Genomic DNA, 43,038 nt, shown 5'->3' with positions numbered 1-43,038 from the left:
CAAACCATTGCGCGGGGAAGGTCGGGATGTCCTGGCTGTACCTGTCAAATCCGTGTGCGTTTTCTTACTACCGTTGCACACGGTGCTGCGGGCGCAGCCGGCGCCCGGCCTTCTCCGCGCCCTCTTTTCAAAGAGGGAGCAAACGAAATTGCAGAACCCGGACAAAAACGAGTCGCGGGAATGAGAGCGCATGTCCTCTTCACCGCCATTGCGAGCGAAATCCGTAGGGTGGGCAAAGCGACTTGTCCGCCGTAGCTCGAAGAGCGAAGGCGGAAGCGTGCCCACCTTGCCGGGCACATCGTGAATGGTGGGCACGGCGCAAGAGCGCCTTTGCCCACCTACACAACTTCGTTTCGCTCGCAATGACGGCGCGGTTACGCCTTCAACGTCTCCAGAAACCGCACCGGCTCGCCGGTCGACGGCGCGACCACCTCACCCTGCCACATCACGCGCTTGCCGCGCACGAACGTCCCGACCGGCCAGCCGGTGACGCGCACGCCGTCATACGGCGTCCAGCCGGCCTTCGAGGCGATCCACGCGTTGGTGATGGTCTCGCTGCGCTTCATGTCGACCACGGTGAGGTCGGCGTCGTAGCCGGCTGCGATGCGGCCCTTGCAGGCGATGTTGAAGAGCCGCGCGGGGCCGGCGCTGGTGAGATCCACGAAGCGCGCCAGCGTCAGCCGGCCGGCATTGACGTGATCGAGCATCAAGGGCACCAGCGTCTGCACGCCGGTCATGCCCGAGGGAGAGGCCGGATAGGTCTTCTGCTTTTCTTCAAGCGTATGCGGCGCGTGGTCGGACCCGAGCACGTCGATGATGCCCTGCTCGATGCCCACCCAGATGCCCTCGCGATGATCGGCCGAGCGCACCGGCGGGTTCATCTGCGCCAGCGTGCCGAGCCGCTCGTAGCATTCCGGCGCCGCCATGGTGAGGTGGTGCGGCGTCGCCTCGCAGGTGGCGACGTCCTTGTGGTCGCGCAGGTACTCGATCTCCTGCTTGGTCGAGATGTGCAGCACGTGGATGCGTTTGCCGGTCTCGCGCGCGAGATTGACCAGGCGTTGCGTCGCCAGCAGCGCCGCGGTCTCGTCGCGCCACACCGGATGCGAGCGCGGATCGCCCTCGATGCGATGAGGCTTGCGGTCGTTGAGCCGGTACTCGTCTTCGGCGTGGAAGGCGGCGCGGCGGCGGATCACCTGGAAGATGCGGCGCAGGCTCTCGTCGTCCTCGACCAGCAGCGAGCCGGTCGACGAGCCGATGAACACCTTGACCCCGGCGCAACCCTCGGCGCGCTCCAGCTCCGGCAGATGGTTGACGTTCTCCCGGGTGCCGCCGATGAAGAAGGCGAAATCGCAGTGCATGCGATGCCGGCCGGCCTCGACCTTGGCGGTGAACGCTTCCTCGGTAACGGTCAGCGGATTGGTGTTCGGCATCTCGAACACGGCGGTAACGCCGCCCATCACGGCACTTCGCGAGCCGGTCTCCAGATCCTCCTTGTGGGTCAGCCCGGGCTCGCGGAAATGCACCTGCGTGTCGACAACGCCGGGCAGGATATGCAACCCCCTGCAATCGATCACCTCGTCGGCCGAATCCGTGTTGAGCCCGCCGATCGCGGCGATGCGGCCCCTCGTGATACCGATATCGCGGACGCCCTCGCCGTCCTGATTGACCACGGTGCCGGATTTTAGAATGGTGTCAAAACGCTGATTCATCGGTCCTCATCGGTCCGCTTTGCCTGTCGCGCGGGCCTTGTTCGGCGTACTCTAGCGCCTTAACTTCGCAGGGGATATTGGCCCGGGGCCTTTCCCAAAGGAACTTGAAAGAGAGCAATCGAGGGTATGAAAGCAGCGTTTTTGCCCGATCGCGGCGTCGTCAAGGTGAGCGGCGAGGATGCCCGCAGCTTCCTCAACGGCCTGGTCACGACCGACGTCAACCAGGTTCGTCCCGGCCTCTCGCGCTTCGGCGCGCTGCTGACGCCGCAGGGCAAGATCGTCGTGGATTTCCTCATCACCGAGGCGCCTTCGGGCCATGGCGGCGGCTTCCTGCTCGACGTCTCGCGCGCCCTGGCGCAGGGCCTCGCCGACAAGCTCAAATTCTACAAGCTGCGCGCCAAGGTCGCGGTTGAGAACCTCTCCGACACCATGGGCGTGCTGGCGGCCTGGGAAGGCGAGCCCGCGATGAAGCCGGATCTTTGCTTTGCCGACCCGCGCAACGCCGCGCTCGGCTGGCGCATCCTGATCCCGGAAGAGCTGAAGCAGAAAGTGGCCGACGTGATCGGCGCCGGGCTCGTCGATGACGGGGAATACGAAGCCCACCGCATCGTCTCGGGCGCGCCGCGCGGCGGGCTCGACTTCATGTACGGCGACGCCTTTCCGCACGAGACCAACATGGACCGCCTGGGCGGCGTCGATTTCGACAAGGGTTGCTATGTCGGCCAGGAAGTGGTGTCGCGGATGCAGCATCGCGGCACCGCGCGCACGCGCACGGTCAAAATCATTCTCGACGAATTCTCGCCGGAGCCGGGCCAGCCGATCCTCGCCGGCGACAAGCAGGTCGGCACCATGGGCTCAACCGCGGGCAAGCACGGGCTGGCGCTGATCCGCACCGACCGCGTCAGCGATGCGCTCGAGGCAGGCGTCCAGCTCACCGCGGGCGGCCTTCCCATTCGCATCGCCGAGCCCGGTGAATTGCAGCCCCCGCCGAAGCAGACCGTCGCATGAGCGCATTGCCATGAGTAGATCTGCCGCACGTCTGCATCCCGACGGCAAGACGCGCTGCCCCTGGCCGGGCGAAGACCCGCTCTATGTCGGCTATCACGACACCGAGTGGGGCGTGCCCGAATATGACGACCGCGCGCTGTATGAAAAGCTGATCCTCGACGGCTTTCAGGCCGGCCTGTCCTGGATCACCATCCTGCGCAAGCGCGATAATTTCCGCCGCGTCTTCGACGATTTCCAACCCGAGAAGATCGCGCGCTACAACGCGAAGAAGATCCACGCGCTGATGAACGACGCCGGCATCGTGCGCAACCGCGCCAAGATCGAAGGCGCGATTGCCAGCGCCAGGTCGTATCTCGACATCATGGAGAAGGGCCCGGGCTTCTCGAAGCTGCTGTGGGACTTCGTCGACGGCAGGCCGAAGGTGAACCGGTTCAAGACCATCGCGAGCGTGCCGGCGTCCACGCCGGTGTCGGTGCAGGTCTCCAAGGAGCTTTCCTCGCGCGGCTTCAAGTTCGTCGGCCCCACCATCGTCTACGCCTTCATGCAGGCGACCGGCATGGTCAACGATCATCTCGTCACCTGCTTCTGTCACGAAACCTGCGGCCACAAGCCGCGCTCACCGCGCCTCAAGGCGAAATGAAGAAGCGGTCGGCAATACAGGATCGCGCCTGGCAGCGGATGCTGTCGGGCCGCAGGCTCGACCTGCTGGATCCCTCGCCGCTCGACATCGAGATCGCCGACATCGCCCATGGCCTGGCCCGAGTGGCACGCTGGAACGGCCAGACCTCCGGCGCGCACATCTTCTCGGTAGCGCAGCACACGCTTTTGGTCGAATGCGTGATGCGCAAGCAGATGCCGCGCGTCGATGCGCGATTTCGCCTCGCCGCGCTCCTGCACGATGCGCCCGAATACGTCATCGGCGACATGATCTCGCCGTTCAAGGCGGTGATCGGCGGCGACTACAAGGTGGTGGAGCGGCGGCTGCTGTCGGCGATCCACATCCGCTTCGGGCTGCCGGCCGCGCTCGCCGACGAGATCACGCAGGCGATCAAGGCCGCCGACCACGGCGCGGCATATCTGGAGGCGACGCGGCTTGCCGGCTTTTCCGAAGCCGAGGCCCGCCGCCTGTTCGGCCGCGACCCCGGCCTGCCCGCAACCACCGAGCGCGAGTATTTGACGCCATGGACCGCCGCCAGGGCGGAAAAGCAGTTCCTGGCGCGGTTTGCCGGCCTTCACAAGTGAATATCCGGCCTATGACTGCTTTCTCCACCCCGCGACGGGCCTTATAGTTCGGGAAAAACAGGGAACGCCATGCTTCACGTCTGTTCGCTCGCCGCCCTGCCGGAAACCGTGCGCTCCACCGGCGCGAGCCACGTGCTCACCGTGATGGCCAATGTCGAGCAGGTGGCACGCCCGGTCTCGGTGCTGCCGGCCAATCATCTCAAGGTGTCGATGGACGACATCACCGAGCACGTGGACGGCTTCAATGCGCCCTGCGAGGCCCATGTCGAGAAGGTGCTGGCCTTCGTCCGCGACTGGGACCGTGCAGCGCCGATGGTGGTGCATTGCTATGCCGGCATCAGCCGCTCCACCGCGAGCGCCTTCGCCGCGGCGTGCCTGCTCAATCCGCAAAAGGACGAGGTCGCGATCGCTCGGGCCATCCGTGCCGCCTCGCCGATCGCGTCGCCGAACCGGCTGATCGTCAGCCTCGCCGACAGGCTGCTCGGGCGCGACGGGCGCATGCTGCGCGCGCTCGACGAGATGGGCCCCGGAAGCATCATGGCCGAGGGCCGGCCTTTCCGCATCGATCTCGATTGAGGGAAGAAACCGACGCCGGATGAGCGACAAGCTTCTGACGCCGATCGAGATAGGGCTGACCGCGGCAATCGTCGCGATCGAAGGCAGCGAGCCGACGATCCTGATCGCCTCGGGCGGGGCGCCGGACGATCTCGCAGGGCTGCCGTTCGGCCCGTTCGACGCGGTCAAGCACCGCACCTTCGAGATCGGGCTGCGCGCCTGGGTGCAGGAACAGGCAGGGCTTCGCCTCGGCTATGTCGAGCAGCTCTACACCTTCGGCGACCGCGGCCGGCACACCGGGCCCGGCGACACCGACGTCCACGTCGCCTCTATCGGCTATCTCGCGCTGACCCGCATGGCCGACAACGCCCAGCGCGCGCCCGGCGCGCATTTCGAGCCCTGGTATCGCTACTTCCCGTGGGAAGACTGGCGCACCGGGAAGCCCGCCATGATCGAGCGCGATATTCTGCCCGAACTCACCCGCTGGGCCGCGCAACCGGCCGAGGCGGAAGCGGCGCGCGCGCTCTCGCGCAAGGACCGCGTGCGGCTCAATTTCGGCTGCGACGGTTCGCAATGGGACGAGGAGCGCGTGCTCGACCGCTACGAGCTGCTCTACGAGGCTGGCCTCGTGGAGGAAGCCAGGCGCGACGGCCGTGCGGCGGCTCTGTCGCGCAAGGCCCTGCCCGCGCTGGGCGTCGCCATGCACTTCGATCACCGGCGCATCCTCGCCACCGCCATCGCAAGATTGCGGGCAAAGCTGAAATACCGCCCGGTGGTCTTTGAACTTTTACCCAACGAGTTCACACTCACTGAATTGCAGCGTACGGTCGAGGCCATCTCGGGCCGCCACCTGCACAAGCAGAATTTTCGCCGCCTGGTCGAGAGCACCGCGCTGGTCGAACCGACCGGGGTCATGTCGACACAGACCGGCGGCCGGCCGGCCGCCTTGTTCCGCTTCCGCCGCGAGGTGCTGCAGGAACGGCCCGCGCCGGGTCTTGGCGTGCGCGCACGCCGCTAGAAAGGTCAGAGGCGACAGGCCCATCGGGCTGGGGGAGATTTGATCTTGGAACTCATCGCATTGGTGATTGCTATCGTCGCGGTGATCGTGGCGTTCAAGTCATACAGCCAGATGGCCGCGCTGCACGCGCGCATTCAGGCGCTGGAAGCGGCGCGAACTATGGCAGCACCAGCTGTCGCGCCGCCGCCACTGCCGCCGCAGGCTGCGCCTTCCGCAACGGAGACCATATCCACGACCGCAGAGGCCGCGCCGCCGATTGCGCCGGAGCCGACGCCGCAACCCGCACCACAAGCAGCCGGCGCCGAGATGGCTCCCCCACCGCTGCCGGAAGACCAGCCGGGCTTCGAGGAACGCATCGGCACGCGCTGGGTGGTCTGGGTCGGCGGATTGACGCTGGCGCTCGGCGGCTTCTTCATGGTGCGCTATTCCATCGAGGCCGGCCTGCTCGGCCCCGGCGTGCGCACCATCCTCGGCGGCCTGTTCGCCTTGGCGCTGCTCGCCGCCGGCGAATGGACCCGCCGCAAGGAGAGCATCTCGCAGATCGCCGCACTGCCGATCGCCAACATTCCGGCGATCCTCACCGCGGCAGGCACGGCGGTTGCCTTCGCCACCGTCTATGCGGCCTATGCGCTCTACGGCTTCCTCGTGCCCGCCACCGCCTTCATCCTGCTCGGTCTGGTCGCGCTAGGCACGCTCGCGGCTGCGCTGCTGCACGGGCCGGCGCTGGCCGGGCTCGGCGTCGTCGGCGCGTTCGTCACACCGGTCCTGGTTTCGTCGGACAAACCGGACTACTGGGCGCTCTACATTTATCTCGCCATCGTCACCGCTGCGGCGTTCGGGCTGGCGCGGGTGCGGCTGTGGCGCTGGCTCGCCGTCGCCACCCTCGTCTTCGCCTTGCTCTGGACATTCCCTGGCCTGGGCCCGTCGACCATCGGTCCACACCTGTTCCAGGTCATCACCGGATTCGTGCTCGCCGCGCTGCTGGTCGTCTGCGGCTTCATGTTCGGACCCGCAGCAGAGGAAGGCCAGATCGAGCCGTTCTCCTCGAGCTCGCTTGCCGTCTATCTGTTTGGTGCAACCCTCATCGTGCTGAGCGGCCATCATGCCGACCCCGCGATGATCGGATTCGGACTGCTGGTGGCCGGCACGCTGTTCGTTGCCTGGCGCGCGGAATCCGCCACCGCGGCAGTTGCTGTCGCGGCCGGCTTCGTCTTCATCGTGTTCACCGAATGGGCAGTGCGCGCCAACCCCGACATGCTGGTGCTGCCCGGCGGAGCGCTGCCCGGCATCGGCCCGTCCGCCACCGACGGTTCCGTCTCGCTGCATCTCGTCGCCGCCGCGGTGTTTGCCGCCGGCTTCGGTGTTACCGGCTTCCTGGCGCAGGGCCGCTCGAGCAATCCCGCCATTCCGATCGTCTGGTCGGCTTCCGCGGTGTTCACGCCGCTGGCATTGCTGGTGGCGCTGTACGCACGGATCGCGCATTTCGACCGCTCGATCCCGTTTGCGATCGTGGCTGTCATCCTTGCGGCTGCGTTCGCCGCAGCGACGGAAACCTTAAGCAAGCGCGAGGACCGGCCGGGACTGCAGGCGGCAATTGCGCTGTTCGCCACCGCCACGCTCGCCGCGCTGGCGCTGGCGCTGACCTTTGCGCTGGAGAAAGGCTGGCTCACCATTGCGCTGGCGCTGATGTCGCTCGGCACCGCCTGGATCTCGCTACAGCGGCCGATCCCCTTTCTGCGCAACCTGGCCGCGATCCTAGCCGTCATCGTCGTGATGCGGATCGGCTACGAGCCTCGCATCGTCGGCGACGCCGTCGGCACCACGCCGATCTTCAACTGGCTGCTCTGGGGCTACGGCATTCCGGCACTGTGCTTCTGGGGCGGCGGCTACTTCCTGCGCCGCAATGGCGACGATCCGCCGCTGCGCGCGGTGGAGGCTGCCGCGATCCTGTTCACCGTGCTGCTCGCCTTCATGGAAATCCGCCACTTCGTCAACAACGGCGATGTCTACCGCCAGAGCGCGGGCCTTACCGAGGTCGCGCTGCAGGTGTGCGTGGCGCTCGCGATGGCGATCGGGCTGGAGCGGCTGCATCTGCGCTCGGGCAGCATCGTGCACAATTTCGGCGCCGTGGCGCTGACGCTGTTTGCGGGTGCGGCCGTCGTGCTCGGCCTGTTCATGCTGGACAATCCGCTGTTCTGGCACATCGACGTCGGCGGCACGATCTTCAATCTGCTGCTGCTCGGCTACGCCCTGCCCGCGCTGCTGGCGCTGTCGTTGTCCTATGCCGTGGCGGGCCATCGTCCGTCCGAATATGCCAACACGATCGCCGGCGCCGCGCGCGGCCTCGCGCTCGCTTATGTGACGCTGGAAATCCGCCGGCTCTATCACGGCCCGGTTCTCTCGACCGGACCCACCACGGACGCCGAGCAATACACCTATTCGATCGCCTGGCTCATCTTCGGCGTCGCGCTGCTGGGCGCCGGCATCGTCTTCAACTCGCAGCGCGCGCGGCTCGCCTCCGCCGTCGTGATCGCGCTGACCATCGGCAAGGCGTTCCTGATCGACATGTCGGAGCTGACCGGCGTGTACCGGGCGCTGTCCTTCATGGGCCTCGGCATCGTGCTGGTGGCGATCGGCTGGCTCTACCAGCGCATCCTGTTCCGGAAAGCACCGCCGCCCGCCCCCGCCGCAGCGCAAGGAGAGCAGGCATAGTCGGTCAATCGGGGTTCACGCGATTTTGCGTCATGAAATAATCCAGTCGGCGCACGATGTTAGCGCCGGCCCCTCGCCAGACATCTTGCGACCACAGTTCCGATCTGCAACAGCGGTGTTCGTGCCTATATAGTCAGCAGAGCATATTCGCGGAGTTTCACATGAGAGGTCACGCCTGGATGACGTGCCTCGTCATCTTATGTGCGACGGTCGGCGTCCGCAGTGCGACCGCCCAGCAAGCACCGGCGGGCTGCACGTCGGAGCAGCGGCCGGGCGCGGCGCAAACGCTGCGTTGCCGCGACGGGCTCGTCATCGTTGCCGAGGACGGCGCCAAATTCACGCTGCAGAGCTATGGCGGGGGCGGGGTCGAAGGCGTCGACCTCCAGAGCAAGGCCGTGCTGGTCGATGCGCCCAGGCAGAAAGCCAGGAGCCGCTTGCAGGTCATCACGCCCCAGGCGATCGCTGCGGTACGCGGCACCAAATGGGCCGTCGACGCCCAGGAATCGCGGACGTCGGTTCTGGTGCTGAACGGCCGGGTCGCGGTGCGGCGGCCCGGGGGCGCCGGCGGGCAGGTCGTGCTCGGTCCCGGCGAAGGCGTCGACGTCGATCCCGGCACCGGCGCACTTGAAGTGAAGCGTTGGGGGCAACCGCGCGTCGACGCCCTGCTCGCGCGACTGAGGCAATGAGCTTGGCAATCGCTCCGCCGTGACCGGCAGAAAACTTCAGACATTGGTTGCACTGGTGCTTGCGTTCGCCTGGGCGATTGCGCTCGGGTTCGGACACCTCAACGGCGACACTCGTTTTCTCGACCGCACCGAGGGAGCCCTCACCGATCTGCGCCTGCTCGTCCGCGGCGAGAGGCCGGCGCCCGATCTCCTCACGATCGTCGCCATCGATGACGATACCGCCGCGAAGAAGGGCGGCTACCCATTGCCGCGCACCGAACTTGCCCGCCTTGTCGAAGAAGTCGCGCGCTTCGAACCCCGGGTCATTGCACTTGACCTGCTGTTGGTCGATCGCGGCGACGATGCCGGCGACGCAGCGCTGGCGCGCGCGCTCGGGAGGCGACCGAGCGTGATCGCTGCGGCGGCCGTGTTCCCGGATGCGATCCAGTCGGTCGACGCGAGCGCGGGCGGCGCGATGTCGCGCCTGCCGCGTGCGGAGAAATTCCTGCTGCCGCTCAGGACATTCGCCGACCATGCGGCGAGCGGCGTGGTCAATCTGAATACGGATGCTTCGGGCACGCCGCGCGGCGCCCCGATGCTGTTCAGAACCGGCGACAAGGTCGAGCTGTCGTTCCCGTTACGCGTCGCGGGGCTGGCCGAGGCTGCGGAGCCGGTCATCCGGCGCGACGGATTGTCGATTGGAAAGCAGCGCATATCGACCGACATCGATCACGTCCTGCCCCTCGGATTCTATGGTCCACGCAGCACCATCCGGACGGTAAGCGCCGTTTCGCTGCTGAACGGTGAGGTTCCGCCCGCTCTCGTTCAGGATCGCATCGTCGTCATCGGGGCGACGTTGACCGGCGGCGGCGACACCTTCTCCACCCCGTTCGATCGCATCACGCCGGGGGTGGAGATCGTCGCCACGGCGATCGCCCATCTGATGAGCGGTGACGGACTGAGGCGCGACCGGTCGACCCGGGCCGTCGATGCCGCCCTGGCGGTGAGCCTCACGGTTGCGCTGGTCGTCCTGCTGGCCTGGCAGCGCAGCGCGATCGCCTTGCTGCTGATCGCGGCCGTGCTGCTGATGGCGGCGGCCGCCAATTATGCGGCATTCTCGCGCGGCATCTGGCTCAGCGGCGCGTTGCCGGTCGCGGCGGCCGGACCGCCCGTCATCCTGTTCGGCGCGATGCAACTCTGGCTGAACCGGCGGCAGGCACAATACTTCAGAAGGAAGAGCAACCTGTTGCAGCAGTTTCAGGCGCCCGCCGTTCGCACATGGCTGACCAGAGATCCGGATTTTTTGCTTGTGCCGGTCCACCGTGACGCGGCCGTCGTCTTCATCGATCTGTCCGGCTTTACGGCGATCAGCGAGACCCTGGGATTGGACGCAACGCAGCGCCTGCTCACGGATTTCCACACGCTGATCGATCGCGTCGTCGAGGACCATGGCGGCCTCATCACCGGCTTCATGGGCGACGGGGCGATGATCCTGTTCGGCCTGCCCGAGAGCAGGCCCGACGACGCGCGCAACGCCGCCCGTTGCTGCGTCGACCTTTGCGACCGCAACGAGAAATGGATCGCCTCGCTACCTCCGGCGATCGGATCGCGCATCGGCATCAAGGTGGGCGCTCATTACGGCCCGATCGTCGCCTCGCGGCTCGGCGGCGACAGCCACCAGCACATCACTGCGACCGGCGACAACGTCAACGTGGCGAGCCGACTGATGGAGGTTGCCGCGAAACACGGCGCCGCACTCGCGGTAAGCGACGATCTCCTGCGTCAGGACGGCAGTGGATCGGCATTGCGCGAATCCGGAGTTCTTACCGGACCGAAAGAAACGCGTATCCGCGGGCGCTCGCGCGCGATTTCGGTCTGGTTCTGGCGGAGCGACAGCAGCGGCCAGGACGAATCCGCATTGCTGCGATAGCTCAGGCGGCGCGAACCGAATTGACGAACTTGGTCACCTCGACCTTCAGGCGGTTGCTGTCGCCGGACAGCATCTGCGCCGCCGACAGCACCTGCGAGGAGGCCGATCCGGTCTCGCCCGCGCCGCGCTGGACATCGGTAATGTTGGCCGAAACCTGCTGGGTGCCTTGCGCAGCCTGCTGCACGTTGCGGGAGATCTCCTGTGTCGCAGCGCCCTGCTCCTCGACGGCCGCCGCGATCGTCGAGGAGATTTCCGACAGGCGCTCGATGGTGCCGCTGATCTCCCTGATCGCGTTCACCGACTCATGCGTCGCCGCCTGGATGCCGGCGATCTGCTGGCTGATCTCGCCGGTCGCCTTCGCCGTCTGCTCGGCCAGCGCCTTCACTTCGGACGCGACCACTGCAAATCCGCGGCCCGCTTCGCCGGCGCGCGCGGCCTCGATGGTGGCGTTGAGCGCAAGCAGATTGGTCTGGCCCGCTATGGTGTTGATCAACTCGACGACGTCGCCGATGCGGCCCGCCGCCTTTGAAAGCTCGCCGACGCGATCGTTGGTGGTGCGGGCCTGGTCGACGGCCTCACCGGCCATCCGCGCCGATTCCTGCACCTGCCGGCTGATCTCGTTGACGGAAGAGCTCAGCTCTTCGGTCGCCGACGCCACCGATTGCACGTTGGTCGAGGCTTCCTCGGAGGCGGCCGCCACGGTCGTCGCCAGCTCCTGCGAGCGATCCGCCGTCGCGGTCAGCGTCCTGGCGGAGGCTTCCAGCTCGGTCGAAGCCGAGGAAACCGTCTCGACGATCTCGCCGACCCTGGCCTCGAAATCATCGGCGAGGCGGTTCATGGCGGCGGTCTTCTCGGCCTGCGCCGCCTTCTCCAGCGCCTCCCGCTCCGCCTGCATGGCCTGCACTTTTTCCGCATTCTCCTTGAAGACGAGCAATGCACGCGCCATCGCGCCCATTTCGTCGCGGCGGTCGACACAGGGCACGGCAATCGACGTATTGCCCCGGGCGATCTCGTCCATGGCCCCGGTCATCTGGCCGACCGACCGAACGATGCGATTGAAGACGATCCAGAGCGCACCGGCGGCAAGAAGGATCGAGAAGGCCAGCAGGATGCCGTTCACCAGCAACGTATTCAGGCTGCTGAGCTGGGCAGACTCGGCCATCTTCGCGGCTTCCTGGCTGGCGAGCGTGCTGAGCGCGATCACGTCGTCGATCGCCTTTGTCGCCTGGCCGAACCATTCGGCGGAGTTGACCGGATAACTTCCGCCGCCAAGTCCCGCCGCGTAGACGCCCTTGCGGGTTTCCTCGAAGCGGCGGAACACGCTCTCGCGCACGCGCTCGGTGCCCGTCACCACGCTTGCCGGCGCCGACGATTTGGCGGCGTAGGCCTGCACGTAGTCCCAAGCAGCCTCCAGCCGCCCCCGGAAATTGGCCAGATTGCTGATTTCCTGCGAGTTCATCGGCTTGCCGGACGCCACGAGCGCTGCCACCGCGGCCCGCTCGCGGCCGAGATACTCGCTCATGATCCAGAGAAAATGTTTCAGATTCTGCAGGCTCGACAGGCGGGACTGGATGTCGTCTTCCTCCATCGCCGCGGCGACGCGGAGACCCTGGCTCGAGATGATGAGCGCAGTGATGGTCGGAGCCCACTGCGAAACGATGGCCTTGTCGCGCGCGGCAGCCGGTTTGGCGATCTCGGCATCCGCCCGCGCGCGAAGGGCCACGAGTTGCTCATGCGCACGCTTCGCACCGGCGATCATCTGGTCCTTGTTGGCGAAATGCCGCGCGGCCATGCGCATGAGCGCCTGCTCAAACGGCTGGTCGCCGAGCTTGCGGGAGTTTGCGATCGAAGCCTTCTGGGCGTCGGCCGCCGGATCGGCCGCGTTGAGCGCCAGATTGGTCGCGCCACGCTCGCGGGCCCATTGACCGGCGCTTTCCAGCAGCAGGTCCGCCGTCTCGTTCACCGAAGCCGCATCCGAGGCCGTCGCGCGCACCATGCTCGCATTGCGCAGGACGTATCCGGAGAGGCCAATGCCGAAGAGCGCCAACAGCGCCACCGCTGCGACAAGAAGATTGCGAATACTCAATATGGTCCCGGCTTGCGCGGGCGCATTGATCGCTGGCATTTCCATATCCCCTCGATGCCTTCGGATGGCCTCGTTGGACCGAGCGCACTCAGTCAGCGCTTTGGGGAAATGGTAGGCGGCAGGTTCGACGTTAATCTTAACGGCGGCTGCGTAGAACTACCGGAAAATTGGTCGGAAAATAGCTGAAAACAAACAGCTTTTGCGTGCCATTCATCTGCCGTGCACGCCAAGATCAGGAACCGATTATCTTGGGTTGTTTGAGACGCCCGCCACCGCTGCGCAGTCTTTGTGCGGGCCGGCTTGCGATTGCTAACCGATGGATTCCGCGACCAGGCGGATGCGGAACACCGGCTTCCTGGCCTCGTCCAGCAGCACCATCTGCCACTCGCCGTTCTGCTTCAGATTGCGGGACACGCCGCGCAGGAGGTCCGAGCAGATCCGCGTCATCTCGCGCCAGGCCGCATCCCGACTCTCGAATTCCGTACCTTGATCGGACGTTCCGGCATAACGGCCGTGACTGATCTGGAAAAAATATAGCGGCATGATCGCGCTCGTAGCTTACGGCCTCGGCGAGGCTCCGCACCCAAGCTGCCGCGCGATTGCTACCAACGCATGAAGACGCCGGTCCGTACAACTACGATCCCGCGCCAACGTCCGGCAGGCGGGCCAGCGATCAATCGGTCGAACTGCGAAGCTCGGGCGCGCTCTCGGCCTTGGCCGGCTCGGGCTTTGCCTCCAGCTTCACCGGCTCGAGCTTGGCACTCTCCACCGCGGGCGTGGCAACGCTGGCGGAAACCTCCGCCCGTGCATCGGCCGGGCGGGCCTGCGCGGCGTGCAGCGAGCGCGGCCGCGCCACCGAGCGCGCCATCAGCATCTGGTGACCGCCCCGATGGTGGAAATCGCAATAGGCGAAGCCCATGCCGGAGACCGAGCCGCGGAAGCTGCGATCATCGCGCTTGTCGAGGTTGAAGCAGGGCTGGAAGGGAACGCCCTTGAGCGATGCGCAGACCGACTGGCCGCGGATCTGCAACGTGTTCCCGGGCAGGCGGACATGCCGGACCGGGCCAGCGCCTGCGAACTGGACTGACCCCGCAGCCCCCAAGTCATCGAGGATGCGGCCGGCGCCGCGAGTACCATCGACACAGGTGAAAGCGAAGATCTTGCCGGCGACGAACCTGCGCGCCTCATCCGCCGTCATCATCCCGGCGAGCGCAGGGACGACCATTGCACCGGCCAGAACGGCTCCCAACACCAGACGCGCAAACATTTTCCAACTCCAACTTCACCAGAGCGGCGGGGCAGAAGTCTCTTTACCCGCTGCTTACCATACCAACCGTGGCGAGATTGAAGCAGGTTGGTTGGCAAAGTCTGAATAACGTTAGGCTATTTTTACCACGATTCGTCCGCGAACCTGGCCGGCAAGGATTTTCGCACCCTCGCCCATGACATCGCCAAGGCCAATTTCGTGAGTGATTTCAGCTAGTTTTGCCCGGTCCAAGTCGGTGGCCAGACGGCTCCAGGCGACCCTGCGCTGCTCGATCGGGCACATCACGGAATCGATGCCGAGAAGGCACACCCCGCGCAAAATGAAGGGCGCAACCGAAGACGGCAGGTCCATGCCGGCGGCAAGACCGCAGGCGGCAATGGCGCCGCCGTATTTGGTCATGGAAAGCAGGTTGGCGAGCGTCGTGGAGCCGACGCTGTCGACGCCGCCGGCCCAGCGCTCCTTTGCGAGCGGCTTGGCCGGCCCGGAGAGCTCGTTGCGGTCGATTATCTCGGCGGCGCCCAGGCCCTTGAGATAATCGGTTTCCGACATGCGGCCGGTCGAAGCGATGACGTGATAGCCGAGCCTGGACAGCACGGCGATGGCCACCGAGCCGACGCCGCCCGCCGCGCCGGTCACCACGACGGGACCGCTCGATGGCGTGAGGCCGTGCTTCTCCAGCGCAAGCACCGAGAGCATCGCGGTGTAGCCGGCAGTGCCGATCGCCATGGCGTCGCGCGCCGATAGGCCCGAGGGCAGAGCGACCAGCCAGTCGCCCTTGACGCGCGCCTTCTCCGCATAGGCGCCAAGATGGGTCTCACCCATGCCCCAGCCGTTGCAGACGACCTTGTCGCCGGCCTTCCATTGCGGATGCGAGGATTGCTCGACGGTGCCGGCGAAATCGATGCCGGCAATCATCGGGAAACGTCGTACCACCGGCGCCTTGCCGGTCAGCGCAAGGCCGTCCTTGTAATTGAGCGTCGACCACTCGACGCGGACGGTGACATCGCCCTCCATCAGTTCGGCTTCGTCAAATTGCGTCAGCGCGGCGGTGGTACCTTTTTCCGCCTTGTCGATCCGGATGGCCTTGAACGTTCCCACGGTAAACTCTCCCCGACAGATTTTTGCCGGGGATGTTTAGCCGATCAGGCGGCTTGCGCAACCGGGCGTTCGACCGGTTTTTCCACGATCGGCAGGTTGATCAGCGCCGAGAGCACGCCGAACAGGATCGAGAGCCACCACAGCCAGGTGTAGGAGCCGGTCTGCTCGAACACGATGCCGCCGAGCCAGACGCCGAGGAAGCCGCCGACCTGGTGGCTGACGAAGGCGAAGCCGTAGAGCGTGGCAAACCAGCGCGTGCCGAACATCAGCGCCACCAGCGCCGAGGTCGGCGGCACGGTGGAGAGCCAGGTCAGGCCCGAGATGGCGCCGAAGGCGATCGCCGAGAAGGTGGTGATCGGGAACGAGATGAAGACCAGGATCGAAAGCGCGCGCGTGAAGTAGATCGCCGACAGGATGTAGCGCTTGGGAATGTAGTTCTGCACGTAGCCGACGCTGAGCGAGCCGATGATGTTGAAAAGGCCGATGGCCGCCAGCACCCAGCCGCCGGTTTGCGTGGGAATGCCGCGGTCGACCAGGTAGGCCGGCAGATGCACGGTGATAAAGGCGAGCTGGAAGCCGCAGGTGAAGAAGCCCAGCACCAGCAGCACATAGGAGCGATGGCCGAACGCTTCCGCAAGCGCAGTCTTGAACGACTGGTCGTCGGCGGATGGAGTGTTGCTCGTGGTCGTAGGCGGCGTCACGAGCGCCAGTGCCAGCGGCACGATCAGCAGCATCAGCCCGGCAAAAACCGTGAGAGCGGCCTGCCAGCCGAAATTGTCGATCAACGCGACGCCGAACGGCGCGAACAGGAACTGGCCGAACGATCCTGCCGCAGTGCCGGCGCCGAGCGCAATGCCGCGCTTTTCCGCGGGTAACAACTTGCTGAATGCCGACAGCACCAGGTTGAACGACGATCCGGACAGACCGAAACCGATCAGCACGCCGGCGCCAATATCGAGAGAGAGCGGCGTCGAGGAATAGCGCATAAGCAACAGGCCGCCGGCATAGAGCAGCGCGCCAACAGCGATCACGCGGAAAACGCCGAAGCGATCGGCGATGGCGCCGGCAATCGGCTGGCCGAGACCCCAGAGAAGATTCTGCAGCGCCAGCGCCAGACCGAAGACGTCGCGGCCCCAGGCGAATTCGCGGCTCATCGGCTGCACGAAAAAGCCGAGGCTGGAGCGCGGGCCGAAGCTGAGAAGTCCGATGATGCAGCCGCAGATGATGATCACCAGCGGCGTCCGCCAGTTTGCGGCGGTGCTGGCCGGACGAAGATCACCTGCGGTCGTGGACATCGGGCATTTCCCTTCTCTGCTCTTGCGACTCACGCTGGCGAGCCGGCGGCGAACATTGCGGGGAGTTAATGCATCCGCATGAAAATCCCAGAGGCGGCGTATCCAAAAAGCGCCGCGCATTGCAGCGATGCAAATTGGCGCGGTCGCACACGCCGATTTGTTGAGCGCGACCTCTGGCGCAGCGCCCCGAGGCATGATATCTTTTGATTTACTCTAATTGAGTATAAGAGAGCACCGGCCCGCTTGTGGCCGGATTTCTCAAAGCCTTAATATACTCACTTAGAGTATATTCAGAGTAGCAAGGAGGCCCACCATGCCAGTCGCCGAACTCTACGGCCCCGAAGACTTCGGAAACGCCACTCGGCAGAACCCGGTGCCCGAACGGGCTGCAATGGGTTCTGCCGAGCGTGCACACGCGCTGCCGCTGCCCTCGCTGGAATGGACGAGCGAGGTGGAGCGCGCCACCGCGCACCTTTATGAACGGGTGAAGCACGTGATCTCGCCTGTCGAGTGGCCGCTGATGGCGCCGCAGGTGAAGGCAATCAACGAGCTGAAGCGCGAGCGCGGCGCGGTGATCCTCGCGCACAACTACCAGACGCCGGAGATCTTCCATTGCGTCGCCGACATCGTCGGCGACTCGCTGCAGCTTGCCATCGAAGCCAGCCGGACGAAGGCCGGCACCATCGTGCAATGCGGCGTGCACTTCATGGCGGAGACCTCGAAGATACTCAATCCGGAGAAGACGGTGCTGATCCCGGATTCGCGCGCCGGCTGCTCGCTCGCCGCCAGCATCACCGGTGCGGATGTGCGGCTCTTGCGCCAACGTTTCCCCGGCGTACCCGTGGTCGCCTATGTCAACACCTCCGCCGACGTGAAGGCGGAGGTCGACATCTGCTGCACGTCGTCGAATGCCGTCCAGGTGGTCGAAAGCCTCGGCGCGCCGACCGTGATCTTCCTGCCGGATCAATATCTGGCGCGCTATGTCGCCTCGAAGACCGACGTGAAGATCATCGCATGGAAGGGCGCGTGCGAAGTGCATGAGCGCTTCACCGGCGACGAGCTGCGCGCCTATCGCGAGGCGGATCCCTCGGTGCAGATCATCGCGCATCCGGAGTGCCCACCGGACGTGCTGGCGGAAGCCGACTTCACCGGCTCTACCGCCCACATGATCAAGTGGGTGCGCGAGAAGCACCCGAAGCGACTGGTGATGATCACGGAATGCTCGATGGCGGACAACCTCCGCGCCGAGCTCCCCGATGTCGAGATGGTGCAGCCCTGCAACCTCTGCCCGCACATGAAGCGGATCACGCTGGCGAAGATTCTGGAGAGCCTCGTGTACCTGCGCGAGGAAGTGACGGTCGATCCCGCGGTCGCTGCGCGCGCGCGGCGCTCGGTCGAGCGGATGATCAATCTCAGGAATTAAAGCCGCTGTCGTCCCTACGAAAGCAGGGACCCATAACCACTGATGTCACTTGTTGCACGAGATAACCGCTCCATCGCTCCAACGGATAAGCCGCGCGTATGGGCCCCTGCTTTCGCAGGGACGACGAAGGAAGATAGGCCATGACAAGCCAACGCAACGACTCTATCACAAGCGACGTCGTCATCGTCGGCGGCGGCCTCGCCGGATTGTTCTGCGCGCTGAAGCTGGCGCCGCGCCCGGTGACCGTGATTTCGGCGGCGCCGCTCGGCCTGGGCGCATCGACCGCCTGGGCGCAAGGCGGCATCGCCGCGGCAGTGGCCGAAGGCGACAGCCCGGGAGCGCATGCGGCCGATACCATTGCGGCGGGCGCAGGGCTGGTCGATGAGCGCGTCGCGCTCGCCCTGGCGCGCGAGGCTCCCGCGCGTATCGACGACCTGCTGCGCTATGGCGTGCCCTTCGATCGCGACCTCGAGGGCCGGCTCGCGGTCGGCCGCGAGGCGGCACATTCGGCGCGGCGCATCGTGCATGTGCGCGGCGACATGGCGGGAGCGGCGATCATCGCTGCCCTCACCGAAGCGGTGCGAAAGACGCCGTCGATCCGCGTGATCGAGGGCTTTGCAGCGGAGAGCCTGCTGACCGAAAGCGGCGCGGTGACCGGCTTGCAGATCCGCGACGCAACCGATCCGCTCGCCTCGCCGGCCGTCGTTGCCTCCCGCTCGATCGTGCTGGCAACCGGCGGAATCGGCCATCTTTATGCCGTGACGACCAATCCGGTTGAAGCGAGCGGCATTGGACTTGCGATCGCCGCCCGCGCGGGGGCCGTCGTCGCCGATGCCGAATTCGTCCAGTTCCACCCGACTGCGATCATGGTGGGCCGCGATCCGGCGCCGCTCGCCACCGAAGCGCTGCGCGGCGAAGGCGCAATCCTGATCAACAAGGCCGGCGAGCGCTTCATGGCGAAGCTGCACCCGCTGGCCGAGCTCGCGCCGCGCGACGTCGTTGCACGCGCCGTGTTCGCCGAGATCGCCGCCGGCCGCGGCGCGTTGCTCGACGCGAGCAAAGCGCTCGGTACGCGCTTTGCGGAGAAGTTCCCGACAGTCCATGCGAGTTGCGTCAATGCGGGTATCGATCCCGCGACACAGCCGATCCCCATTGCACCCGCCGCGCACTACCACATGGGTGGCATTGCCGTGGATGCGAGCGGTCGCACCTCGCTGAAGGGCCTGTGGGCCGGCGGCGAAGTGTCCGCGACCGGCGCGCATGGCGCCAACCGCCTCGCCTCGAACTCCCTGCTGGAAGCCGTGGTCTATGCCGCGCGCATCGCCGAAGACATCGGCGGGCAATGGGCCGCGCCGCCAGCGCGAAAACTGACTGCGGTTGCCGCCCGGAACGCCCTCATGCCGCGGGTCATCGAATCCAGCCTGCGCACGACGATGGCTTCCCATGTCGGCGTCGTCAGGGAGGGCGAGCATCTCGCCAGGGCGGTGCGCATGTTCGCCCATATCGAGCGCAGCGCCGGCAACATCGCGTTGCGCAACATGGCGACCGCCGCCCTGCTGGTTGCCGCATCCGCCTGGTCGCGGCGCGAAAGCCGCGGCGGGCACTATCGCGCCGATCATCCGGCAGAGAGCCCGGCCATCGCTCGCCGCACCATGACGACCATCAAGGCCGCGCGCGAGGTGGCAGCCTTGCTTGCTGCGCCCTTGCGCGCCGTCCAGCCTGAAACCGTTTGAGCCGATGCGATGACGACGCCCTCCTCCCTGCTTCAGCCCGACGCCTTCCTCTCACCGCTCGCGATCGACGAAGCCGTCGTGCGCGCGCTCGACGAAGATCTCGGCCGCGCCGGCGACGTCACCTCGATCGCGACCATTCCGGAAGCGACCGCAGCGCGCGCCGTGATGGTCGCGCGCCGGCCCGGCCGGATCGCCGGCCTGCCGCTGGCGGTGGCGACATTGCAGAAGCTCGGTCCCGACATCCGCATCGAAGCGCATGCCCGGGACGGCGGCAGCGTCGTCGCCGGCCAGCATCTTCTGACCATCTCGGGTTCCGCGCGCGGCGTGCTGGCGGCCGAGCGGACAGCCCTCAACTTCGTCGGCCGGCTCTCCGGCGTCGCCACCCTCACGGCCGACTATGTGAAGCGCACCGCAGGGACCAGGACGCGCATCTGCTGCACCCGCAAGACAACGCCGGGCCTGCGGGCGCTGGAAAAATATGCGGTGCGGTGCGGCGGCGGGTTCAACCACCGCTTCGGGCTCGACGACGCCATCTTGATCAAGGACAACCACATTGCGGTCGCAGGCGGCGTCCGCGCGGTGCTGGAGCGCGCGCGCAGCCATGCCGGGCACCTCGTCAGGATCGAAATCGAGGTCGACACGCTCGATCAGCTCCGCGAGGTTCTGGATACCGGCCTGGCCGACGTCGTGATGCTCGACAACATGGAAGTCGCAACGCTGAAGCAAGCCGTGAGCATCGCCAAGGGCCGCGTCGTGCTCGAGGCCTCCGGCGGCGTCACGCTCGACTCGATCGCGGACATCGCCGCTACCGGCGTCGATTACATTTCGTCGGGTGCGCTGACCCATTCGGCGCCGAATTTCGACGTCGCGCTGGATATCGAGACGAAGCGATAGAGATTAGCGCCGCGCCGTTTTCAGTTCGGCCTCGCTCTTGGCCTCTTCCGCGAGCTTCGCCGATATCGCCGCGGTTTCCGTCGGGCTGCCCCAGCTCGGCGCGTCGCTGCCGTCGCCCCATTTGCGCGGCCGATAGAAGGTGTGGACGCCGAACTTCCAGTTCCGCTTCATCTCGCTGACCCAGGACGGACGTACCCAATAGGCATGGTAGTGGGTGGAGCGGTCCACTTCCGGCAGCCAGAGCCGGCCGTCGAGCATCGCCTTGGCGATCTTCTGCGCACGGTCCCACATGTCGGGCTCGCGGATCACCTCGGGATGCCGGTCGCAGGCGAAGGTGAACTGGCAGGCGAGATAGCGGTGCTTGTTCTGGTAGACCACGCCGCACACGTTGTCCGGATACTTGCCGGAGAAGGCCCGATTGAGGATCACCTGCGCCACCGCGATCTGGCCGCGCACGGCCTCGCCGCGGGCTTCGAAATAGATCGCCTCCGCAAGGCACTTTTCCGACTTGGCGCGCGAACCTTCGTCGAACAGGCCAAGCCGCTCGGCCGGCGTTTTGCCGCGCTGATTGTCGGCGTTGACCTCGCCCTTCGGCGCAAAGCTGATGCCCTCGCCGATCTTCACCGGGCCGTCGGCGTCGACCGGAAGCGAGGCCATGATCTTCATGTCGGGGTCGGCGACCGCGCCCGGCATCACGATAGTCGGCTCCTCGCCGGGCTGCCAACGCTCGATGCTGCCGGGCGCGCCGAGCGAGGTACCGAAGAACAGCGACGAAGTCTTGACGTTGAAGCCGTCGCGCGGCGCGCTCGCCTCGAGCGCTGCCGGCACTTCGCCGGAACGCTTCGGCTCATCGGCCGGCCTCGTCTCCAGCGACAGCGAAAGGTCGTACCGCTTCAGCGGCGGCGCGTTGAGCGCCTCCTGCAATTCGGGATCGAGCGGGGCTTGGTCGGACTTCGGCGGCAAGCTTGCGGTCTTTGCGCCCCTCACCGAGGAGTTGGAGGTCGCGGGGTCCTCCGGTCTTGCGTCGGCCGGAGGCGCGGAATCCGCAGGCGCAGGCGGGCGCACGACCAGCCGGTCGCCTTTCAAGGTGCGATCCACCTTGGGGAAGTCTGCGGCCAGATAGCGCGGCGGCGGCACCACCAGCGGATTGCTGCGCGTGATCGAGCCGGTGATGTCCCTGACGTCGAGGCTCGCGAGATGATGGCTCGGCAGCTGCGGCCGCGAGGTGCCGATCGGACGACCGAAGCTATATGTGGCGAGCTGCACCCTGGCGGCGGCGGATGACACGCGCTTCTGCCAGCGTTCCGCCGCGCCGGATTGGCGGGCCAGCAGTGAGCCAATGTCCTGATAGCCGGCTTCCGTCGGCATCAGCGCGAAGATGCAAAGGCCGAGCACGAAGGACGCATGAATACGCACGTCCTTCGGCCGGGTACGCAACCCAAACATGGTACGCTCACGCAACGCTTACTCGGTACGCGATCGATGTGCAGTACATCCGTGCAATTCGACCAAAATTGTTGGTATCGAATTTAGGTTGCCGCGGAGTTAATCGGCGTGGCGTGCGCGATACAGGCAAGCAGTTGCGGAGAGTTCCGCTGAAGCATCGAGGATGCTGGTAAATGCGGCATCGACGAAACTGGTAAACATCCCGTCAACGGAAATGATGAAGAAAGACTTCCGGCCGTATCAATACGGGACGGTCAATCCACGTCATTGCGAGCGACCTGTCCGCCGAAGCTCAAGAGCGAAGGCGGAAGCGAAGCAATCCATCCATCCTCGCGGGGACAGATGGATTGCTTCGTCGCTTTCGCTCCTCGCAATGACGGTGGAGAGACTTACGCCTGGCTCGCGACCGCCTTGCCGAGCGCGGCTTGCGCGGCGGCAAGGCGCGCGATCGGCACGCGATAGGGCGAGCAGGAGACGTAGTTCAGCCCGATCTGGTGGCAGAACGCCACCGAGGCGGGATCGCCGCCGTGCTCGCCGCAGATGCCGACCTTGAGGCTCGGTCGCGTCTTGCGCCCGCGCTGCACACCGATCTTGACGAGCTCGCCGACACCGTCGCGATCGACCGAGATGAAGGGATCGATCTCCAGAATGCCCTTGGCGACGTAGGTCGACAGGAAGCTTGCGGCGTCGTCGCGGCTGATGCCGTAGGTGGTCTGCGTCAGGTCGTTGGTGCCGAAGGAGAAGAACTCGGCGGTCTCTGCGATCTGACCGGCCATCAAGCAGGCGCGCGGCAGCTCGATCATGGTGCCGACCTGATAGTCCAGCTTCTTGCCGGTTTCCTTGGCGACCGCTGCGGCGGTAGCGTCGATGCGCGCCTTGACCAGGTCGAACTCGGCCTTGGTCGCGATCAGCGGCACCATCACCTCGAGCCCGACGGGCTTGCCGGTGCGCTTGCCTGCTTCGACCGCAGCCTCGAAGATCGCGCGCGCCTGCATCTCGGCGATCTCCGGATAGGCGATCGCGATGCGGCAGCCGCGGAAGCCGAGCATCGGGTTGAACTCGGCGAGATCGCGGGCGCGATCGGCCAGCTTGCGCGGGTCGGTGTTCATCGCCCGCGCCACTTCCTCGACCTCGGCCTGGGTGTGCGGCAGGAACTCGTGCAAGGGCGGATCGAGCAGTCGGATCGTGACGGGCAGGCCCTTCATGATCTCGAACAGCTCGACGAAGTCCGCGCGCTGCATCGGCAACAGTTTCGACAGCGCGGCGCGGCGGCTCTGCTCGTCCTCGGCGAGGATCATCTCGCGCACGGTGCGGATGCGGGTCTCCTCGAAGAACATGTGCTCTGTGCGGCAAAGGCCGATGCCCTCGGCACCGAACTTGATGGCGGTGCGGGCATCGTCGGGCGTGTCGCCGTTGACGCGCACGCCGATCTTGCGGACTTCGTCGGCCCAGCCCATCAGCGTACCGAACTCGCCGGACAGTTCCGGCTCGATCATCGGCATGCGGCCGGCCAGGACCTGGCCCACCGTGCCGTCGATGGTGATGACGTCGCCGGCCTTGAAGGTGCGCGAGCCGATCGCCATGGTGCCGCGGCCGTAATCGACGCGGATGGCGCCGCAGCCGGAAACGCAGGGCTTGCCCATGCCGCGCGCGACCACGGCGGCGTGCGAGGTCATTCCGCCGCGCGTGGTCAGAATGCCTTCGGCGGCGTGCATGCCGTGAATGTCTTCCGGCGAAGTCTCGATGCGGACCAGGATGACCTTGCGGCCGTCGGCCTGCAGTTTCGCGGCTTCATCCGAGGAGAACACGATCTCGCCGGACGCAGCACCCGGGGACGCCGGCAGGCCGGTGGCGATCACGTCGCGCTTGGCGTCGGGATCGATGGTCGGGTGCAGGAGCTGATCGAGCGAGGCCGGATCGATCCGCGTCACCGCATCCTTCTTGGAGATCAAACCTTCATTGGCGAGCTCGACCGCGATGCGCAGCGCGGCCTTGGCGGTGCGCTTGCCGCCGCGGGTCTGCAGCATCCATAGCTTGCCGCGCTCGACGGTGAACTCCATGTCCTGCATGTCGCGGTAATGCTTCTCCAGCATCGTGTAGATGCGGGTTAGCTCCTTGAAGGCGTCGGGCATCGCGAGTTCCATCGATGCCTTGTCGGAGCCGGACTCCTTGCGCGCCTCCTCGGTGATGTCCTGCGGCGTGCGGATGCCGGCGACGACGTCCTCGCCCTGCGCGTTGATCAGGAATTCGCCGTAGAGCTTGCTTTCGCCGGTCGAGGGATTGCGAGTGAAGGCGACGCCCGTTGCCGACGTGTCGCCCATGTTGCCGAACACCATGGCCTGGACGTTGACGGCGGTGCCCCAGGATTCCGGAATGTCGTGCAGCTTGCGATAGGTCACCGCACGCGCGTTCATCCAGGATGAAAATACGGCACCGATGGCGCCCCACAGCTGCGCATGCGGATCCTGCGGGAAGTCGGCGCCGGTCTCGCGGGCCACGGCTTCCTTGTACTTTCCGACCAGTTCGACCCAGTCGTCGGCAGTGAGGTCGGTGTCGAGCGAGTAGCCCTGGCTGTCCTTGAAGGTGTCGAGAATGTCCTCGAAGTGATGATGCTCGAAGCCGAGCACCACGTCCGAATACATGGTGATGAAGCGGCGGTAGCTGTCATAGGCGAAGCGGCGGTCGCCGGAGAGTTCGGCAAGCGCTTCCACCGTCCGGTCGTTGAGACCGAGATTGAGCACGGTGTCCATCATGCCCGGCATCGATGCGCGGGCGCCGGAGCGCACCGAGACCAGCAGCGGGTTCCTGGAATCGCCGAATGCCTTTCCGGTGAGCTTGCCGACGTAGTCGAGCGCCTTCTCGACCTGCGTCTTCAATTCCTTCGGATATGTTTTGCCGTGGGCGTAGAAATAGGTGCAGACCGAGGTCGGGATGGTGAAGCCGGGCGGCACCGGCAGGCCGAGATTGGCCATTTCGGCGAGGTTGGCGCCCTTGCCGCCGAGCAGGTCTTTCAGGCCTGCCTTGCCCTCGGCCTTGCCGTCACCGAAAGTATAGACCCATTTGCCGGCCTTCGCGGCCGTGGCTGCGGGCCTGGCGGCGGGCTTGGCCGCCACCTTCGGCGGGGCCTTCTTCAATGCCTTCCGCGCGACGGGCGCCGGCGCCTTCCGGACCGGGGCAGATGGCTTTGATTTTGCTGCAATTTTCTTCGACTTCGCGACGGCTTTGGCCATGGCCTACAGAATCCGAAAGAGGGATGGGAGTTTGCGCGCCTTACACCACTTTGGCGGGTTCCGCGCAAGCCGCGCGGGGTGCATTTCCAGCACGACCTGTAGCTCCGGCGTTACAGCCGCAGCCACTTGAATACACCGAGACCGTGCAGGCCGATGACGATGAGGTAGATGGCGACGACGAAGTTCAGGAACCGCGGCATGATGAGAATCAAGATGCCCGCGAGCAGGGCCAGGATGGCAGGGATGTGCGTGGCGGTGATAACCATTGCAGTGTCTCCAGCATGTTGGGGAATCGCATCGAGGGCGGGAACTTAGCCGCATAGCGTTTTCAAGCGAAGCCTGTCCCGCACTTGATGCGGGATGGGTACCGGTTCGCGTCAAGAAAACGCGTCAAACAGCCGAGTCGCGGAATATGGGAGACGCTTTCACCTCGGGGCGGGTTCCGCCAGAACCCACGAAAATTGCCCGAAATTGCCGCGTATGCGGCCGTCCCTTCCCGGAACAATGCTGCGCGCGAGGCATTGGCCGCATAACGACTTCAAGCGAGCCTGGAAGGAACGAGCCATGCGAAAAAATATGTTTCTTGCGACGGCCGCCGTGGCCAGCGCTCTGACTGCACCGATCGCCGCGCAGGCGCAAGGCACCGTCGGCGTAACCGGCGGCAACACCGTCGTCATCGAATCCGGCGGCGGACTCACGGCCGATCAGCGACCGGCGTTCCAGGAGTATGTGGTGAGCCAGCGCGTGCCGGCCTTCACGATTCCCGACCGCATCGTGGTCGGCGCCGTTCTGCCTGAGGCCGGCGTAACCTACTATGACGTGCCGCAGCGCTTCGGCAGCACACCCTATCGTTACACCGTGGTGAACGGCACGACCGTCCTGGTCGAGCCGCGCTCACGCCGTATCGTTCAGGTGATCGACTAAGCCGCAAGCACCTGAACGAGAGAGCCCGGATGACGCGGTAGCTGATTTGCGCGAGTCCGGCTCGAAAGCCTCGTCCGGTAATCCCCCGCCGGGCGGGGCTTTTCGTGTGCGCCCGTCATTCCGGGGCGCGTCGAAGACGCGAACTATGGCGCGCAGTTGCGCGCCTGAGAATCTCAAGATTCCGGGTCTGGTCCTGCGGACCATCCCGGAATGACGGCAAACCTCAATCCTGTATCTTCGAGAAATCCGCCACCGCGCGCGTCGCCGCGCGGATTTCATTGAGCAGCTTCAGCCGGTTCTCGCGCACCCTCGCATCGTCGTCATTGACGCGGACCTTGTCGAAGAACGCATCCACCGGTGGCCGGAGCTTTGCCATCGCGCTCATCGCGGCGGCAAAGTCTTCCCTGGCAACCGCAGCACTCGCTTCGCTCTTCACCTGGTCGATCGCCTTGGCCAGCGCCTTCTCTTCGTCGAGCTTGTAGAGAGTAATATCCGGCGCGCCGTCGAACGTGCGCTTGTCCTTCTTCTCCTCGATGGAGAGGATGTTGCCGGCGCGCTTGGTGCCGGCGAGCAGATTCTTGCCATCGTCACTGTCGAGGAATTTGCCGAGCGCTTCGACGCGGCGGACAACCATGAGGAGGTCGTCCTGGCCACCGAGCGCGAACACGGCATCGACGAGGTCGTGACGCGCGCCCTGGTCGCGGAGTTGGACCTTGAGGCGGTCGGCGAAGAAGGCAAGCAGATCGGTGGGAAGTTTTTGGGTGTCAATCACCGCCTGCTTCGTCCCAATCTCCAACAATCCGCCAATTGCTGACTTGGCGATTTTCAGGATCGACATCCGAAGCGCATTATCCGTGATCAGCCGGATCACGCCCAGCGCGGCACGGCGCAGCGCATAGGGGTCCTTGCTTCCCGTCGGCTTCTCATCGATCGCCCAGAACCCGACCAACGTATCGACCTTGTCAGCGAGCGCCACCGCAACACTCACCGGATCGGTCGGCACGCGATCGGCGGGCCCTTGTGGCTTGTAATGCTCCTCGCACGCGGCAGCGACAACGGCATCCTCGCGCTGGGCCAGCGCGTAGTACTTGCCCATCAGACCCTGCACCTCGGGAAATTCGCCGACGACTTCGGTCAGCAAGTCGGCCTTCGCCAGCCGCGCGGCGCGCTTCGCCGTCTCGACGTCGGCGCCGACCAGCGGGGCGATCTCGGCGGCCAGCCGCTCGATGCGCTTGATGCGCTCGCCCTGGGTGCCGAGCTTCTCGTGGAACACGATGTTGTCGAACTTCGGCAGCCGGTCCTCGAGCTTCGTCTTCAGGTCCGTCTCGTAGAAGAATTTCGCGTCCGACAGCCGCGCGCGGATCACGCGCTCGTTGCCGGCGACGATGGCCTTGCCGCCGTCGCTCGCCTCGATATTCGCCGTCAGGATGAATTTGCTCGCAAGTTTCCCCGTCTTGGGATCGCGCACCACAAAACATTTCTGGTTGTTGCGGATGGTGGCGCGGATCACTTCGTCCGGAATCGAGAGGAAGTCCGCGTCGAACGAGCCCATCAGCACGACCGGCCATTCGACGAGGCCGGCGACCTCGTCGAGCAGGTTCTGGTCCTCGACCAGCTCAAAGCCTTGCGCGAACGCGAGCTGCTTGGCGTCGGTCAGGATCGCATCCTTGCGCCGGTCGGGATCGAGCACAACTTTGGCTTCCAGCAGCTTGGCCCCGTAGTCCTCGAAGCGGCGCACGGAAATCGCGCTAGGTGCCATGAAGCGATGGCCGAAAGTGGTCTGTCCGGTCTCGATGCCGTCGATCGAGAACTTCACGACGTCGGGCTCTTCGGTTTCGAGTCCGAAGGTCGCGGTGATCGCGTGCAGCGGCCGCACCCAGGAGAGCGAGCCTGATTTCGCCGAGCGCTCGCCCCAGCGCATCGATTTCGGCCAGGGGAAGGTGCGGATGACGACGGGCAGGATCTCGGCGAGCACGTCGATCGCGGGCCGGCCCGGCTTTTCGATCAGCGCGATGTAGAAATCGCCCTTCTTGTCGCTCTGGATTTTCGCCTCGTCGATCGAGGAGAGGCCCGTGGCTTTCAGGAATCCCTGGATCGCGGGTTCCGGCCCACCGACGCGCGGGCCGCGGCGCTCTTCCTTGAGGTCCGGCTGGCGCGTGGGGATGCCGTGCACGGTCAGCGCCAGGCGGCGCGGCGTGGCAAAGGCCTTGGCGCCTTCATAGACCAGGCCCTCGGCGACGAGCTTGTCGGTGACCATGCGGCGCAGATCGTCGGCCGCCTTCGCCTGCATGCGCGCGGGAATCTCTTCCGAGAACAGTTCGAGCAAGAGATCGGGCATCAGACCGCCCTGCCCGCTTCAGTGTGCACCCAGGCTTCGCCGCAGGCTTTCGCAAGCTCGCGCACGCGCAGGATATAGCTCTGCCGCTCCGTCACCGAGATCACGCCGCGCGCATCCAGGAGGTTAAAGGCGTGGCTCGCCTTGATGCACTGGTCGTAAGCCGGCAGCGCCATCAGATGTTCCCTGCGGTTGCTGCCCTCACGCCATCCGGCGGCGAGATATTTCCGGCAGGCCTCTTCGGCCATCTTGAACTGTTCGAACAGCATCGCGGTGTCGGAGTGCTCGAAATTGTGCCGCGAATATTCCTGCTCGGCCTGCAGGAAGACGTCGCCGTACGTCACCTTCTCAGCGCCGTCGCGGCCGTTGAAGTTGAGATCGTAAACGCGGTCGACGCCCTGCACATACATCGCAAGCCGTTCGAGCCCGTAGGTGAGCTCGCCCGAAACCGGCGAACATTCCACGCCGGCAACCTGCTGGAAATAGGTGAACTGGCTGACTTCCATGCCGTCGCACCAGCACTCCCAGCCGAGGCCCCAGGCACCCAGTGTCGGACTCTCCCAATCGTCCTCGACGAAGCGAATGTCGTGCACCGCGGAGTCGATGCCGATGGCGGCGAGCGATTTCAGGTACAGCTCCTGCAGGTCCGGCGGCGACGGCTTCAGGATCACCTGGAACTGGTAATAATGCTGCAGCCGGTTCGGGTTCTCGCCGTAGCGGCCATCTTTCGGGCGCCGCGAGGGCTGCACATAGGCCGCGTTCCATCGCTTCGGCCCCAGCGCGCGCAGGGTGGTGGCGGGATGGAAGGTGCCGGCGCCGACCTCCATGTCGTAGGGCTGCAGGATCACGCAGCCGTAGTCAGCCCAATAGCGCTGCAGCGTCAGGATCAGGCCCTGGAACGAACGTTCCGGGCGCATATGGGCAGGCAAGGCGTCCATCGTCAGAATCGGCTCTCGCGAAGGGGGTGTAAAACGCGCGGGACCGTATCGGCGGGGACGCGGGGAATCAAGGCGATGCCGGTGGTCCGGCACCGCCAAATTCAATCGAGTCGGTTGGGCTTTAGCCCGGCCGATAGGCCCCGGTGACGGGGTCGCGGCGGAGCGTTGGAATTTCGCTGGTTCTCATGCTCTCGGCCATGCGGGCGAGGCGTGCTTCCTCCAGCTCCTGGTTGACCCTCTGGGCCGTCTTGTATGCCCAGCGGACTACGGCGAGCCCCCCCAATACCCCTGCGAATGCGATCAGCGCTGGCATCGGACGATCCTTGTCGTTCACTTGGTCACGCCCCCGACTCGCATTGTCGCCGATAGCGGCCCGGGTCGCAATTGGCTCGCCCGGGACCAAATACCGCGGGCGTGCCCGCTTGCTAGAGCCCGAATTTGGCCCAGATCGCCCTGGTTTCCAGCGCCGAGATCACCTCGTCCGGCAGCGCCCGGATACCGTCGAGGCCGCCGAGCGCTCCCGCGCCCGGCGCCCTCCGGCCCAAGAGGCCCGACAGCATGCCGCTGGCGGGCGCAATCAGCGGCGTCAGCACCTTGTCGCCAAAGCGTGCGCGCAGCGTGGAGCGCAGATCGCCAATCCCGTCGGCAAGACCGAGCGCAACGGACTTCTCGCCCGCCCAATATTCGCCGGTGAACAGCACATCCTCGGCGCCCTTGAGCTTGCCGCCCCTGCTCTCCTTCACCAGCGAGATGAACAGCGCGTGGATGTCGCGCTGGATCGCCTTCAGCCGCACGACATCGTCGGGGTCTTCGGGGAGGAACGGATCGAGCATCGCCTTGTGCTCGCCCGCGGTATACAGCCTGCGCTCGACACCGATCTTGCGGATCAGCTCCTGGAAGCCAAAGCTGCCGCCGACCACGCCGATCGACCCCAGGATCGATGACGGATCGCAGAAAATCTCGTCACCCGCGCAGGCAATCATGTAGCCGCCGGATGCCGCGACGTCCTCGACGAACACCAGCACCGGCAATTTCTTTTCCGAGGCGAGCTGGCGGATGCGCAGGTAGATCTGACGCGACTGCACCGGGGCGCCGCCCGGTGAATTGACCATGAGCGCCACCGCTTTGGCGTTGCGGGTCGCAAAGGCCCGCTCGAGCGTCTTTGCGATGCCGGCCAGCGTCAGGCCGGGTCGCAGCGGCGTGATCGCGCCGATGGTACCGGAGAGACGGACCACCGGCACCACGGGGACGTCGCGCCGCAGCCGGGCCGGAAGGTATTCCCTCACTCTCGACCAGAGGTTCGGCAAGCCATCTCGATCACTAAAATGTTCAGTCATGCCGTTACCCCAGTTTAACCATTTTTTTATCGCCCCACTGCCATCGGAGGTCGGAACGAATGGAACGTCCTTTGCATTGCTGCGTGGTGGCCGCAATGGCGCAGCGGAGAGCGACATGAAGATTTATCTCCTCATCTTGCTGATCGGCGCCCTTTTGGCCGCCGTACACTTCACGTCGGCCCCGGAACGGCAATCGGAAACGCTGCCGCAATAGGCGTTCTGCTGGGAAACCGTGCGGCGGAACAGCCCTCATAACGTCGCAAGCGGCAACACGCCGTTGCCAGCCAGTATCTCCTGAACCTGCTTGTTGGGCAGGCCTGACAGATCGTTGAGCATCAGGGCGGGAAGCAGTTGCGTGGGAGCGCGGCCGCCCTTCACGGCACGAACCAATATCCGGATCGCCGGCGCCCCAGCCTCGCCATGAACCGGCAGGATGGCGAGGCTTCCGAAGCCGCGATCGAGCACGGCGAGCACCTCGGCAATTCCATCCGCGCGCCAGATCAGCGTCAGCACGCCGCCGGATTTCAGGATGCGCCGCGCAGCGTGAATCCAGTCGGCCAGCATGCCCTCGCTTGCGACATGCGCGGACGCCCGCGCGATATCGGGCGAGGAGCGATGCCGAGCTGCATCGTTGAAAGGTGGATTCATCATCACGGCATCGACGCTGTCGGGCACAAGGCCTGCGGCGGCGAAACTTTCCGCGCCGGACCCGATGTCGAGGACGATCACATCGGCGGCAATCGCATTGGCCGCAGCGTTGCTTCGCGCAAGACCGGCGAGCGTCGCGTCGAGCTCGACGAGCACCAGGCCGACGGATGCAATGCGCCGCGCCAGCGCCAGCCCCGCAGCGCCGACGCCGGCGCCGAAATCCACCACGCGGTGGCCGGCGCGTGCGGACGTCGCTGCCGCCAGCAGCATGGCGTCATGGCCGGCGCGATGACCCGCTTTCAACTGTCGCAGGCGCAGCCGTCCGCCGAGGAAAGCATCCTCGGTGAATTCAAGGAGCCGTTCAGTCATCGTCGCGCAATTCATGGGCAAGCCCGGCGTCGGTCAGGAGCTTGCGCGCCGCCTGATTGTCCTCGTCATTGACCAGGATGCGCCGCTGCAAGAGGCCGAGCGAGCCCTCGACGATGCTCATGTTCTGGTCCAGCACCAGATGATGGATGCTGGCGCCGTCGAGCAGCGCACCGACAGCAGAAATCAGAACGATGTCGTTGGTCCGTACCAATTCCCGCAAATCCATTCTCCTGTACCCGCCGGCAACGGGGTAAGCTCGCCGATTGTCAACCGGTTCCGGCCCCTTGCCGCCTTACGCGGCACTTTCTATTGTAGCCTTAAGGATAGTGCGAATTCGGCAAAAGTGGAGACCAGCGTGGCGGTTATTGTACCTTTCGAGAGCCCGCAGAACGCCTCGATAGAACCGCTGGTAGGGCTGGTCGCCGCCGACATGGAGCGCGTCAACGCGGCTATCCTGGCGCGGACCGGCTCCGAGGTGACCATGATCCCCGAGGTCGCCAACCACCTGATATCTTCCGGCGGCAAGCGGCTGCGCCCGATGCTGACGCTGGCGATGGCGAACCTCACCGGCTATTCCGGCGACGGCCACATCAAGCTTGCCGCCGCGGTCGAGTTCATGCACACCGCGACGCTGCTGCATGACGACGTCGTCGACGAAAGCGAGCTCAGGCGCGGCAAGCTTTCCGCGCGCATGCTCTGGGGCAACGAGGCGAGCGTGCTGGTCGGCGACTTCCTGCTCGGCCAGGCGTTCCGGATGATGGTCGAGGTCGGCTCGCTGCGCGCGCTCGACATTCTCTCCGCCGCCGCCGCCACCATCGCCGAAGGCGAGGTGATGCAGCTTGCCGCCGCCAAGAACACCGCGACCACCGAGGATGAATATCTCGCCGTGATCCGCGGCAAGACCGCCGAGCTGTTCGCCGCAGCCTGCGAGGTCGGCCCCGTCATCGCGGGTCGTCCGAAGCCGGAGCAGACCGCCTGCCGTTCGGTCGGCATGAATCTCGGCATTGCTTTCCAGCTCGTCGACGACGTGCTGGACTATGGCGGCAAGGCTGCAAAGCTCGGCAAGAACATCGGCGACGATTTCCGCGAGGGCAAGATCACCCTTCCGGTCGTGCTGGCGTTCCGCCGCGGCAATGACAGCGAGCGCAAGTTCTGGATCAAGGCATTGGAGCGCGGCGAGATCGGCGACGGCGACCTCGACCACGCCATCGGGCTGATGACCAAGCACCGCGCGCTGGAAGACACCATCAACCGCGCCCAGCACTATGGCGCGATGGCAGTCGATGCGCTGGCGCTGTTTCCGTCGTCACCGATGAAGAGCGCGCTTGAGCAGGTGGTGGCGTTCTGTCTGGCACGGTCGCACTAACGCAGTGCGTAGGATGGGTTGAGCTCTTCGCGAAACCCATCAATTTTTTTCCGCGGAAGGATGATGGGTTTCGCTTCGCCTTCATCCGTGGAGCCAGCGCGGACCTGGGCGCTCAACCCATCCTACAAGTCCTCTTAACTCAGCGTCCCCGCGTGCACCCACCAGGAGGGATACTCCGACCGGATCTTGTCCGCCGCACGCCCCGCCTCGGCGGTGTTCTCATAAAGTGCAAAGCAAGTCGCACCTGATCCCGACATGCGCGCCAGCCAGGCGCCATTGGTTGCGTTGAGCGCCGTTATGACCTTGCCGATGACAGGCTCGATCCTCATTGCCGGCTCTTCAAGGTCGTTGGTGCCCGAAGCCAACGCTTCAACCCATTCTTCCAGCGACCCACCTTCTTCAGGCCACGACGACGCTTCCGTCATGACGTCGGCGACGCCGACACGAAGTTCGCCGTGGCGCAGGCCGAGCGCCGCAAACACGTCCTTGGTCGCAACCGGCACACGGGGATTGACGAGCACCGACGGCATCTTGGGCGGACTCAGCGGCAAGAGCTTGTCGCCGACGCCGGTCATGTCGCAGGCGCGCGAGGCAAGGCATACCGGCACGTCGGCGCCGACTTCCAGCGCGACCTCCTGCATGCGCTCGTCATCGAGCGAAAGATCGTTGAGTCTAGCCAGCAGCCGCAGCGCCGCTGCGGCATCCGCCGAGCCGCCACCAATGCCGGCAGCCACGGGAAGAAGCTTGTCGAGGACGAACGCGCCGGTCTTCATGCCGGGCACGACTTCGCCGAGAAGCCGCGCCGCCTTCAGCACCAGATTGTCGGAAACCTCGCCGCAAGCCGTCGCCAGCGGACCGATCATCTTCAGCGACAGCTCGGGCCCGGGTGTCAATGTGAGCTTGTCGGCGCAATCGGCGAACGCCACCACGCTTTCGAGATCGTGATAGCCATCCGTGCGCCGCCCGACCACCCGCAGGGTCAGGTTGACCTTGGCTCGCCCCTCTTCCACCAGCCCCGACATGAAACCCTGCGATCAGCCGCCCTTGCCGTCTTCTTTTTTCTTGCCGGCGGAGGCCGAGGAGGAAGTGTCCTCGGGCAAGCCGTTCTCGAGCTTGGCCTCGATCTTGGGCAGCTCTTCCGGCTCCGGCTTGAGATCGCGCGCATGCGACCATTGGAACCTGGCCTCCAGCGTGCGGCCGACGCGCCAATAGGCATCGCCGAGGTGGTCGTTGATGGTCGGATCTTCCGGCTTCAGATCGATGGCCCGCTCGAGATGCTTCACCGCGTCCTCGTAGTTGCCGATCCGGTAGTAGGCCCAACCCAGCGAGTCGACGATGTAGCCGTCGTCGGGACGCTGATCGACGGCACGCTTGATCATCTTCATGCCTTCGTCGAGGTTGACGCCCTGGTCGATCCAGGAATAGCCGAGATAGTTCAAGACATGCGGCTGCTCGGGCTGCAGCTCCAGCGCCTTGCGCATGTCGGCCTCGGCCTTGCTCCACTGCTTGGAGCGCTCCTCGCAGATGCCGCGATAGTAATATGTGACCCAGGCGTTCTTCTCGAGCGTCGCCGGCATGGCGTCGATGCCCTTGGAATAGGTCACGGCGCAATCGGCGAACTTCTTGCGGCCGCGCTCGATATTGCCGAGCGCCATGACGGCCTCGATGTCCTTCGGCGCCTGATCGATCACCTGTTTGAGTATCTTGATGCCGTCCTCGCTGCGATCGACTGCGTCGAGATTGGTCGCGAGCTGGATCTGCGCGTTGCGCTTCAGCGGCGAGTTCGCCGGCACCCGCTCGTAGACCTTGATCGCCATCGCCGGCTTCTTGACGGACTCATAGAGATCGGCGAGCGACAGCAGCGCCATCGGATGGGTCGGCGCCAAGTACAGCGAAAGCTGGAGATAGACCAGTGCGAGATCCTCGCCGCCGCGCCGGGTCAGCGTGGCGCCGATGCCGTAGAGCGCCTCGGCAGCGCCGGCCTGCGCACTGTCGACCAGCGGCCCCAGCTTCTTGCCGGCGCGAACCTCCTTCAGGCCTTCCTGCACCAACGGATGCCGCGGCAGCTTCTTCTCGAAGGCTTCATAGATGGCCGCGGCCGCCGCGCCATCCTTGTTGCGCGAGTTCCAGCGCGCATAGGCATCGACCACGCGCAGCATGGAATCGTCCAGTTTGTAGGACTTTTCCAGTCGGCTGCCCGCGTCCTTTTCGCGGTTGGCCAGTTCCAGGATCAGGCCGGCATGCAGATCCTTGAAGATCGGATACCATTCCGGCCCGGCCAGCTTGTCGATATTGGCAACCGCGGCCTTGCTGTCGCCCGCGCCGAAGCTCGCCCACGCCGACAGCAGCGTCGCGACGAGATCGGTGATCGGCCCGCGGATCGACTGGTTGATATTGAGCTGCGCGGCTGCGTATTTCTTCTGCTTGAGGTCGCGCACGCCGACGACGAGACGGGCCACGCGATTGGACTTGTCCTGGGTCAGAAGGCGGTCGGCGAGCTTGACGGCCTCGTCGATATCGCCGTCGGCAAGCGAGGAGATGAAGGCGCGGTCGAGCAACTCGTTGTTCTTGGGATCGGTGCGCAGCGCCGAGCGGTAGAATGCTGCGGCAGCACCTGCGTCGCGCTCCACGCTGGCGTGGCGCGCGGCCAGATAGCTGCCGGCCTTCGTCATCGACTTCAAGTCATTCTTGGTGGGAAACTGCGCCGCGTTGTCGGTCGGATGCTCAGGCGTCTGGGCCAGCACGTGTCCTGGCATCGCCAGCGCGGAAACGGTGAGCGCGGCAATCGCCAAGCGACGGAAACGGGTGGAAAGCATCACGACCTGCCTGGCTCCAGGATTTTGCGGGTATACGGCAATCAGCAAGGGCAGCCCCGACCCAGCGGCCTCTAAGGCCTGCGACAATGCCGCTTTTGGCGCTGAACCGCAAGGAAAAGCGCTGGCGAATCAAGTGGCACATCGTCCGGCCGCCGCCGATTCAGCCGACTTCGCCTGCAAACCCTCGCAGTGTGGCGGTATCGTGGCCGGATACCGTCATCGCTTCACGCAAAGGTGGTTACATCGCTTCGTAGTTCGGCCCACCGCCACCCTCCGGCGGAACCCAGGTAATGTTGCCATTGGGATCCTTGACGTCGCAGGTTTTGCAGTGGACGCAATTCTGCGCGTTGATCTGGAAACGCGGCCCCGACGACTCCTCTACCCATTCGTAGACGCCGGCCGGACAGTAGCGGTTCGAAGGACCGGCGAAGACATCATGCTCCGACGTCTTCTGCAGGTCCATGTCGGCGACCTTGAGGTGAACCGGCTGGTCCTCTTCATGGTTGGTGTTGGACAGGAACACTGAAGACAGCTTGTCGAAGGTAATCTTGCCGTCGGGCTTCGGGTACACGATCGGCTGATGCTGCTTTGCCGGATCGAGCGTCTTGCGGTCCGGCTTGGCATGGGACTGCGTGCCGAACAGCGAGAAGCCGAACAGCGTATTCGTCCACATGTCGATGCCGCCAAGCGCGACGCCGATAATGGTGCCGAACTTCGACCACAACGGCTTGGCGTTGCGGACCGTGTAGAGGTCCTTGCCCACCGCCGAGTCGCGCCAGGTGTTTTCGTACTCGACGACCTCGTCGCCGGCGCGGCCGGCGGCGAGCGCAGCCGCGACGTGTTCGGCGGCGAGCATGCCGGTGCCCATCGCGTTGTGCACGCCCTTGATGCGCGGCACGTTGACGAACCCTGCGGCGCAGCCGACCAGCGCGCCGCCCGGAAAAGTCAGCCGCGGCACCGACTGGTAGCCGCCTTCGGTGATGGCGCGCGCACCATAAGCGAGCCGCTTGCCGCCCTCGAACACGTTGCGAACGGAGGGATGGGTCTTGAAGCGCTGGAATTCATCGAACGGAGAGAGATAGGGATCGTCGTAGTTGAGATGCACGACAAAGCCGACCGCGACGCGGTTGTCGTCGTAATGATAGAGGAACGAGCCGCCGCCGGTCGAATTGTTGAGCGGCCAGCCGAAGGAATGCTGGATCAGCCCCTTCTGGTGCTTGGCGGGATCGATCTGCCAGACTTCCTTCAGGCCGATGCCGAATTTCGGCGGCTCGCTGTTGGCGTCGAGGCGGTATTTCGCAATCAGCTGCTTGGAGAGGCTGCCGCGCGCGCCTTCGGCGAACAGCGTGTATTTGCCGAGCAGTTCCATGCCGCGGGTGAAGGAATCCTTGTGCGAGCCGTCCCTGGCGATGCCCATGTCGCCGGTGGCAATGCCCTTCACCGCGCCGTTGTCGTCATAGAGCACCTCGGTCGCGGCAAAGCCCGGATAGATCTCGACGCCGAGCGCTTCGGCCTTCGGCGCCAGCCAGCGGCAGACATTGCCGAGCGAGCCGATATAGCAGTGATGATTGCTCATCAGCGGCGGCATCATGAAGTTCGGCAGCCGGACCATGCTGCTTGCGGTCATCCAATAGAAGCGATCGTCCGTCATCTGCGTCTTCAGCGGACAATCGGCGTCCTGGCGCCAATCGGGGATCAGCTTGTCGAGCGAGACCGGGTCGATCACCGCGCCCGACAGGATATGCGCGCCAACCTCGGAACCCTTCTCAACGACGACCACGTTGAGATCGGGATTGATCTGCTTGAGCCGGATCGCCGCGGAGAGGCCGGACGGGCCGGCGCCGACGATCACGACGTCGAATTCCATGGATTCGCGCGGGGGTAACTCTTCGCTGCTCATGACCTGTCCCGTGATCTGCCTCGCGACCCGCCCTGGGCCCGGTTAAGAACGCTTCCAAAAGAGCCCCCGTTCTTTCCGATTTTTGACGGGAGGACAACCATGGAAATGCGTTTCGCATGGGCCCAAGCCGGCATAGATTGACCGGATGCCGCAGACGACCGCCATGCCGCCCGAGCCGCCCCCTTCCGTTCAGCAATTGCTGGCCTTTTACCTCGAGGCCGGGGTGGATTGCGCACTCGGCGACGAGCCGGTCAACCGCCTGGCCGATCCGGACGTTGCGCTTGGGCCGCGCGCAGCCGTGGCACACCAGCCGGTCATTCGCGCAGCGCCGCCGCCGCCGGCCGCTCCGTCCCGCGCGGATGCGACGATCGCGCCAGAAGTCGCGATCGCGTCCGCCCGTGAAGCTGCACGGACCGCGCCGACGCTGGAAGCGCTGCGGCAGCTGCTCGAAAATTTCGACGGCTGCGCGCTGAGGCACACCGCAACCAGGCTGGTGTTCGCCGACGGCAACCCACAGGCGCGCGTGATGTTCGTCGGGGAAGCGCCCGGACGCGACGAGGACATCGAGGGGCTGCCCTTCGTCGGCCGTTCCGGCAAGCTGCTCGACCGCATGATCGCCGCGATCGGACTCGACCGCAGCAAGACCTACATCGCCAACGTCATTCCCTGGCGGCCGCCCGGCAACCGCACGCCGACGCCGCAGGAGACCCAGGTCTGCCTGCCCTTCATCCAGCGCCAGATCGAGCTCGTGAACCCCGACGTGCTGGTGACGCTCGGCAATCCCTCGACGCAGGCGCTGCTGCAGACCCGCGAAGGCATCATGCGCACGCGCGGCAAGTGGCTCGACTACGACACCGGCACGCGCACCATCCGCGCCATCGCAACGTTCCACCCCGCCTATCTGTTGCGCTCGCCCGCCTACAAGCGGATGTCGTGGCAGGACCTGCGGGCGATTGCGAAGGCGCTGCAGGGATAGGCAACTACGGATTCTTCGGCCGCACGATGGCCCAGCCGATGCGGAGCAGCGGCTGGCGGCCGTTGACGTACCATTCGAACGCGCGCGGCACTTCCGGCACGAGGCCCGGGAAGCGCTTGGCGATATCGGCCGGCACCGTGCCTGCGGTGTCGGACGCGCGCCAGACCACGATGCCGCCGGTCTCGGCGAATTTCGCAGCGTTGAGCCATGGCGTACGCTGCGGCGTTGCATCGAGCAATAGATGCGGCCGGCCGGTGTCGAGCGCGATCAGGCTGGCAAATTGCGGATCGCCCGCCACCGCGCGCAGGCGCTGATTGGTGCGCCGCTCGAAATTCTCGCCGAAATAACGCGCGATCTGCCGTCCCGGCACCGAGGTTGCGACCTCCGCGGCGGTGGTCCACGGCAGGAACAGCGTGGTGCCGATGGCGACGGCTGCCGGCGCGATCACCGCGAGCGCCCACACCGCGCGCAGCAACCGCTGCCGCCGGAGATGAACGAGATCGCCGGTCGCCACGATCATGGCAAGCCCCGACATCAGAAGCGCAATGCCGGCGCTGCCGGTGACGCGGTCGAGATCGAACAGGCCCGCGATCAGGCTGCCGACGAGCGCCGGTGCGATGGCGAAGCAATAGCCGAATTGCCGCGCCAGCGGATCAACCGGCCGCCGGTAGATGATCGGAACCTCCTCCTGGCCGCGGCCGAGAAAGCCGGAGTTTAGGACAACGAGAACGATGACGGCAGACAGTGCCAGCAGCAGGCCGCCGAGCAGGCCGCCCCAATGCAGCGCTCGCAAGCTTAGAGCGTCCAGCGCCGGCCATGCCGGCAAGCCGATCGCATCGGCGCGCATCAGCCAGACCAGGTAGGGCAGCGCCAGCACGAGGATCGCAACCAGCGCAAACAGCGGGTCGAGCGAGGTCAGCGTGCGACGGCCGCGCTCGGTCGCCAGCGCAAAGCCGGCAAGCAGCAGCAACAGCATCGGCGCAGCTGTCGTGGTGAGCAGCAGCAAGCCGGCCTCGATCGACCAGGCGAACCAGGCGTTGCGCCGGTTCTGGCCGATCAATTGCCAGGAATGCAGCAGCAGCAGTGCCCAGAGCGGCCGCGCCAGCACGGATGGGCCGAATTCCAGGCTCGGCGCGCCGAAAGCGGTGACGGTCATGGTGAGCAGCACGGCGAGCACCGCCTGCTGGCCGCCGACGATGGCGCGCGACAGCAGATAGACCGTCCACAGCGTGGCGACGCCGCAGACCTGCGCCAGGAGATAAACGCCGAACATGTGATTGCCGGCGGCGCGATAGGCGATGTCGGCGAGCCAGAACGCCAGTGGCGGCCCCATGTCGGTGCCGACCTGATATTCCCGGCCGAAGGCGAGCAGGGCTGCGAGGTCGCCGGGCGGGCTGCGATACAGCAGCATCGACACGACCAGCCACATCAGGGCCTGCAGCAGCACCACGAGCCAGACGATCAGCCGCGGCCGGGCGCGGATCAGTTCGACAATCAGGGAGGTGAAACGCATCAAACGCCCGAGAATCCCAAAGCCGACGCGGCCTGCCGGCCGCAATTGGTCCCTGACGTTTGATAATGGGGGCCGGCGGCGGAGGCAACTGGCCGCCGGACGTCAGACCGTGGCGGAGAGATCGACGCTGGCCTGAGATTCCAGCGAAAACAGATCGGGCGGAACGGGCGACGGATAATGCTTCTCCCGCGCAGCGACCACTGGCGCGAAGAAGCGGCGATGATGCACCGAGGGCCCGAGCCGGTCCAGCGCCTCCAGATGTTCCGGCACGGCATAGCCCTTGTGGGTCTCGAAGCCGTAGCCCGGGCAATCCTCTGATAGCGCGCACATCAGCCGGTCGCGCGTCACCTTGGCGATGATGGAGGCCGCAGCGATCGACTTGACGATGCCGTCGCCGCCGATGACAGCCTCGCAATCGCAGGACGTCGCGAGACGGTCGCGGCCGTCGACGAACACATGCTTCGGCACCTCCGGCAGCGCCGCCACCGCGCGCGCCAGCGCCCATAGCGAGGCCCGCAGGATGTTGTCGCGGTCGATCCGCGCCGGCGAGGCATAGGCGACGGCGAAGGACGAGGTGGCGCAGATCTTCTCGAACAGGTCCTCGCGTTCCTCGGGCGTCAGCCGCTTGGAATCGTCGATGCCTCTCGGAATCCGGTCCGGATCGAGGATGACGGCAGCGGCCACCACCGGCCCCGCCAGCGGGCCGCGGCCGGCCTCGTCGCAACCAGCCACCGGCCAGATGCCTCGCTTGATCAGCGCGCGCTCGCGCCGGAAGCTCGGCGGCGCAACGGCGATGACGCCTTGCGGCAATCTGGCGTTCTTCTTTTCCGGCTTGGCTTCCGGCTTCCTTGCGGACTTGTCCCGACTCATGGGCCGGATCCTTGCGCGAACCAGCACAACCGCGCAATCGGGAACCCGGGACTACTCCCGCTATTCAGTATTCACGTCGAAGAATCTTGACTTTAGTCAGCCAGATGCACGCGCCGGTCGTCGCCGACATCGATGCCGGGCGCGACCACGACTTCCCAAGGGTGGCCGTCGGGATCGACGAAATATCCGGAATAGCCGCCATAGTCGGTGCGTCGCGCCGGCTTCAGCAGCGAAGCGCCCTTGGAGATCGCGAATTTGAGCACCGCATCGACCTCTTCGGTCGAGCGGCAGTTCCAGGCGAGCGTGAAGCCGCGGAAGGGAACCTGCCCATTCTGTTCCTGCAGGCCTGCGTCCTTTGCGAGCTCCGCGCGGGGAAACAGCGCGATCACCGTCCCGCCGGTATCGAAGAACGCCACTGCCTCGCCGGTACTTCGCAACTTTCGCGCAAAACCCAGCGCTTCGTAGAAGGCGATGCTTTCGCTGATATCGCCGACGCCGAGTGTGATGACCGTGAAACGCGGGACCGGCGGCTGTTTACGCATGTACCCTCCTCGCCATGAGCGCGCCTAGAACAGGCTCAGCTGCTGCCCGTTCCGTCTCGGCCTTGCAAAGTGATCCGTCGTCAATTTGGAGCGGCGCTTGTTCAGGCCAAGCTTCTCGCAGGCGATCTCGAAGCGGCGGCCGATCATCCAGGCCATCGGCCCCGTGCCCTTCATCCGCGTTCCCCATTGCGAGTCGTAATCGCGCCCGCCGCGCATGTCGCGGATCAGGGTGAAGACGTGACGGTAGCGGTCGGGATAGTTCGCCATCAGCCACTCGCGGAACAGATCCCGTACTTCCAGCGGCAGGCGAAGCATCACGTAGCTTGCTTCCTTCGCGCCGGCATGCGCGGCCGCATCGAGAATGCGCTCGATCTCGGAATCGTTCAGCGCGGGGATGACGGGCGCCACCATGACCGTGGTGGGTATGCCGGCCTCGGTGAGCTTCCTGATCGCCTCCAGCCGCTTCGGCGGCGTCGAGGCGCGCGGCTCCATGGTGCGCGCCAGCTTCGGATCGAGCGTCGTCACCGACAGCGCGACTTTCGCAAGGTTGCGCTTGGCCATGCGCGAGAGAATGTCGATGTCGCGCACGACCAGCGCCGACTTGGTGACGATACCGACCGGATGGCCGGCGCGCTCCAGCACTCCCAGAATGCCGCGCATGATCTTCATGTCGCGCTCGATCGGCTGATAGGGGTCGGTGTTGGTTCCGATCGCGATCATCCGCGGCTCGTAGTTCGGCGCCGCCAGCTCCTTCTCCAGCAATTCCGGCGCATCGGGCTTGGCCAGCAGCTTCGATTCGAAATCGAGGCCGGGCGACAGGCCTAGATAGGCGTGGGTCGGCCGCGCGAAGCAGTAGACGCAGCCATGCTCGCAGCCGCGATACGGATTGATCGAACGATCGAAGCCGATGTCGGGCGAGTCGTTGCGCGCAATGACCTTGCGCGAGGTGTCGAGCGAAACCGTGGTCTTGAACGGCGGCAGCTCTTCGAGGCTCTGCCAACCGTCGTCGAAAGCGACCCTCGCCTCGGCCTCGTAGCGGCCCGAGGCATTGGATTGCGCGCCGCGGCCGCGGCGACGCGCGCGGGCGACCCCGACCGCCAACACGGGAAAAGGAGTCGCACCCCCCCGGTAGGGGGGCACAGTCACCGGCGGGTGCCAGAGGGCGTGAGAGGATGCTCGGCGCCTGGCCCGAA

At 65.6% G+C, this 43,038-nt stretch carries 37 protein-coding genes; 15 read left to right on the top strand and 22 right to left on the bottom strand.

What is annotated here, in order from left to right:
- Positions 1-184: hypothetical protein (locus ACT4OC_RS08465; protein WP_444838520.1), on the top strand; the 184-nt coding region annotated here is incomplete at its 5' end.
- Between the two features lie 190 nt (positions 185-374).
- Here the strand turns inward: ACT4OC_RS08465 and ACT4OC_RS08460 are convergent.
- Entirely contained in the window at positions 375-1,709 is a 1,335-nt protein-coding gene (locus ACT4OC_RS08460) for a dihydroorotase (protein WP_444838519.1), read from the bottom strand.
- 126 nt (positions 1,710-1,835) lie between these two features.
- Here ACT4OC_RS08460 and ygfZ point away from each other — a divergent pair, with 126 nt between their 5' ends.
- From ygfZ to ACT4OC_RS08420, 8 genes are all read left to right on the top strand, one after another.
- Positions 1,836-2,717 (top strand): CAF17-like 4Fe-4S cluster assembly/insertion protein YgfZ, encoded by an 882-nt coding sequence (gene ygfZ, locus ACT4OC_RS08455; RefSeq protein ID WP_444838518.1) that lies wholly within the window; start codon positions 1,836-1,838, stop codon positions 2,715-2,717.
- A 10-nt stretch (positions 2,718-2,727) separates the two neighbouring features.
- Positions 2,728-3,357 carry a DNA-3-methyladenine glycosylase I gene (locus ACT4OC_RS08450; protein WP_444838517.1) on the top strand — a complete coding sequence of 210 codons (630 nt, stop codon included), beginning with the start codon at positions 2,728-2,730 and terminating at the stop codon, positions 3,355-3,357.
- A complete protein-coding gene (locus ACT4OC_RS08445; RefSeq protein ID WP_444838516.1) occupies positions 3,354-3,959 on the top strand; it encodes a YfbR-like 5'-deoxynucleotidase in 606 nt (201 codons plus the stop codon). Before ACT4OC_RS08450 ends, ACT4OC_RS08445 begins: the two co-directional genes overlap by 4 nt.
- A gap of 69 nt (positions 3,960-4,028) precedes the next feature.
- Complete coding sequence (locus ACT4OC_RS08440) at positions 4,029-4,535, top strand: tyrosine phosphatase family protein (protein WP_444838515.1); 507 nt, start codon at positions 4,029-4,031, stop codon at positions 4,533-4,535.
- A gap of 19 nt (positions 4,536-4,554) precedes the next feature.
- A complete protein-coding gene (locus tag ACT4OC_RS08435) occupies positions 4,555-5,532 on the top strand; it encodes an NUDIX hydrolase (RefSeq protein WP_444838514.1) in 978 nt (325 codons plus the stop codon).
- A gap of 45 nt (positions 5,533-5,577) precedes the next feature.
- Positions 5,578-8,244, top strand: coding sequence for a DUF2339 domain-containing protein (locus tag ACT4OC_RS08430; protein WP_444838513.1), 2,667 nt, complete (start codon positions 5,578-5,580; stop codon positions 8,242-8,244).
- 161 nt (positions 8,245-8,405) lie between these two features.
- A complete protein-coding gene (locus tag ACT4OC_RS08425) occupies positions 8,406-8,930 on the top strand; it encodes a FecR domain-containing protein (protein WP_444838512.1) in 525 nt (174 codons plus the stop codon).
- Positions 8,931-8,949: 19 nt separating this feature from the next.
- The gene (locus tag ACT4OC_RS08420; protein ID WP_444838511.1) at positions 8,950-10,839 is read left to right on the top strand and encodes a CHASE2 domain-containing protein; all 1,890 of its coding nucleotides are present in this window, start codon (positions 8,950-8,952) and stop codon (positions 10,837-10,839) included.
- Between the two features lies 1 nt (position 10,840).
- Here the strand turns inward: ACT4OC_RS08420 and ACT4OC_RS08415 are convergent, their stop codons facing one another.
- The 5 genes from ACT4OC_RS08415 to ACT4OC_RS08395 all read right to left on the bottom strand — a co-directional run bounded on the left by ACT4OC_RS08415 (position 10,841) and on the right by ACT4OC_RS08395 (position 16,585).
- Positions 10,841-12,964 (bottom strand): methyl-accepting chemotaxis protein, encoded by a 2,124-nt coding sequence (locus tag ACT4OC_RS08415; protein ID WP_444838510.1) that lies wholly within the window; start codon positions 12,962-12,964, stop codon positions 10,841-10,843.
- A gap of 270 nt (positions 12,965-13,234) precedes the next feature.
- Positions 13,235-13,468, bottom strand: a complete 234-nt coding sequence (locus ACT4OC_RS08410; protein WP_444838509.1) for a DUF6894 family protein — start codon at positions 13,466-13,468, stop codon at positions 13,235-13,237.
- 130 nt (positions 13,469-13,598) lie between these two features.
- Positions 13,599-14,192, bottom strand: a complete 594-nt coding sequence (locus ACT4OC_RS08405) for a hypothetical protein (RefSeq protein ID WP_444838508.1) — start codon at positions 14,190-14,192, stop codon at positions 13,599-13,601.
- A 111-nt stretch (positions 14,193-14,303) separates the two neighbouring features.
- On the bottom strand, positions 14,304-15,290 hold the full coding sequence (gene acuI, locus ACT4OC_RS08400) for an acrylyl-CoA reductase (NADPH) (RefSeq protein ID WP_444838507.1): 987 nt from the start codon (positions 15,288-15,290) through the stop codon (positions 14,304-14,306).
- A gap of 44 nt (positions 15,291-15,334) precedes the next feature.
- Positions 15,335-16,585, bottom strand: coding sequence for an MFS transporter (locus tag ACT4OC_RS08395; protein WP_444838506.1), 1,251 nt, complete (start codon positions 16,583-16,585; stop codon positions 15,335-15,337).
- A gap of 313 nt (positions 16,586-16,898) precedes the next feature.
- Here ACT4OC_RS08395 and nadA point away from each other — a divergent pair, with 313 nt between their 5' ends.
- The 3 genes from nadA to nadC all read left to right on the top strand — a co-directional run bounded on the left by nadA (position 16,899) and on the right by nadC (position 20,635).
- A complete protein-coding gene (gene nadA / locus ACT4OC_RS08390) occupies positions 16,899-18,008 on the top strand; it encodes a quinolinate synthase NadA (protein WP_444838505.1) in 1,110 nt (369 codons plus the stop codon).
- A 140-nt stretch (positions 18,009-18,148) separates the two neighbouring features.
- Positions 18,149-19,741, top strand: a complete 1,593-nt coding sequence (locus ACT4OC_RS08385) for an L-aspartate oxidase (RefSeq protein ID WP_444838504.1) — start codon at positions 18,149-18,151, stop codon at positions 19,739-19,741.
- A 9-nt stretch (positions 19,742-19,750) separates the two neighbouring features.
- Positions 19,751-20,635 (top strand): carboxylating nicotinate-nucleotide diphosphorylase, encoded by an 885-nt coding sequence (gene nadC / locus ACT4OC_RS08380; RefSeq protein WP_444838503.1) that lies wholly within the window; start codon positions 19,751-19,753, stop codon positions 20,633-20,635.
- 3 nt (positions 20,636-20,638) lie between these two features.
- Here the strand turns inward: nadC and ACT4OC_RS08375 are convergent, their stop codons facing one another.
- The 3 genes from ACT4OC_RS08375 to ACT4OC_RS08365 all read right to left on the bottom strand — a co-directional run bounded on the left by ACT4OC_RS08375 (position 20,639) and on the right by ACT4OC_RS08365 (position 25,577).
- Positions 20,639-22,081 carry a cell wall hydrolase gene (locus ACT4OC_RS08375; protein WP_444838502.1) on the bottom strand — a complete coding sequence of 481 codons (1,443 nt, stop codon included), beginning with the start codon at positions 22,079-22,081 and terminating at the stop codon, positions 20,639-20,641.
- 389 nt (positions 22,082-22,470) lie between these two features.
- Positions 22,471-25,311: a pyruvate, phosphate dikinase gene (gene ppdK, locus ACT4OC_RS08370; protein ID WP_444838501.1), complete on the bottom strand. Its 2,841-nt coding sequence runs from the start codon at positions 25,309-25,311 to the stop codon at positions 22,471-22,473.
- Between the two features lie 110 nt (positions 25,312-25,421).
- Complete coding sequence (locus ACT4OC_RS08365) at positions 25,422-25,577, bottom strand: DUF3096 domain-containing protein (protein WP_444838500.1); 156 nt, start codon at positions 25,575-25,577, stop codon at positions 25,422-25,424.
- 298 nt (positions 25,578-25,875) lie between these two features.
- Between ACT4OC_RS08365 and ACT4OC_RS08360 the strand changes: the two genes are divergently transcribed.
- Positions 25,876-26,235, top strand: coding sequence for a DUF1236 domain-containing protein (locus ACT4OC_RS08360; RefSeq protein WP_444838499.1), 360 nt, complete (start codon positions 25,876-25,878; stop codon positions 26,233-26,235).
- 223 nt (positions 26,236-26,458) lie between these two features.
- Here the strand turns inward: ACT4OC_RS08360 and glyS are convergent, their stop codons facing one another.
- The 6 genes from glyS to ACT4OC_RS08330 form a co-directional block, all read right to left on the bottom strand.
- Complete coding sequence (gene glyS / locus ACT4OC_RS08355) at positions 26,459-28,573, bottom strand: glycine--tRNA ligase subunit beta (RefSeq protein ID WP_444838498.1); 2,115 nt, start codon at positions 28,571-28,573, stop codon at positions 26,459-26,461.
- A complete protein-coding gene (locus tag ACT4OC_RS08350; protein ID WP_444838497.1) occupies positions 28,573-29,508 on the bottom strand; it encodes a glycine--tRNA ligase subunit alpha in 936 nt (311 codons plus the stop codon). Before ACT4OC_RS08350 ends, glyS begins: the two co-directional genes overlap by 1 nt.
- Before the next feature lie 121 nt (positions 29,509-29,629).
- Positions 29,630-29,821, bottom strand: coding sequence for a hypothetical protein (locus ACT4OC_RS08345; protein ID WP_444838496.1), 192 nt, complete (start codon positions 29,819-29,821; stop codon positions 29,630-29,632).
- Positions 29,822-29,933: 112 nt separating this feature from the next.
- Positions 29,934-30,845, bottom strand: coding sequence for a S49 family peptidase (locus ACT4OC_RS08340; protein WP_444838495.1), 912 nt, complete (start codon positions 30,843-30,845; stop codon positions 29,934-29,936).
- 249 nt (positions 30,846-31,094) lie between these two features.
- Positions 31,095-31,862, bottom strand: a complete 768-nt coding sequence (locus ACT4OC_RS08335; RefSeq protein WP_444838494.1) for a tRNA1(Val) (adenine(37)-N6)-methyltransferase — start codon at positions 31,860-31,862, stop codon at positions 31,095-31,097.
- Positions 31,855-32,082, bottom strand: coding sequence for a putative signal transducing protein (locus tag ACT4OC_RS08330; RefSeq protein ID WP_444838493.1), 228 nt, complete (start codon positions 32,080-32,082; stop codon positions 31,855-31,857). The genes ACT4OC_RS08335 and ACT4OC_RS08330 overlap by 8 nt, the downstream gene beginning before the upstream one ends.
- A 135-nt stretch (positions 32,083-32,217) precedes the next feature.
- On the opposite strand from ACT4OC_RS08330, the gene ACT4OC_RS08325 reads away from it, so the two are divergent.
- Positions 32,218-33,228, top strand: a complete 1,011-nt coding sequence (locus tag ACT4OC_RS08325) for a polyprenyl synthetase family protein (RefSeq protein ID WP_444838492.1) — start codon at positions 32,218-32,220, stop codon at positions 33,226-33,228.
- Positions 33,229-33,362: 134 nt separating this feature from the next.
- On the opposite strand, the gene ACT4OC_RS08320 is transcribed toward ACT4OC_RS08325, so the two are convergent.
- The 3 genes from ACT4OC_RS08320 to ACT4OC_RS08310 form a co-directional block, all read right to left on the bottom strand.
- Positions 33,363-34,250 carry a 4-(cytidine 5'-diphospho)-2-C-methyl-D-erythritol kinase gene (locus ACT4OC_RS08320; protein WP_444838491.1) on the bottom strand — a complete coding sequence of 296 codons (888 nt, stop codon included), beginning with the start codon at positions 34,248-34,250 and terminating at the stop codon, positions 33,363-33,365.
- Between the two features lie 12 nt (positions 34,251-34,262).
- Complete coding sequence (locus ACT4OC_RS08315) at positions 34,263-36,044, bottom strand: tetratricopeptide repeat protein (protein WP_444838523.1); 1,782 nt, start codon at positions 36,042-36,044, stop codon at positions 34,263-34,265.
- A gap of 238 nt (positions 36,045-36,282) precedes the next feature.
- The gene (locus tag ACT4OC_RS08310; RefSeq protein WP_444838490.1) at positions 36,283-37,944 is read right to left on the bottom strand and encodes an electron transfer flavoprotein-ubiquinone oxidoreductase; all 1,662 of its coding nucleotides are present in this window, start codon (positions 37,942-37,944) and stop codon (positions 36,283-36,285) included.
- 163 nt (positions 37,945-38,107) lie between these two features.
- On the opposite strand from ACT4OC_RS08310, the gene ACT4OC_RS08305 reads away from it, so the two are divergent.
- Complete coding sequence (locus ACT4OC_RS08305; protein WP_444838522.1) at positions 38,108-38,920, top strand: uracil-DNA glycosylase; 813 nt, start codon at positions 38,108-38,110, stop codon at positions 38,918-38,920.
- A 4-nt stretch (positions 38,921-38,924) separates the two neighbouring features.
- Here the strand turns inward: ACT4OC_RS08305 and ACT4OC_RS08300 are convergent, their stop codons facing one another.
- The 4 genes from ACT4OC_RS08300 to ACT4OC_RS08285 form a co-directional block, all read right to left on the bottom strand.
- Positions 38,925-40,433 (bottom strand): glycosyltransferase family 39 protein, encoded by a 1,509-nt coding sequence (locus ACT4OC_RS08300; protein WP_444838489.1) that lies wholly within the window; start codon positions 40,431-40,433, stop codon positions 38,925-38,927.
- A gap of 102 nt (positions 40,434-40,535) precedes the next feature.
- Positions 40,536-41,303: a ribonuclease HII gene (locus ACT4OC_RS08295; protein WP_444838488.1), complete on the bottom strand. Its 768-nt coding sequence runs from the start codon at positions 41,301-41,303 to the stop codon at positions 40,536-40,538.
- Positions 41,304-41,395: 92 nt separating this feature from the next.
- Positions 41,396-41,845 carry a VOC family protein gene (locus ACT4OC_RS08290; protein ID WP_444838487.1) on the bottom strand — a complete coding sequence of 150 codons (450 nt, stop codon included), beginning with the start codon at positions 41,843-41,845 and terminating at the stop codon, positions 41,396-41,398.
- A gap of 24 nt (positions 41,846-41,869) precedes the next feature.
- Positions 41,870-42,991 (bottom strand): PA0069 family radical SAM protein, encoded by a 1,122-nt coding sequence (locus ACT4OC_RS08285; RefSeq protein WP_444838521.1) that lies wholly within the window; start codon positions 42,989-42,991, stop codon positions 41,870-41,872.
- Positions 42,992-43,038: the final 47 nt, after the last annotated feature.

It is taken from the genome of Bradyrhizobium sp. (assembly GCF_052389815.1).
In the GTDB taxonomy this organism is placed as follows: domain Bacteria; phylum Pseudomonadota; class Alphaproteobacteria; order Rhizobiales; family Xanthobacteraceae; genus Bradyrhizobium.
Note: the sequence above shows the minus strand (reverse complement) of the source record. Positions and strands in the feature narration are given on the sequence as shown.

Bases quoted from the DNA above. Each gene is read 5' to 3' on its own strand.
- ACT4OC_RS08460 (WP_444838519.1), bottom strand. From the start codon at position 1,709: ATGAATCAGCGTTTTGACACCATTCTAAAATCCGGCACCGTGGTCAAT.
- ygfZ (WP_444838518.1), top strand. From the start codon at position 1,836: ATGAAAGCAGCGTTTTTGCCCGATCGCGGCGTCGTCAAGGTGAGCGGC.
- ACT4OC_RS08450 (WP_444838517.1), top strand. From the start codon at position 2,728: ATGAGTAGATCTGCCGCACGTCTGCATCCCGACGGCAAGACGCGCTGC.
- ACT4OC_RS08445 (WP_444838516.1), top strand. From the start codon at position 3,354: ATGAAGAAGCGGTCGGCAATACAGGATCGCGCCTGGCAGCGGATGCTG.
- ACT4OC_RS08440 (WP_444838515.1), top strand. From the start codon at position 4,029: ATGCTTCACGTCTGTTCGCTCGCCGCCCTGCCGGAAACCGTGCGCTCC.
- ACT4OC_RS08435 (WP_444838514.1), top strand. From the start codon at position 4,555: ATGAGCGACAAGCTTCTGACGCCGATCGAGATAGGGCTGACCGCGGCA.
- ACT4OC_RS08425 (WP_444838512.1), top strand. From the start codon at position 8,406: ATGAGAGGTCACGCCTGGATGACGTGCCTCGTCATCTTATGTGCGACG.
- ACT4OC_RS08415 (WP_444838510.1), bottom strand. From the start codon at position 12,964: ATGCCAGCGATCAATGCGCCCGCGCAAGCCGGGACCATATTGAGTATT.
- ACT4OC_RS08410 (WP_444838509.1), bottom strand. From the start codon at position 13,468: ATGCCGCTATATTTTTTCCAGATCAGTCACGGCCGTTATGCCGGAACG.
- ACT4OC_RS08405 (WP_444838508.1), bottom strand. From the start codon at position 14,192: ATGTTTGCGCGTCTGGTGTTGGGAGCCGTTCTGGCCGGTGCAATGGTC.
- ACT4OC_RS08395 (WP_444838506.1), bottom strand. From the start codon at position 16,585: ATGTCCACGACCGCAGGTGATCTTCGTCCGGCCAGCACCGCCGCAAAC.
- nadA (WP_444838505.1), top strand. From the start codon at position 16,899: ATGCCAGTCGCCGAACTCTACGGCCCCGAAGACTTCGGAAACGCCACT.
- ACT4OC_RS08385 (WP_444838504.1), top strand. From the start codon at position 18,149: ATGACAAGCCAACGCAACGACTCTATCACAAGCGACGTCGTCATCGTC.
- nadC (WP_444838503.1), top strand. From the start codon at position 19,751: ATGACGACGCCCTCCTCCCTGCTTCAGCCCGACGCCTTCCTCTCACCG.
- ACT4OC_RS08375 (WP_444838502.1), bottom strand. From the start codon at position 22,081: ATGTTTGGGTTGCGTACCCGGCCGAAGGACGTGCGTATTCATGCGTCC.
- ppdK (WP_444838501.1), bottom strand. From the start codon at position 25,311: ATGGCCAAAGCCGTCGCGAAGTCGAAGAAAATTGCAGCAAAATCAAAG.
- ACT4OC_RS08365 (WP_444838500.1), bottom strand. From the start codon at position 25,577: ATGGTTATCACCGCCACGCACATCCCTGCCATCCTGGCCCTGCTCGCG.
- ACT4OC_RS08360 (WP_444838499.1), top strand. From the start codon at position 25,876: ATGCGAAAAAATATGTTTCTTGCGACGGCCGCCGTGGCCAGCGCTCTG.
- glyS (WP_444838498.1), bottom strand. From the start codon at position 28,573: ATGCCCGATCTCTTGCTCGAACTGTTCTCGGAAGAGATTCCCGCGCGC.
- ACT4OC_RS08350 (WP_444838497.1), bottom strand. From the start codon at position 29,508: ATGGACGCCTTGCCTGCCCATATGCGCCCGGAACGTTCGTTCCAGGGC.
- ACT4OC_RS08345 (WP_444838496.1), bottom strand. From the start codon at position 29,821: ATGCCAGCGCTGATCGCATTCGCAGGGGTATTGGGGGGGCTCGCCGTA.
- ACT4OC_RS08340 (WP_444838495.1), bottom strand. From the start codon at position 30,845: ATGACTGAACATTTTAGTGATCGAGATGGCTTGCCGAACCTCTGGTCG.
- ACT4OC_RS08335 (WP_444838494.1), bottom strand. From the start codon at position 31,862: ATGACTGAACGGCTCCTTGAATTCACCGAGGATGCTTTCCTCGGCGGA.
- ACT4OC_RS08320 (WP_444838491.1), bottom strand. From the start codon at position 34,250: ATGTCGGGGCTGGTGGAAGAGGGGCGAGCCAAGGTCAACCTGACCCTG.
- ACT4OC_RS08315 (WP_444838523.1), bottom strand. From the start codon at position 36,044: ATGCTTTCCACCCGTTTCCGTCGCTTGGCGATTGCCGCGCTCACCGTT.
- ACT4OC_RS08310 (WP_444838490.1), bottom strand. From the start codon at position 37,944: ATGAGCAGCGAAGAGTTACCCCCGCGCGAATCCATGGAATTCGACGTC.
- ACT4OC_RS08305 (WP_444838522.1), top strand. From the start codon at position 38,108: ATGCCGCCCGAGCCGCCCCCTTCCGTTCAGCAATTGCTGGCCTTTTAC.
- ACT4OC_RS08300 (WP_444838489.1), bottom strand. From the start codon at position 40,433: ATGCGTTTCACCTCCCTGATTGTCGAACTGATCCGCGCCCGGCCGCGG.
- ACT4OC_RS08295 (WP_444838488.1), bottom strand. From the start codon at position 41,303: ATGAGTCGGGACAAGTCCGCAAGGAAGCCGGAAGCCAAGCCGGAAAAG.
- ACT4OC_RS08290 (WP_444838487.1), bottom strand. From the start codon at position 41,845: ATGCGTAAACAGCCGCCGGTCCCGCGTTTCACGGTCATCACACTCGGC.